The sequence below is a fragment of the Streptomyces sp. 4N509B genome (assembly GCF_052245655.1).
In the GTDB taxonomy this organism is placed as follows: Bacteria; Actinomycetota; Actinomycetes; order Streptomycetales; family Streptomycetaceae; genus Streptomyces.
Map to the genome: position 1 here is coordinate 57027 of NZ_JBQQBZ010000015.1, position 57671 is coordinate 114697.

The window sequence follows — 57671 nt, forward strand, 5'->3', positions numbered from 1 at the left end:
GCCTCCCCACGGAGGCCGGGAGCTCCGCGGTACGACGCGTCGGGGCGTCAGGAGCGCCGTCCGGCCGGGCGGCGCGGACAACCGAGCATCACAAGGAGAACGGCCATGGCCGTCGTCACGATGCGGGAGCTGCTGGAGAGCGGCGTCCACTTCGGGCACCAGACCCGCCGCTGGAACCCGAAGATGAAGCGGTTCATCTTCACCGAGCGCAACGGCATCTACATCATCGACCTGCTCCAGTCGCTGTCGTACATCGACCGCGCCTACGAGTTCGTCAAGGAGACCGTCGCGCACGGCGGTTCCGTCATGTTCGTCGGCACCAAGAAGCAGGCCCAGCAGGCCATCGCCGAGCAGGCGACCCGGGTCGGCATGCCGTACGTCAACCAGCGCTGGCTGGGTGGCATGCTCACGAACTTCTCGACCGTCCACAAGCGGCTCCAGCGCCTGAAGGAACTCGAGCAGATCGACTTCGACGACGTCGCGGCCTCCGGTCTGACCAAGAAGGAGCTGCTGGTCCTCTCCCGGGAGAAGGCCAAGCTGGAGAAGACCCTGGGCGGCATCCGCGACATGCAGAAGGTGCCCAGCGCGGTCTGGATCGTGGACACCAAGAAGGAGCACATCGCCGTCGGCGAGGCTCGCAAGCTGAACATCCCGGTCGTCGCGATCCTCGACACCAACTGCGACCCCGACGAGGTCGACTACAAGATCCCGGGCAACGACGACGCGATCCGCTCCGTCACGCTGCTCACCCGCGTGATCGCCGACGCCGTCGCCGAGGGCCTCATCGCCCGCTCCGGCGCCGCCGAGGCGAAGGAGGGCGAGAAGCCCGCCGCCGCGGCGGCCGAGCCGCTGCCGGAGTGGGAGCGCGAGCTCCTGCAGGGCGCCGAGTCGGCAGCCCCCGCCGAGTCCGCAGCCCCCGCCGAGCAGGGCGAGGAGCAGGCGGCCCCGGCCGCGGAGCAGCCCGAGGCGGAGACCGGCCAGGACGCCCCCGCCGAGCAGGGCTGAGGCCGGTCACGGACGCCGATCCACACGACAATCCGGGACGGAAGAGAATCACGTAACCATGGCGAACTTCACCGCCGCCGACGTCAAGAAGCTCCGCGAGCTCAGCGGCGCCGGCATGATGGACTGTAAGAAGGCGCTGGACGAGGCCGAGGGCGACGTCGCGAAGGCCGTCGAGATCCTGCGGGTCAAGGGCCAGAAGGGCGTGGCCAAGCGCGAGGGACGCACCGCGTCCAACGGCGCCGTCGTCGCGCGCATCGCCGACGACGCCACCTCCGGTGTGCTGGTCGAGCTGAAGTGCGAGACCGACTTCGTCGCCAAGGGCGAGAAGTTCCAGGCCGCCGCGGCCGCCGTCGCCGAGCACGTCTTCGCGACGGCCCCGGCCGACCTCGAGACGCTGCTCGCCTCCGAGATCGAGCCCGGCAAGACCGTGCAGCAGTTCGTCGACGAGGCGAACGCGACGCTGGGCGAGAAGATCGTGCTCGACCGCTTCGCCCGCTTCACCGGCGGATACGTGGCCTCCTACCTCCACCGCACCATGCCCGACCTGCCCCCGCAGGTCGGCGTCCTGGTCGCGCTGGAGGCGGAGAACGCCCAGGTCGCCAAGGACGTGGCGCAGCACATCGCCGCCTTCCAGCCGGCGTACCTCACCCGTGAGGACGTTCCCGCCGACGTGGTCGAGAACGAGCGCCGCATCGCCGAGGCGACCGCGAAGGAGGAGGGCAAGCCCGAGGCGGCCCTCCCCCGGATCGTCGAGGGCCGGGTCAACGGCTTCTTCAAGGAGAACGTGCTGTTGGACCAGCCCTTCGCCAAGGACAACAAGAAGACCGTGCAGAAGGTCCTGACGGAGGCGGGCGCGACGCTCACCAGCTTCGCCCGCTTCCGCGTCGGCTCCTGACCGTCCCCGGACGATCGTCAGGGCTGAAGCCGTAAGGTCTCTCCGCTCCGTGCCGTCGGCGGCGGAACGGGCCCGGCCCGCTATTGTCGGGCACGGCACCAGGGCCGCACGCCCGGTCGGGCGCCAGCCGGGTGCCGACCGGGTCCCGCCACCCGGCGACCCGCAGTTGTGACGAGGAGGCCACTGCCGAGCAGGGACACCGCGCGTCGCCGGGCCGGGGTGCTTCGGCACCCCGCCCGCAGGCAGTGGCCTCCTTCGCGCGTGCACGAGGAGAGCTCCATGAACAACGACGACAAGACCCGGCGCTTCCTGTTGAAGCTGTCGGGAGAAGCCTTCGCGGGCGGCGGAGGACTGGGCGTCGACCCGGACGTCGTGCACGCGATGGCCCGTGAGATCGCCGCGGTGGTGCGTGCCGGCACGCAGCTCGCCGTGGTCATCGGCGGCGGTAACTTCTTCCGCGGCGCCGAACTCCAGCAGCGCGGCATGGACCGCGCCCGCTCCGACTACATGGGCATGCTCGGCACGGTCATGAACTGCCTGGCGCTCCAGGACTTCCTGGAGAAGGAGGGCATCGAGACCCGGGTGCAGACCGCCATCACCATGGGCCAGGTCGCGGAGCCGTACATCCCGCTGCGGGCCGTCCGCCACCTGGAGAAGGGCCGCGTGGTCATCTTCGGCGCCGGCATGGGCATGCCGTACTTCTCCACGGACACCACCGCCGCACAGCGCGCGTTGGAGATCGACGCCGAGGCGCTGCTGATGGGCAAGAACGGCGTGGACGGCGTCTACGACTCCGACCCGGCGACCAATCCCGACGCCGTGCGCTTCGACGCCCTCGACTACGGCGAGGTCATCACCCGGGACCTGAAGGTCGCCGACTCCACCGCCATCACGCTCTGCCGCGACAACGGACTGCCCATCCTGGTGTTCGAGCTGCTGGCGGAGGGCAATATCGCCCGTGCGGTAAAGGGTGAGAAGATCGGCACACTCGTGAACAACCAGGGGCGGCGGGCGTGACCGCGTGGACGAGCGCCCGCCTCACACATCGAACCAGGAGCACGTGGTGATCGAAGAAGCCCTCCTCGAGGCCGAGGAGAAGATGGAGAAGACGGTCGTGGTCGCCAAGGAGGATCTGGCCGCGATCCGCACCGGCCGTGCCCATCCGGCGATGTTCAACAAGATCGTGGCCGAGTACTACGGCACGATGACCCCCATCAACCAGCTCGCGTCCTTCGCGGTTCCCGAGGCCCGCATGGCCGTCGTGACCCCCTTCGACAAGAGCTCGCTGCGCAACATCGAGCAGGCGATCCGCGACTCCGACCTCGGCGTCAACCCGACGAACGACGGGAACGTCATCCGGGTGGTGCTTCCCGAGCTGACCGAGGAGCGTCGCCGCGAGTTCATCAAGGTGGCCCGCTCCAAGGGCGAGGACGCCAAGATCTCGATCCGTGGCGTGCGTCGCAAGGCCAAGGAGGCCATCGACAAGGCCATCAAGGACGGCGAGGTCGGCGAGGACGAGGGCCGGCGCGGCGAGAAGGAGCTCGACGACACGACGGCCAAGTACGTCGCGCAGGTGGACGAGCTGCTCAAGCAGAAGGAAGCCGAGCTGCTGGAGGTCTGAGGCCGGCACCCGCTTGACCACGAGGACTCTGTCACCTGTGAACGAATCATCCTGGGGACCGGCGCAGCGCGCCAGCGTCGCCCCGGCGGGTCCGCTGCGCGATTCGGGGAACTCGTCGCAGACTCGGCCTATGGCGCCCACCCCCCCCACGGCACCCGGGGCAGGCCCCGGCCCGTCCGACGACGCCGCGCGTGGCGTGCCGACGCCGCAGCCCGGCCCGCCGGTCGGCGTTCCCCAGGCTCCCCGCGCCCAGGCCCCCCGCGTGAGGAAGCGCGCGGGCCGTGACCTGCGCGCGGCGGTGGGTGTCGGCCTGGCCCTGGGCGCACTCGTCCTCGTCTCACTCTTCGTCTACAAGCCGGCGTTCGTGGGCGTCATAGCGGTCGCCGTGGTCGTCGGCCTCTGGGAGCTCACCGCCCGCCTCGCGGAGCGGAAGGCGATCCGGCTGCCCCTGCCGCCGCTCGCGTTGGGCGGCGCCGCCATGGTCGTCGCCGGCTACGCGGGCGGTGCCGACGCCGCGTGGACCGCGACGGCGCTGACGGCGCTCGGCGTCGCGCTGTGGCGCATCGCGGGGCCGCCGGAGAACTACCTGCGGGACGTCACCGCCGGCGTCTTCGCCGTGTTCTACGTGCCCTTCCTCGCCACCTTCGTCGCCCTCATGCTCATGGCGGACGACGGGGCCTGGCGGGTCTTCACCTTCATCCTCCTGACGGTGGTCAGCGACACCGGGGCCTACGCCGTCGGGTGGCGGCTCGGCCGGCACAAGCTCGCTCCCCGCATCAGCCCCGGCAAGACCCGTGAAGGGCTGGCGGGCGCCGTGCTGTTCGCGATGGCGGCCGGGGCGGTCGCGATGCACCTGCTGATCGACGACGGCGTGTGGTGGCAGGGGCTGCTGCTGGGCCTGGCGGTGGCCGCCAGCGCCACGCTCGGCGACCTGGGCGAGTCCATGATCAAGCGCGACCTCGGCATCAAGGACATGGGCACGCTGCTGCCGGGCCACGGCGGCATCATGGACCGGCTCGACTCGCTGCTGCCCACCGCGCCGGTGGCCTGGCTGCTGCTCGTGATCTTCGTCGGAGCCGGCTGATCGGTGCCGGCTGATCGGCGCCGGCCACCACCACCCGTCCGCGTCTGCGAGACTGGGTGGGTCATGCCTGCACCTGGAGAGCTCACCTTCGTCGCGCCGCGCGGCGCCGCGCGCCCGCCGCGCCACCTCGCCGACCTCGCCCCCGCCGAGCGCCGCTCGGCCGTCGCCGAGCTGGGCGAGAAGCCGTTCCGCGCCCGCCAGCTGTCGCGGCACTACTTCACGCGGCTCACCGACGACCCCGCCGAGCTGACGGACCTGCCGGCCGCCGTGCGCGAGCGGCTGGCGGGCGAGCTGCTGCCCAGCCTGATGAGCGTCGTGCGCCACGTCGCCTGCGACGACGGCGCCACCCGCAAGACGCTCTGGCGGCTGCACGACGGCACGCTCGTGGAGTCGGTGCTGATGCGGTACCCGGACCGGGTCACGATGTGCGTCTCCTCCCAGGCCGGCTGCGGCATGAACTGCCCGTTCTGCGCCACCGGCCAGGCCGGCCTCGACCGGAACCTCTCCACCGCCGAGATCGTCCACCAGATCGTCGCCGGCATGCGCGCGCTGCGCGACGGCGAGGTGTCGGGCGGTCCCGCCCGGCTGACCAACGTCGTCTTCATGGGCATGGGCGAGCCCCTGGCCAACTACAACCGGGTGGTGGGCGCCATCCGCCGCCTCACCGACCCCGACCCCGACGGCGCCGGCCTCTCCCAGCGCGGCATCACCGTCTCCACCGTGGGCCTCGTCCCCGCCATGCACCGCCTCGCCGACGAGGGCTTCAGCTGCCGCCTCGCGGTCTCGCTCCACGCCCCCGACGACGAGCTGCGCGACACCCTCGTCCCCGTCAACACCCGCTGGCCCGTCCGCGAGGTGCTGGACGCGGCCTGGTCCTACGCCGAGCGCTCCGGCCGCCGGATCTCCATCGAGTATGCCCTGATCCGCGACGTCAACGACCAGGCGTGGCGCGCGGACCTGCTCGGCCGCCTCGTCAGGGGCCACGGCGCCCACGTCAACCTCATCCCGCTCAACCCGACGCCCGGCTCGCGCTGGACCGCCTCGCGCCCCGAGGACGAGGCGGCGTTCGTCGCGGGTCTCCAGGCACACGGCGTGCCGGTGACCGTCCGCGACACCCGCGGGCAGGAGATCGACGGGGCCTGCGGGCAGCTCGCCGCCTCCGCGCGCTGAGGGGCGGCGGAGCGCGGGCTGCTATCGTGGGCCCGAACACAGTTCCGACAGGGGAGCGCTCGCAGCGCTGAGAGTGCGGCAACGGGCCGCAGACCCTCGAACCTCGCCCAGGTCATGCTGGGTAGGAAGTTCGGATCCTCTCTCGTGTCGCGTCCCGCGCGCCTGCCCTCGCGAAGAAAGCAGCTCGCAGCACGATGACGCGCACCCACCAACTCGCCACCGCCGTTGTCCTCACCCTGACCTCGCTCGCCGCGCTCACCGCCTGCGGCTCCGGCGACGGGGACGAGGGCGGCGGCCCGGACGGCTCGGGCGGCGACGCCCGCGAGGTCACCCTCCTCACGCACGACTCCTTCCTCGTCTCCGACGCCGTGCTGGAGCACTTCACCGAGGAGACCGGGTACACGGTGAACCTGCTCCAGGGCGGCGACGCCGGGGTCATGGTCAACCAGGCGATCCTCACCGTGGACGACCCCCAGGCCGACGTCCTGTTCGGGATCGACAACACGCTCCTCTCGCGCGCCCTCGACGCCGAGCTGTTCACGCCGCACCGCGCGGCCAGCCTCGACGCGGTGCCCGAGGAGCTCCAGCTCGACGCCGGAGAGCACCGCGTCACCCCCGTCGACACCGGCGAGATCTGCGTCAACTACGACCGCGCCGCCCTCGCCGACCGCGACCTCGACCCGCCCCGGACCCTCGACGACCTCGCCGACCCGGCCTACGCCGAGCTGCTGGTGGTCGAGAACCCCGCGACCTCCTCGCCCGGTCTCGGCTTCCTCCTCGCCACGGTCGCCGCCTTCGGCGAGGACGGCTGGCAGGACTACTGGGAGCGGCTGTCGGACAACGGCGTCGAGGTCGTCGACGGCTGGGAGCAGGCGTACAACGAGCGGTTCTCCGGCGCGGGGAACGGCGGCGACCGGCCGCTGGTCGTCTCCTACGCCTCCAGCCCGCCCGTCGAGGTCGTCTACGGTGACCCGCCGCTGGCCGAGCTCTCGCGGCAGGAGTGGCCCGAGCAGGCTCCCACCGGCGTGTCCACCGGCACCTGCTTCCGGCAGATCGAGTTCGCCGGGCTGCTGGCCGGCGCAGACAACCCCGAGGGAGGACGTGCCCTGCTGGACTTCCTGCTCGGCCGCCCCTTCCAGGAGGACATGCCGCTGCAGATGTTCGTCAACCCGGTGAACCCGGAGGCCGAGCTGCCCGAGGAGTACAGCACGTACATCGAGCCCGTCGAGGACCCTCACACGCTCGACCCGCAGACGATCGCCGACCACCGCGAGGAGTGGATCGACGCGTGGTCCTCCATCGTGCTGCGGTGACCCCGCGGGAGGCGAAGGAGCGGGAGGCGCAGGAGCGGGGCCCGGCGGCGCGACGCGCCGCCGCCCGTCGGGCCGCGGCGCGCGGCGCGGCCGTCCGGCTCGCGCTGCTCGCCGTGCCGCTGGCGTTCCTCGCGGTCTTCTTCGCCTACCCCGTCGCGGCCGTCACGGGACGCGGGCTGCGCGTCGACGGCGCGTGGCAGCTGGGGCGGGCCGCCGAGGTGGTCACCGACCCCGACACCCTCGCCGTGCTGTGGTTCACCGTCTGGCAGGCCGCCGCCTCCACCGCCCTGACCCTCGCGCTCGCGCTGCCCGCCGCCTACGTCGTCGCGCGCCTGGACTTCCCCGGCAAGCGCCTGCTGCACGCCGTGGTGGTGGTGCCGTTCGTGCTGCCCACGGTCGTCACGGGCGCCGCCTTCCTGGCGCTGCTGGGCCGCGGCGGGCTCCTGGACGACGCCTGGGGTGTGCGGCTGGACACCAGCGTCTGGGCGATCCTGCTGGCCCACGCCTTCTTCAACCACGCCGTCGTCGTCCGCATGGTCGGCGGGCTGTGGGCGCAGCTGGACCCCCGGCAGGAGGAGGCCGCGCGGCTGCTGGGCGCGGGCCCGTTCACCGCCTGGCGCCGCGTCACCCTGCCCGCCCTCGCGCCCGCCGTCGTCGCCTCCGCGCTGCTGGTCTTCCTCTTCACCTTCACCTCCTTCGGCACTATCCAGATCCTCGGCGGCCCCCGCTTCGCCACGCTGGAGGTGGAGATCTACCGGCAGACGGCGCAGCTGCTGGACCTGCCGACGGCCGCCGTCCTCACCCTGCTCCAACTCGCCGTCGTCACCTCCCTGCTGGCCGGGCACGCCCTCGTGACCCGCCGCACCGAGGCGACGCTGGCGCTGACCGACCCGGCCCGCACCTCCCACCGGCCGCGCGGAGCGGGCGAGTGGGGCCTGCTGGCGGGCGTGCTCGCGGTCGTGGCGGTGCTGCTCCTGCTGCCGATCGCGGTCCTGGTCGAGCGCTCGCTGTCGGTCTCCGGCGGCTACGGCCTGGGCAACTACCGGGCGCTCGCCTCCGCCGACGGCGGCTCGTTCCTCGTCGCGCCCTGGGAGGCCGTCGGCACCTCCCTGCGGTACGGCGCGCTCGCCACCGTCATCGCCGTGGTCGTGGGCGGCCTGGCCGCCGCCGCGCTCGCCCGCCGCCGTGGCCCGTGGCTGCGCGGCGTCGACGCCCTGCTGATGCTGCCGCTGGGCACCTCGGCCGTCACCGTGGGCTTCGGTTTCCTCATCGCCCTCGACGAGCCGCCGCTCGACCTGCGTTCCTCCTGGGTCATCGTGCCGCTGGCCCAGGCCCTGGTCGCCGTCCCGTTCGTCGTCCGCACACTGCTTCCCGTGCTGCGGGCCATCGACGACCGGCTGCGGCAGGCCGCCGCCGTCCTCGGCGCGTCGCCGCTGCGGGCCTGGCGGGAGGTGGACCTGCCGCTGGTGCGGCGGGGCGTGCTCGTGGCCGCGGGCTTCGCCTTCGCCGTCTCCCTCGGCGAGTTCGGCGCCACCGTCTTCATCGCCCGCGCCGACGCGCCCACGCTGCCGGTGGCGATCGCCCGGCTACTGGGCCGGGCAGGAGAGCTGAACTACGGGCAGGCGATGGCGCTCAGCACGCTGTTGATGGCGCTGTGTGCCGTCACCCTCCTGCTCCTCGAACGTCTTCGTCCGCTCCGGACCGCGGAGGTGGTGTGACCATGGCGGAAACCACGCGCGACCCGGGTCAGGCGCCGCTGCTGGAGCTCGACGGGGTCACCGTCCGCTTCGACCGCCCCCGCCACACCGCGCTCGACGCCGTCGACCTCGCCGTCGCCGAGCACCAGACCGTCTGCGTCCTCGGACCCAGCGGCAGCGGCAAGTCCACGCTGCTGCGCGCCGTCGCGGGCCTGACGCCCGTCGACGGCGGGGCGATACGGCTCGCCGGCCGGGACCAGGCCGGTGTCCCCGCCCACCGCCGTGGCGTGGGCCTGATGTTCCAGGACCACCAGCTCTTCCCGCAGCTCGACGTCGCGGGCAACATCTCCTTCGGGCTGCGGGTGCGTCGCACCCCCCGGGCGGAGGTCACGCGGCGCGTCGCCGAGCTGCTCGACCTCGTGGGGCTGCCCGGCGCGCAGCGCCGTGCCGTCGCCACCCTCTCCGGCGGCGAGCAGCAGCGGGTCGCGCTCGCGCGGGCCCTGGCCCCCGGGCCGCGGCTGCTGATGCTCGACGAGCCGCTGGGAGCCCTCGACCGGACCCTGCGGGAGCGGCTCGTCGTCGAGCTGCGGCAGCTCTTCCGGCGGCTGGGCACCACGGTGCTGGCCGTCACCCACGACCAGGGCGAGGCGTTCGCGCTGGCCGACCGCGTCGTCGTGATGCGCGAGGGCCGCGTGGCGCAGAGCGGCACACCCGCCGAGGTGTGGCAGCGCCCGGCCGACGCGGCCACCGCCCGCTTCCTCGGCTTCCACAACCTCGCCGAGGCCCGGGTCGGGGAGGGCGACGGCGCCGCCGACAGCGCGGCCGACGGGGCCGCCGACGGCGCGTCCCGCCGCGTGGCCGACACCCCCTGGGGTCCGGTGCCGGTGCCGGCCGGCACCCCGTCGGGCCGTCACCAGCTGCTGATACGTCCCTCGGGCCTCGCGCTGACCAGCCCCGAGGACGAGGCGGCGACGGTGCGGTGCACGGTGCGCGCCCGCACCTTCCGCGGCGACCACCTCGTGCTGTTCCTGACGCCGGAGCGCGGCCCCGAGCTCCAGGCCACCTGCCCGCCACGGTCGGCCCCGCCCGACGACACGCGGGTCGGCGTCGTCGTGGACCCCGCCGAGGTGGTCACGCTCCCACCGGCAGCAGGATGAGCTCCGCCGCGAGCCACGCCAGCGCGGCGAAGCCCGGCACCAGTACGCACAGCCGCAGCGTGGCCACCCCGCGCAGCAGCCGGCGCGAGGCGCCGAGCCGTGTCAACGCCGCCACGGTGTCGCCGCGCTCCGCCCGCGCCTGCGCCACGGCGGCCCCGAGTGTGCCGAGCAGGCAGGCCACCACCACCGTGGCCCCGACCACGCCGAGCGGCCCGAACAGGCCGGGGCCCTCCAGCCGCAACGCCGCCAGCAGCGCGGCCGTCGCGGCGGTCAACGCCCCGAGCGGGCGGCCCAGCCGCACCGCCTCGTGCTGCAGTGACCGCCCGGCCAGCAGCCGCCGCGCCCCGGGCCGCCCGGCGGCCAGCATCCGGCCACACCGGTACGTCAGGTCGGGCGCCGCCGTCACGACGCCCGCCGTGACCAGCAGCCAGCCGCCGGCCATGCCGGGCGTGACCGTGGCCAGCGCGCCCGGCAGCGCCAGCGTCGAGGCGGCCGCGCCGCCCGGCGCCGCGTAGACGCTCAGCGCCACCCCGGCCGTCGTCAGCGCGGTGCCCCACGGCAGCCCGCCGGGCGCGGGGACCGGCGGCTCGGCCGGCGCCGCCTCCCCACGCCCCGTCCCCACCGGTCCCGGCGGGGACGGGGAGACGTCGGGCCGTGGGCGCAGCGACAGCCCGGTGGCCACGGCGGCGACCGTCGGGACGACCGCCATGAGCGTCACGACGGCGGGCAGCGGCAGCGGCCGGCCGCCGGCCAGCGCGCCGCCCGACGCCTCGTCGAGCGCGCCGCCCAGGCCGCCGAGGCCGGGCAGGCCCGAGAAGTCGCCGCGCAGGAGCAGGAAGGCGAGCAGGGCCAGCACGCTGCCCAGCAGCCCGGCCAGCGCCGTCGAGGTGGCCGCGAGCGTCGGGACCCGGGCCGGGCCGAGGCCCGCCGCCGCCAGGCCGGAGCGGGAGTGCACGGCCGGGTCGGCCCGGCCCACCGCCACGGCCAGCTGCACGGTGGCGGCCAGCGGCACCGCGCAGCACGCCAGGCGCAACGCCGCCGCGCCGCCGTCGCCCGGGTGCGCCAGCGCGTAGCCGAGGGCGGCCAGCAGCAGGAAGCCGACACCCGCCGCCCCGCCGGTCAACAGCAGGCGGCGGCCCAACGCCCAGGGGCGCAGGCCGCGGGCTAGGCGGAGAGCGAGCATGGGGCTGCCGCCGTCTCGCCGCTGGCGCGGCCGTCGACGAGGGTCAGGGTGCGGTCCGCCAGGGTGGCCACCTCGGGATCGTGGCTGGCCAGCACCACGGTGATGCCGTGGGAGCGGCCGGCCGTCGTCAGGGTGCGCAGGACCTGCGCGCGGTCGGACTGGTGCAGGGGGGCGGTCGGCTCGTCCGCGAGGAGCACCTCGGGGCCGTGGACCAGCGCGCGGGCGATCGCGACCCGCTGCCGTTGCGCCTGGCAGAGCGAGGCCGGCCGGTGGCGGGCGCAGTCGCCGACGTCGAGCCGTTCGAGCCACTCCAGGGCGGCGCGCCGGGCCTCGCGGTGCGCGGCGCCGGCCATCAGCAGCGGGAGGGCGGCGTTCTCCCAGGCGGTCAGCTCCGGAACGAGGTGGGGCGCCTCGCCGACCCAGCCGAAACGGTCCCGGCGCAGGCGCTCGCGGGCCTCGGGCGCGAGGCTGTGGAGGGGGACGCTGTCGAACCACACCTCGCCGCGCTGGGGTGGCAGGTGTCCGGAGAGGCAGGCGAGCAGCGTGGTCTTGCCGGCGCCGCGGGGGCCGGTGACGGCCAGGATCTCGCCCTTCCGCACGCCGAGGGAGATGCCGAGCAGCGCGGGCGAGCCCTGGTGGGCGTAGTGGAGGTCGCGGGCCCACAGCACGTCGTCGTCGGGGGGTGCCGCGCCGGTGCCGTCGCCGTCGCCCTCGGTCGCGGGGTGGGGCGGGGCCTCGTCCCCGGGGCCGTCGTCGGCCCTTCCGGGGTGTGCAGCCGGGGCCGTCACCCCTTCGGCCGCCGGCCCTCCGGTCGCCGTCCCGTCGGCGGCGGTCGCGTCGGGGGTGGCCGGGTCCGTGGCCGGGTCGGTGGCCGTCGCGTCGGACATCGTCTCGGACATCGTCTCGGAGGTCGCCTCGGACGTCGTCGTCCCGTCGCCGGTCGTCCCTTCGGTCCGCGTGCGGTCCGCCCGCTTTCTGCGCGCCCTTCTCTTCTCCGCCCTGGTGTCGGCTGGGGCCATGGTGGTCGGGCACCTCCGCTCGTCTCGCCACTGAAGCCCCGGCGAGAGGGGAGAGCCGCCGGGGGAGTGGGTCACTGGTCCGTGCTCGGTTGTCCGCTGGTCGGTCGTCCGTTGGTCCGGTGTTCCGTCGGTCCGGTGTTCCGTCGGTCCCTTGGTCCGTGCGTGCCAAGCTGGCACAGCTCCCGCGCCCGCGCCCGCCGACTCGGCCGTCCTCGCGCCAGGTTCCTCCGTACGGGCGGCACCCACCGCCCAGGATTCGAAGGATCTCCATGAGACGGGCCCAGAACGCGGTCTTCTTCCCGTAACCTGTCGCTCAGGCGAACCGATGTTCGCCGCTGGGCATGTTGCCGAGGCCCGCCCGGGGCATAGGGTTGGGTCGTTCACCGACGAGCGAACGAGACGCGGGAGGGTGCCGTGACCACAGGAAACCCAGACGAGCCGCGACGGCTGCACAACGTCGTCGACGGGGAGCCTCGCGACGCCTCCGACGGCGCGACCACCGACATCGTCGACCCGACGACCGGCCGGGTCTACGCCACCGCGCCGCTCTCCCGCGCCCCGGAGGTCGACGCCGCCATGGCCGCCGCCGAGGCCGCGTTCCCCGCCTGGCGCGACGCGACGCCGGCCGACCGGCAGCTCGCCCTGCTGCGGATCGCCGACGCCTTCGAGCGCCACGCCGACGAGCTGCTCGCCGTGGAGTGCGAGAACACCGGCAAGCCGCTGGAGCTGACCCGGCAGGAGGAGCTGCCGATGATGCTGGAGCAGATCCGGTTCTTCGCGGGCGCGGCGCGCATGCTGGAGGGGAAGTCCGCCGGGGAGTACATGGCGGGCATGACGTCCTTCCTGCGGCGCGAGCCGGTCGGCGTCTGCGCCCAGGTCGTGCCGTGGAACTACCCGCTGATGATGGCGGTGTGGAAGTTCGCGCCGGCCATCGCCGCGGGCAACACCGTCGTCCTCAAGCCCTCCGACACGACCCCCGCCTCGGCGGTGTTCGCCGCCGGCCTGCTCGGCGAGATCCTGCCACCGGGCGTGTTCAACGTCGTCTGCGGCGACCGCGAGACCGGCCGGCTGATGGTGGAGCACCCCACCCCCGCGATGGTCTCGATCACCGGCTCGGTGCGGGCGGGCACGGAGGTGGCCGCGAGCGCCTCGAAGGACCTCAAGCGCGTGCACCTGGAGCTCGGCGGCAAGGCGCCCTGCGTCGTCTTCGAGGACGCCGACCTGGCCGCGGCGGTGGAGGGCATCCGCGACGCGGGCTTCTTCAACGCGGGCCAGGACTGCACCGCGGCCACCCGCGTGCTGGTCCACGCCGACGTCCACGACGACTTCGTCGCCGCCCTCACCAAGGCGGCCGCGGACCTGAAGACCGGGGACGTCACCGACCCCGACTGCTTCTACGGCCCGCTGAACAACCCCGACCAGCTGGCGAAGGTCTCCGGCTACGTCGAGCGGCTGCCCTCCCACGCCACCGTCACCACCGGCGGCCACCGCGTGGGGGAGGAGGGGTACTTCTACGCCCCCACCGTGGTGACGGGCTGCCGCCAGGACGACGAGATCATCCAGCAGGAGGTCTTCGGGCCCGTCATCACGGTGCAGTCGTTCTCCGACGAGAAGGAGGCCGTGGCGCTGGCCAACGGCGTGGAGTACGGGCTGTCCTCCTCGGTCTGGACCAGGGACCACGGGCGCGCCATGCGGATGTCGAAGGCGCTGGACTTCGGGTGCGTCTGGATCAACACGCACATTCCGCTGGTCGGCGAGATGCCTCACGGCGGCTTCAAGAAGTCCGGCTACGGCAAGGACCTCTCCTCCTACGGCCTGGAGGACTACACCCGCGTCAAGCACGTGATGACGGCGCTGTGACCCGCGCCTGACCGCACGCGTTCCGGCACCGCGGTGCTGCGGCACCGTGGCACACCGCGGCGGTGCCGGAACGCGGACGGCGGCGACCGTTGGGCCCGGGGGCGACCTCCGGGCTCAACGGCGCGTCAGCAGTCCTCGCAGCCTCAGGGGCCGGTTGGTGGTGATCGCGTCCACGCCCAGCGCCATCAGGCGGCGCAGGGCGGCGCCGCTGTCGGGGGTCCACACGGACAGCAGGTATCCCTCGTCACGGGCGTGGGCCACGGTGTCGCGGTCGACCAGGCCGAAGCGGTAGTTGAGCCACCGTGGGCTCAGGTCCCGCAGCAGGGAGGGGCGGGGTGGCGCGGTGCGCTTCCAGGTGAGTGCGATCTCCGCCGGCCGGAGGTCCGCCCCGCCCTCGTCCCGCCCGTCGCCCCTTCCCCGGTGGTGGCCGTTCCCCCGGTGGTCGCGGTCCTCGTCGGTCGCGCGCACCGCGCGCAGCGCCGCCGGGTCCCCGCAGTAGTACACCCGCCCGGTCGCGTCGGCCTCACGCACGGCCGCCACCGCGGCGCGGGCGGTCGCGGCGGACGGCTCGGGCAGGTCGACCAGGGTGCGCACCGACGCGGTGACGGCCAGCGCCTGGGCGAGCGTCGGGACCCGCCCACCGGTCACCTCGGCCACCTCGCGGGCCGTCAGCTCCGCCACCGGTCGGTCGTGACCCCACAGCCGCCGCAGCGTCGGGTCGTGCAGCACCACGGGCACCCCGTCCCGCGTGGTGCGCACGTCCAGCTCGACGGCGTCGGCCCCGGCGGCGATCGCGGCGCGGAAGGAGGCCAGGGTGTTCTCCCGCGCCCGGACCGGGTCCCCCCGGTGCCCGACGACGGTCAGCCCTGCCACGAGGCCAGGTAGTCGTCGATCTCGCGGACGAGTCGTGCCTTCTCCGGCTCGCCCAGGAACGAGGCCCGCACGCCGCTTCGCGCGAGCGCCGCGACGCCGGCGGCGTCGAGCCCGAGAAGCCGTGCCGCCACCCGGTACTCGGTGTTCAGGTCGGTGCCGAACATCGGCGGGTCGTCGCTGCCGATCGTCACCGGCACCCCGGCCGCCACCACGGTCGCCAGCGGGTGCTCCTCGATCGAGGCCACGGCCCGCGTCGCGACGTTCGAGGTGGGGCAGACCTCCAGCGGGATGCCGTGCTCGGCGAGGTGCGCCAGCAGCCTCGGATCCTGCGCCGCGCTCGTGCCGTGTCCGATCCGCTCCGCCCGGAGCTCGGTCAGCGCGTCCCACACCGTCTGCGGCCCCGTCGTCTCGCCCGCGTGCGGCACGCTGCGCAGGCCGGCGGCCAGCGCCCGGTCGAAGTAGGGCGCGAAGCGGCCCCGGGGGATGCCGATCTCCGGCCCGCCGAGGCCGAACGCGACCAGTCCCTCGGGCGCCAGGTCGACCGCCATCCGCGTGGTCAGCTCGGCCGCCGCGTCCGACTCGACCTCGCCGGGGATGTCGAAGCACCAGCGCAGCACCACGCCCAGCTCGCGCTCGGCCGCGTGCCGGGCGTCCTCGATGGCCTCCACGAACGCCACCTCGGGGATGCCCCGCCGCACGGAGGAGTAGGGGGTGACGGTCAGCTCGGCGTAGCGGATCTGCTGGCGCGCCATGTCGCGGGCGACCTCGTAGGTCAGCAGCCGCACGTCCTCGGCGTCGCGGACGAGGTCGACGACGGAGAGGTAGATCTCGATGAAGTGGGCGAAGTCGCGGAAGGTGAAGTACTCCGCGAGCTCGGCCGGGTCCTTCGGGACGGGGGAGTCGGGGTGGCGGGCGGCCAGCCGTGCGACGATCCGGGGCGAGGCGGAGCCCACGTGGTGGACGTGGAGTTCGGCCTTGGGCAGGCCGGCGATGAACGTGGTCAGCTCGTCGGCGTCGGCGCCGTGGGGTTCGGCGGGGGTGACGGAGACGGACAACGGGGGCCTCCAGGGGTGTCGGTGCCGGGGCCCATGGTAGGCGGGGGACCACGCCAGGGTGGCGCGCGGGCCGTAAGGTGAGGGCCAACGATCGCGGAGGTAGTGAGGTCAGGTGTCCGGCGAGCAACAGCCCTACCCGTTCCGGGCCCCGGAGCAGGGGCAGGAACCCTCGTGGCAGCCCCCGCCGCAGGTACGGCGGCCCGGCGACGGCTCGGTGCCCGGCCAGGGCCACCCGGGGGCGACCCTCGCGGGTGCCGCTCCCGCGGGTGGCGTTCCCACGGGCTCGGTCCCGACGAGCGTTCCGCCGAGCGCCGGCGTGCCCGGTGTCGGCGCCGGCGTCGGCCCGCTGACCGGCGTCGGTCCCGCCGTCGGCGGGCCGGTCGGCCATCCGGCGCCGCCCGGCCACCCGGGGGGCGGCTGGCCCGGTGGCGGCTGGCTGCCCCGCAACGAACTGGGCACCGCGGCCCTGGTCGTCGGCATCATCGGCGCCGTGCTGAGCTGCACCTTCGTCCTCAGTCCGATCGCGCTCGTGCTTGGCGTGCTGGCGCTCGGCCTCGGGATCGCCGGCCTCGGCCGCACCCGCAGCGGCGAGGCCACGAACCGTGTCGCCGCACTCGGCGGCGTCTGGACGGGGGCTGGCGCCACAGCGCTCGGCGCGGTGCTCAGCGTGGTGCTCCTCGTCTGGTCCTCGCAGCCGATCGAGGTGGAGTCCGAGGCCGGCTCGGACGTCTTCGCCGAGGACGGCGACACGGTCTTCTACGAGGACGGGCTCGTCGTGGTCGTGACGGCGCCCGAGCCCTCGGCGGACGGCGCGTTCGTGACGGTGACGGCCGAGATGACCAACGACGGCGACGAGTCCGTGGACCTCCAGGACGGCGAGCTCGTCGCCCATGCCGACGGCGACCGGCTCGACTCCGGGGAGGTGCGCCGCAGCAGCCCGGAGCCGGGCGCGGTGGCACCGGGCGAGACGGACACCGTCACCTACACCGTCACCGTCCCCGGCGGCACCGAGGAACTCGGCATCGACCTCGCGCCGGGAGAGGACCACGAGCTCTCGTACTGGGTCTTCACCGTCCCGGGGCCGGGCGGCGCGGGAGGCGGCGACGGCGGCGGGGAGGACGGCCCCGGCATCAACGCCTGACCCCGGGCCTCGTCGCCTGACCCCGGGTCCCATGGCCTTGACCGGGATGCGCCACGGCCTGACGGGCCGGAGAGGGTGGGCCGGACGAGGACGCCCGCGGGCGGCGGAGGCCGGGAACGTCGGACGGCCGCGCGCCCCAGGGGGTGTGGGGCGGGCGGCCGGTCGTGAGAGGAGAACTGCGCGGCGGCGCGGAAGTCTGGCGGTTTCCGCGGCCGTCACCGACGGTACGACAGGAGCGGCAGAACCGGAGCGGCCGTCGCCGTATCCGCATCACATCCGCGCAGCTTCTCCAACAACTCCGCCGGCACGTTCGGCACGGCGCCCACGCGGACCGGCGCCCCGCGTCCCGCGGCCGGCGCCGGTCCGCGTGTGCCTCCCGCCTCACACCCCGGCGAGCGCCTCCTCCAGCACGTCCAGCCCCTCGTTCAGCAGCTCCTCGCCGATCACGAGCGGCGGCAGGAAGCGCAGGACGTTGCCGTACGTGCCGCAGCTCAGCACGAGCAGGCCGGCGCGGTGGCACGCGGCCACCACGGCCGCCGTCGCCGCCGCGTTCGGCTCCTTGGTGCCCGGGCGGACCAGCTCGATCGCGAGCATGGCTCCCCGCCCCCGCACCTCGCCGATCAGCGGAAGCCGCTCCGCCATCGCCCGCAGCCGCGGCTTCATGACCTCCTCGATCCGCCGCGCGCGGCCCGCCAGGTCCAGCTCCCGCATCGTCTCGATCGCGCCCAACGCCGCGGCGCAGGCCACTGGGTTCCCCCCGTAGGTGCCGCCGAGGCCGCCGGCGTGCGCGGCGTCCATGAGCTCGGCGCGGCCGGTGACCGCGGCCAGCGGCAGGCCGCCCGCGATGCCCTTGGCCAGGGTGACCAGGTCGGGAACGACGTCCTCGTCCTCGCAGGCGAACCACTGGCCGGTGCGGCAGAAGCCCGACTGGATCTCGTCGGCGATGGTGACGATCCCGTGCTCCGCGGCGAAGGCGGCGATGCGGGGCAGGAAACCCTTGGCCGGCTCGATGAACCCGCCCTCACCCAGCAGCGGCTCGAAGAGGATCGCCGCGGTGTTCTCCGTCCCGACCTCCTTGGTGATCTTCTCGATGACCTGCTCCGCCGCCTCCTCCGCGCACCGCTCGGCGCCGGTCAGCCAGCGGTACGGGTACGCCGTCGGCACGCGGTAGACCTCGGGGGCGAACGGGCCGAAGCCGTGCTTGTACGGCATGTCCTTCGCGGTCAGGGCCATGGTGAGGTTGGTGCGGCCGTGGTACGCGTGCTCGAAGACGACCACCGCCTGGCGGCCCGTCGCGTACCGGGCGATCTTCACCGCGTTCTCCACCGCCTCGGCGCCGGAGTTCAGCAGCACGGACTTCTTCGCGTGGTCGCCGGGGGTCACCCGCGCCAGCTCCTCGCAGACCGCCACGTACTCCTCGTACGGCGCGACCATGGCGCAGGTGTGGGTGAAGCGCGCCAGCTGCGCCGAGGCGCGCCGCACCACGGCCTCCGCGCTGTTGCCGACCGAGGTGACGGCGATGCCGGAGCCGAAGTCGATCAGTGAGTTCCCGTCCACGTCGACCACGACGCCGCCGCCGGCGGCCTGGGCGAAGACGGGGGTGATGGTCGGCACTCCGGCCGCCACGGCCGCCCGTTGGCGCGCCGCCAGCTCCCGCGACCTCGGCCCGGGGATCTCGGTCACCAGCTTCCGCTCCTGCGGCAGCGACGGCCCTCCGGACAGTCCTGACGGATCGGTCATGGCGCTCGTCTGGTTCATCGGGGGACTCCTCGGTACGAAGACGAAGGGAGTGGCGTACGGCAGCAGGCTAGGTCCCGCCCGGTGTGGCGGGCACGCTCCGCCACGGAGCAATCGCTCCGTCCACTTGGCCACCGCGGCAGACGTGGGTCCGGCCGCCACCCGCTCCGCCGCCCCGGCCAGGACCTACACCGGCCGAGCCGTCACGGGAAACGCCCGGCGCACCTCACGCAGCAGCGCGGGACACTCCACCCCGTACGTCGCCACCGCCGCGAGCAGCGCCTCCAGCGCCGCCCGGAGCGGATCGGCCTCCGCCGCGCCCCACACGGCGGGGATCGCGGCTGCCTGCTGCGAGATGACTCCCGCCCGCCCGTCGTGCGGCCGGACCGTGGTGCGCGGCACCCGCTCGTCGTCCCACAGCAGCCGCCAGGTGCGCTCGGTGTCGTCCAGCGGCTCCGGCAGCGCGGCGCCGCTCTCCAGCGCCGCCAGCGACGGGGCTATCCAGTCCAGCCCGGCGATGCCGGCCCGCGCGCACGCCCGCCGCGCCGCCCACCGCGCGATGCCGCGCTGGGCGACCGGACCGGCCGCCCCGACGGACTCGCACAGCGCCGGATCGAGAGCGAACAGGCCGGAGGCGACGCCGCGCTCCCGGAACCGGGCCAGCCGTCCGCGGGGAGATCCCGCCGGCGCCGGCAGCCGGCGGGCGAAGCCGTGCCGACGCGCCGCGGCGCCGCTGGTCTGCCGCACCACGCCGTCCGGCTCGGCCGCGCCGGCGACGGGCCAGAACTGGAGGAGATAGTGGTCGAGGGTGGGCTGGCCGCGCAGCCGCGTGTCCGCCCGTCGCGCCTCCTCCATGCCCCGGGCGCAGTACCGGACCCGGTGGGGAACGGGCTCCAGCCACAGCGGCCACACCTGCTCCCCGGCCCGCGCCACCAGCCGCGTGACCTCCGAGGCGGGGGTGAAGGACGCCTCCACCACCTCCTCCCAGACCGCGTCGACCGCGGGCGGCCCCTCGTGACGCTCGACGGTGAGGCCGACCGAGCCCGTGCGGAGTCCGGTCACGAGTAGCAGGGACCCGGGCCAGGCCGCGCCGCACAGCCCGTTGCGCTGGCCCGCGAAGCTCGCGCGCGGCCGCCCGCCCGAGCCCTCCGTCCGGCCCTCCCGCGCGTGGCTCTCCACCTGGAAGCGGCCCTGCTGGACCCACAGCTCACCGCTGAACAGCGTGCGCATCGACATCCCGCCACCCCCGTGGCTCGTTGCTGACGTACGGGGTCCACTCTGCCAGCCGCCACTGACAGTCACGCCGGGCCCGTCCGCCCACGGGGACGAAGCGTCCTAACCCGGTGCCTTCAGGTCGCTCAGCAGCGACGCCACGTCAAGTCCGGTGCGCAGGTAGTCCGCGAAGACGGTGTTGTGTAAGGCCCACGGCGACCTGCGGTGCCGCACCAGGCTGATGGCGTGCGCGGGTTCGTGGCCGAGCTCGACCAACGTCTGCGCCACGACCAGGCCCGAGCGGTTGTACCCGTAGTGGCAGCGGACGAGGACCGTCCGGCCCTCCCGCACCGCGCGCGCCGTCGCGCGCGCCACCTCCGCGACGCACAGGATCTGCGCCGACGTCAGCGGGGCGTCCGGCAGCCTCACCACCACGTGCTCCACCCGGGTGGCCGGGCCGTGCCCGGGGAGGGTGAAGAGGCTGACGACGCGGTCGAACTCCGCGCCCACGACGGCCCGTCGCACCGCGCCCGTCGGGTCGACGAAGCGGTGTCCGCCCATCCACAGGCCGCGCGCGATCTCGTCCCACGACGTGCGCGGCTCGGGAGCCTCCCGCGCCCTGCCGTACGCGCTCTCCGATGTCACCCGCACTCCTTCCCACCCCTCGCGGCCGACGGGAGCTCCGCCTCGCCGTCCTCTCTCCCCAAATGCCCCTGAAACAGCGTGAGATGCCCGCAGATGTCGTGAAGACCGCGAAGCTGTCCGGTGGAGTGGCCCTGGCGGCCGGTGACCGTCGCGCGCGCCGGGCGCGGGCGGCCGTTTCCCGCCTACGATCGCTGTGTGGAGCAGAGTGCGGAGGAGATGCGGGCCGACTTCTGCGGGAGTCTGGCGCGGCTGCGGCAGATGGCCCTCGGCGCGGCGCCCCGGCGGCGCGCGGACCTGGAGCGGATCGTGCGGGACGCACGGCGCGGACGGGACATCAGGCCGCTGCTGCTGGCCGGCGGCTGGCTGGGCGACGACGGCCCCGACACGCCACGGGGCGACCCCTCAGGGCGGAACGCCGGCTCGGGGTACATGCCCCCGGCCGTGTCGGGCCCCCGCCCTCCCGTGCCAGGTGACTACGTCTGCCCCGACGGCAGTTGCACCCGCGTCGAGCGGCGGCGGCCCGGCCAGGGCCCTCCCGAGTGCCTGCTGCTGGAACGCGTCCTCACCTTCGTGGCCGGGGGCTGACCACGCGATGAGCGGGGTCCTGGCCGAACTGGGCCGCCGGTTCGCCGAGCGGTGGTTCACGCTGCTCGTGCTCCCCGGGCTCTTCTACGCGGGCGTGGCCGCCGTCGCGTTCACCCTCGGGCAGCGGGACTGGGCCGACGCGCGGGCGGTCTGGGACGGCGTCAACGCCCTGACGGGCCAGGCCGCCACCGACACTGGAGGAGCGACGGCGGCCGGCGGTTCGGACGTCACGGCCCGCCTCGTGGTGGTCCTCGTCGCGCTCGTGCCGCTGTCGGCCGCCCTCGGGCTCCTCGCCCAGGGGCTGGCCGGGCCCGTCGAACGGGTGCTCGCCGGCGAGTGGCCCCGGCCGCTCGCCGGCCTGGCGCGGCACCTGCGCCAGCGGCGCGCGCGCCGCTGGGAGGCAGCGGACGCCGCCCTGCTGCGGTGCCCGGCGGACGACGCGGAGGCGCGCGCCGAGGCGGCGGCCCGCCGCAACGCCATCGCCCTGGTCCCGCCGCGCCGCCCCACCTGGCTCGGCGACCGGATGTACGCGCTCGGCGCGCGCGTGGAGAACGAGTACGGGCTCGACCTGCCGTACACCTGGCCACGGCTGTGGCTGCTGCTGCCGGAGGAGACGCGCGGCATCGTCGCCGAGGCGAGGCGGCGGCTGGACGACGCGTTCACGCTCGGCGGCTGGGCGGTGCTCTACGTGGCGCTCGGCGCGCGCTGGTGGCCGGCGGCCGTCCTCGGGCTCGGCGCGGCCGTGGCCGCGCACCGGCGGGTGCGGGGCGCAGCCGAGGCGTACGCCGAGCTCGTCGAGGCCACGGTCGACGTGCACGTGGGTCGCCTGAGCCGGCGGTTGGGGGAGGAGCCGCCCGCGCCCCGGCGCGGGCGGCAGATCAGCGAGCGGCTGCGGAAGGGCGCGTGAGCCCGGCACCGGCCACGCCCGCCGCGCCGCCCACGCCGGGCGCCGCCCGGCGCGCCGCCCACGGCACGCCTCAGTCGTGCAGGGAGGGCGCGTGGGCGGGGGCGGGACAGATGCGTTCCCCGTCGCTGTCGAAGACGTAGAGCTGGTCGAGGTCGAGCAGCAACGGCACCCGTTCGCCGATCCGCAGCTGGAGGTCGGTGGGGGCGCGCAGCACCAGGCCGTCGTCGACGCGGCCCGCGATCGGCGTCGGCGGGGGCAGCTGACGGGAGGTCGGGCGCTCCAGGGTGGACAGCCGAGCGCCCGAGGCGCCGACCGCGGCGGACCGCTCCCGCTCCCGCTCCGCGCTCCTGCGGCTGAGCAGCCGGCCCAGCCGGCCCGGACCGCTGCCGCCGCGGGCGCCCCGCCGGTCCCCGCGGTCGCCTCCGTCGAAGGCCCCCCGGCCGCGGGCGGGCGGCCGCGGCGACTCCAGCCCGTCCACGCTCGCCGGCCTCGCGCCCGTGCTGACGTGCACCAGTGACTCGTGTCCCTGGTACTCGACGTGCTGCACCACCCCGTTGACCAGGGCCTCGGTCGGTCGCATCGAGGTGGGGGACGCGATCCGCGCCGCCTCGGAGCGCAGCCCGACCGTGATCTCCCGCCCCATCTGGATGCGCAGCATCTGGTGGTCGGGGCTGAGCGGCTCGGGCAGCTCGATCCGCTGCTTGCCGAAGTCGATGTTGAGCCGGCCGTCGAGCGGCGCCTGCACGCTGGCCTTCAACAGGTTGATGCGCGGGGTGCCGACGAACGCCGCGACGAAGAGGTTCGTCGGCAGGCGGTAGACGTCGCGCGCCGAACCCGTCTGCTGGATCACGCCGTTGCGCATCACCGCCACCCGGTCGCCGAGCGACATCGCCTCCGACTGGTCGTGGGTGACGTAGACCGTGGTGACGCCGAGGTGGCGGGTGAGCGTGGCGATCTCGGCGCGCAGCCGGTTGCGGAGCTTGGCGTCGAGGTTGGACAGCGGCTCGTCGAGGAGGAACGCCTTCGGCCGCCGGACGATGGCCCGGCCCATCGCGACGCGCTGTTGCTCGCCGCCGGAGAGCTGCGCCGGGTACCGTTCCAGCAGGTCCTCGATGCCGAGCATCTGCGCGGCCTCCTCCACGCGCGGCGCCGTGTCCTCGTGCGGTGCCTCCAGGCGCAGCGGGAAGCCGATGTTCTGCCGGCTCGTCATGTTCGGGTAGAGGGCGTAGTGCTGGAAGACCATGGCCAGTTCGCGCTCACCGGGCGAGGTGAGGTTCGCGTACTCGCCGTCGAGGTACAGCTCGCCCGAGGTGATGTCCTCCAGCCCGGCGATCATCCGCAGCACCGTCGACTTGCCGCAACCCGACGGTCCGAGCAGCACGACGAACTCCCCGGGAGCGATGTCCAGGGACAGCCGGTCGACGGCGAGCACGTTGCGTGGATAGATCTTGGAGACGTCTCGCAGGGAGATGGCACGAGTCATGGCGTTGCCCGAGGTTCTCTTTGAGCCAGCGGTGACCAGGAACGTAGCGCACGAGTTGTCCGTGGGGAACAGGTATGCACAGGTTCCTCGCCCGCATATTCGACGGAGATTCGACAAAGACCCCGGGTCCGTGGCCGAACCGGGCCCGGACAGGCGCGCTGCACTAGATTGTGCGCCGACGCACAGTCAGTTGATCGCCTGGTCAGAGAGCCTGAAGAACCTGACACGATGGGGACGTGATGAGCGGTGACGGCCGGCACGGCGCGGGCGGGGGGAGCGGGCCTCGACGGATGCGTGGGGGGCGCGAGGGCGCACACCACGCGCCGCCTGGGGACAACGTGCCTCCCGTGCCCCAGCAACGCCCCCACCCCGGCCCGCCCGGCACCAGGGCGGTCCCGCCCGAGGTCGACCCCACCGCCCCGCCGATGGTGCGCTGGCTGCACACCCCCCGCCCCGACGCCCGCCCCGGCGTCTGGCGCCCCGGCCACGTCCCGAAGCCGCCGGAGGACCCCGACCGGCTGAGCGACCGGGAGCTGCACGGCGGCGCGCTGCTGGCCCTGCTCACGGGCTGGCTGGTGTGGTCGCTGTGCGAGAACGACGTCCTCGTCTTCGCGTGGTGGGACGAGCCGCTGTGGTGGATCGGGCGCGACACGCTCCGGCTCCAGTCCTGGGCCAGCCCCACGGTCGTGGAGACGGTCTTCTACGCCTACTGCGTCGCCGTCTCCGCCCTGCTGGCCGTCCTCGTCGGCCGCACCGGGAACTGGCCGCGGCTCTGGCGCCGCTGGCGCCCCTCCGTGCTGCGGCTGCTCTGCGGGCGCGCGGAGTTCGAGCCCATGACCTCCCGCGCCACGCGCCGCGCGCTTCTCGCCCTCGTCGCCGCCGCGCTCGCCTGGGGCCTGAGCTTCTCGGGCGTCTGGATGTTCTGGCTCGAACCCCTCTTCGGCGTCGTCGAGGACACCTGGGAGGAGGACCCCCTCGCCTACCGCGTCGCCTACAACGTCTACTACCTCGTCTACACCGCCGTCCTCGCCGTCGTCTTCGGTCTCCTCGGTGGCTGGCACGCCGTGTGGCGGCACTACCCGCCCCGCTGGCGGGCGGACGCCCCCCGCAGCGAGGCCGAGCGCGCCGCCCGCGCCCGGCTGACCGACTTCACCGAGCTGCGTGCCGCCGGGGCCGGCTCCACCGCCGACCGGCTGGCCGCGGAGGTGCGGGCCGGCACCATGAGCGACCTGGACTACGCCCGCATCGACCACGCCTGGCAGGCGGTGCGGGGCCGGCCCACCGCCCTGCCCGACTTCGTCGCGGCCGTGGCCGAGTACGGCCCCGCCGCCTTCCCCCACCCCTCCGGCGCCCGCGACCTCGCCGTCCGCACCGCCGAGCACGACCTCCTCACCCGCCAGGTCCGCGTCGGCCACGCGCTGGACGAGGACCGCAACCCCCACGCGTACCGTGGCGAGCCGGTCGCCCTCGACCCGGCCGTCCTCGGCACCTCGCTGCTGGCCGTCGGCCCGCCGGGATCCGGCAAGACCGGCCGGATCATCCGGCCCGTCACCGAGGCGATGTGCCTGCAGGCCCTCGCCGGCCAGGCCACCGTCGTGGCCGTCGGCACGGCCCGCAGCGCGCTCGGGCCCGACGACGCCTTCGACGTGATCCTCCGCGTCGGCGACCCCGAGGCGGCATACCAGCTCGACCCCTACGGCGGCGCCACCGACACCGACGAGGCAGCGGGGCTGCTGGCCGAGGCGCTCGTCGGCGGCGAGGAGCGCGTCGCGCCGCGCGACGCCGCCGCCGTCCTCGTGCAGCTCATCGGCCCGTACCACGCGGCCTACCAGCGGCTGCCCGGCGTGCCGGAGCTGCGCGCCATGCTGGACGGGGCGCCCGCGCTGCTGCGGACCCTCCGCGAGGACCTGCGCCACGCCGGTGCCCACGACCAGGAGCGGGAGCTCGACGCGCGCGCCCGCGAGGCGCAGCGCCCCGACGACCTCGGCCCACGCCTGGCCGGGCTGCTCGGGATGCTGGACCGGGCGGGCTTCTCCAGCCAGCAGGCGGCCAGGCCGTTCTCCCTCGACGCGGCCCTGTCCCACCCGATGCGGGTGCGGATCGACCTGCCGGCCGCCGGCCACACGGCGGCCGGGCGCGTCGTCACGCGGCTGCTGCTGGCCCAGTTCGCGGCCGCCGCCGTGGCCCGTCCCGACGCGTCCCGCTTCGCCTGCCTGGTGCTGGACGACGCCACCGCCGCGCTCACGCCCGGCACCGTGCGCGGCCTGACCCAGCTGCGGCCGGTCAACGCCGGGGCGGTGCTGGCGCTGCGCACGCTCGACGACGTGCCGGCGGGGCTGCGCGCCGGGCTGCTCGGGGCCGTCGGCTGCCGGATGGCGTTCTCCGGGCTGACCACGTGGGACGCCGAGCACTTCGCCCGCGCCTGGGGCACGGAGTGGCGCGAGGACACCGAGACCACCCGCACCCCCGACCGCACGGGGGGCACCACCCGGCGGCTGGTGCGGGGGGTGCGGAAGCTGTTCACCGGGCGGGAGACCACCACCGAGGCCGTCACGGTGCGGCGCGTGGAGCGGGAGCGGTGGTCGGCCTCCGAGCTGGCCCACCGGGTGCCGCCCCGGCACGCGGTGCTCTCCCTCACGACCGTCTCCGGGGAGCCGGGGCCGCCGGTGCTGGTGCGCCTGGGCTGACGCCGCACCCGTCGGTCGGAGGGGGCGTCGGGCAGGGCTGTCCGGGAGGGCCGTCGGGGACGGCCGCCGGGGAGGCCGTCGACCGCCCCGGCCCGGGTGACGTGCGCTGTACGGTGTGAGGGACGCGGCGCCGCGACGCCGGCCACCGTCACCGCCGTCACGGCCGTCAGCGTCGGCCCGTTCGTCCCGCCGTCCCGCACGCCGTCCCGCCGTCTCGCTGTCCGGTCGCCCCCAGGCGGCCCACGTCCACCTCCCGCCCAGGTGATCCATGCCCCCCACGCTCGCCTCGCTCGCGCGTCACTCCGCCCTCCGCCTGCGCGTGCTCACCGGCGAGGACCGGCTGGCGGCGCCCGTGCGCTGGGCCCACGCCAGCGAGCTCGCCGACCCGGTGCCCTATCTCGACGGCGGCGAGCTGCTGCTGACCACGGCGCTGAAGCTCCCCGTGGACGACGCCGAGGCAATGGACGCCTACGTGAAGCGGCTCGTCGAGGCCGGTGTCGTCGGCCTCGGCTTCGGCGTCGGCATCCACCACCCCGAGGTGCCGCCGGCGCTGCTGGCCGCCGCCCGCGAGGCGGGGCTGCCGCTGCTGCTGGTGCCGCGGCGCACCCCGTTCATCGCCATCAGCAAGGTCGTCTCCGCCTCCCTGGCGGCCGAGCAGTACCGCGCGGTCACCGCGGGGTTCGCGGCCCAGCGGGAGCTGACCCGGGCCGCCCTGTCGCCCGACGGCCAGCGAGCCCTGCTCGCCCGGCTCGCGGCGCAGGTGGACGGCTGGGTCGCGCTCTACGACCTCACGGGCGCCGTCACGGCCGCCGCCCCCGCGTGGGCCGCCCGCCGCGCCGCCCGGTTCGCGTCCGAGGTGCGGCGGCTGCGCGACCACCCCTCGCCGGCGAGCTCCGTCTGCGGCGAACCGGGCGAGCACGGCACGGCGGAGGAGCGGTCCGGCGGCGAGGGGACGGAGCGGCGGCCCGGCGACCGGGTGGAGCTCCAGCCGCTCGGCACCGGACAGGCGCCCCGGGCGGTGCTGGCCATCGGCACCGCCGCGCCGCTCGGGACCGCCGAGCGGTACGCCGTGGAGGCCGCGGTGGCGGTGCTGACGCTCACCACGGAGCGGTTCCGCGCCGTGCACGCGGCGGAGAGCCGGCTCGGCGCGGCGGTGCTGCGGATGCTGCTGGCGGGCGAGGCGGACCACGCCCGCGCCGTCGCCGGGCAGCTCTACGGCGGGCTGCTCGACGCCCCGCTGCGGCTGGTGGTCGCCGAGGCCGTCGGTGACGCCGGGGCCCTGGAGGGCCTGGCGGAGGCGGTCGAAGCGGCGGCGGCCCGCGCGGGTGAGTCGGTGCTGGCGGCGCCCGACGGCGAGCTTCTGGTGCTGGTGGTGCCCGACGGCGGCGCCGCGGTCGCCGCCTGCGCGACGCACGTCGGCGGGCACGGCGCCCGACGCGTCGACGCCCGCTCGGCCGGCCGGGCGGCCGGGCGCCGCGCGGGCGGCGAGCCCGCTCAGCCAGGCGAGCGGGCGGGATCGGCCGGAGCGGGCGGACCGGCCGGATCGGCGGCAGGGGCGGGCGGGGCCGGAGGGGCCGCGCCGCCGGGCGGCGGCTCCGCGGCCGGCCTGGCCGTGGGCATGTCGGCGCCGACGGGGCCGGCCGCGGTCGGCGCCGCCTACCGCCAGGCGCGTGAGGCGCTGGCCGTCGCCCACCGCAGGGGCCGCGCCCTCGTCGAGCACGACGACGTCACCACGGGATCGGTGGTGGAGCTGCTCGCCGACGACGCGGTGCGCGCGTTCGCCGACGGCACGCTCCGCGCGCTGCGCGAGCACGACGCGCACGGGCGCGGCGACCTCGTCGCCAGCCTCCGGGCCTGGCTCTCGCACCACGGGCAGTGGGACGCCGCCGCCGCCGAGCTGGGGGTGCACCGGCACACGCTGCGGTACCGGATGCGGCGGGTGGAGGAGATACTCGACCGGGCGTTGGACGACCCGGACGTGCGGATGGAGCTGTGGCTGGCGCTCAAGGCGACGTCGCCCGGAACGTAGCCCGAGCCGTCGCCCGGGACGCGACCCGCGCCGTGGCCCGAGCCGTGTCCCGCGCACGTCGCCCGCGCACGTCGCCCGCGCCCCGACCCGTGCCGGAGGGCGCGCCGCCCGGACCTTTGCGGGCCGGCGGGGGCCCGGGCGAACGCCGCCTGACACGTGCGCGGCTCACGCGCCGCAGTACTGCTCCTCGGCGCCGATGACGCGGTACGGACAGTCCGCGTAGTCCAGCAGCAACAGCACCGCCTCGCGGTTGCGGCTGGTCTCCCGGTCGATCACCTCGCCCGGCGGGTAGAAGCCGCCCCCGGCGGAGGAGGACGGGTACATCTCGAACGCGAACGAGAAGATGCCGTGCTCCGCCCACAGCCAGTCGTCGATGGTGCCGTCCGTGATGTAGAGGTCGCTGGACTGCATCGGGGTGTACCCGTTGGTCTCGGCCATCGCCGTGCCGAGGGCCTCGAACGCCGCCTGGTCGTCCTCGGTCAGGCCCGGCGCGGTGTCGTCGTAGGTGTACCCGTAGGGCCACAGCACCAGCTCGCTGTAGGTGTGCCAGTCGATGTGGGCGGTGATCTGCTGCTCGCCGCCGACCACCCGGCCGCGCACGAAGTCGGCGACGACGGCGACCTCGGGGGCGGACTCCGGCCCGGAGCCCCGGTAGGTGTCGCTGGAGCCGTTGCCGGAGGAGCCGCCGCAGCAGCCCCACTCGTACGCCCAGTTGCGGTTGAGGTCGGTGCCGATGCCCGAGCCCGGGTTGGGCTGCCGGTTCTTGCGCCAGTTCCGGAAGCTGCCCGAGGCGGTGTCGTAGGTCTTGCCGTCGGGGTTGACCGAGGGCACCAGCCAGATCTCGCGGGAGTCGACCAGCTCGGTGACCTGCGGATCCGCGCCGTGCTGGGAGGTGAGCTCGGCCAGCGTGTAGAGGGCCATCTCCACCGTGAGGTGCTCGCGGGCGTGCTGGCCGTAGGTGAAGAGGACCTCGGGCTCGTCCTCGTCGGTGGCGACGTTGTCGCTGATCTTCACGGCGACGATGTCGGTGCCCTCGTAGGACTGGCCGATGACCTGGCTGCTGACGAGGTCCGGGTGCTGGGCGACGGCGTCGTCGACGAGCGCCAGCACCTCCTCGTAGGTGTGGTAGTCCTCCGGGGCCGCCGCGGCCTGGCGGGCGGACGGCAGGGCGGCGAGTTCGTAGCCGAGGGCGCGCAGCCGCGTCGCCTCCGCGCGGTCGGCGGTGACGATCACGCTGTCGGCGCGCGCCTCGTCGATGACGGCGCCGTCGCGGGCCAGCGCGGTGCGGTCGGCGCGCGTGGCCACGCCGCTGACCTCGTACTGCCGGGCTGCGTCCGCGTCCGCGGTCGTGGCGGAGGCGGCGGGTGGGCCGTCCGCGGTGGGGGAGGGGGTGGCGGTGGCGGCCTGGGTGCCGATCGCCAGGGCCAGTGCGAGGGAGGCTGCGGCGGCGACGGTGGTGGTCCGCCGGCCGCGGGGGAACGGTCGCATCGCGTCTCCGAGGGAGTGGGGGGACGTTACGCGTCAGTAGGACGACGTGACGCCATCGTCGCTGAATGTCATGGTCTGGTCAACGGCTCGGCGCGCGTCGTCCTCCGACCGCCGCCCGTTTCTGCCGCGATGGCGTACACGCCCGCCACACCTGGCCACGTCGGACAGCTCACCCGGCCACCCGACACGCCTACGGTGGTGCTGAGGCATGAGGGGCAAGCGAGAGAGGGATCCGCGATGACGACAGCGACCAACCCCCAGGCGTTCTGGCTCGCCGGCCGTGCCACCACGGGCGAGGAGGTACTGGAGGTCACCTCGCCCTGGGACGGCCGGACCGTGGGCGCGGCGAGCGTGCCGACCGCCGAGCAGACCGAACAGGCCGTGGCCGCCGCGGCCGCCGTGGCCCGGGAGTTCGCCGCCACCCCCGCGTACGAGCGGGCCGCCGCCCTGGACCACGTCTGCCGGCGCATCGGCGAGCGCGCCGAGGAGATCGCCCAGCTCATCACCGCCGAGAACGGCAAGCCCATCAAGTGGGCCCGGGTGGAGGTGGCCCGCTGCACCTCCGTCTTCCGCTGGGCCGCCGAGGAGGCCCGCCGCTTCAACGGCGGCATCGCCCAGCGCCTGGACGCCGAGGCGGGCGGCGCCGGACGCCTCGCCCTGACGCGGCGCTTCCCCTACGGGCCCGTGCTCGGCATCGCCCCGTTCAACTTCCCTCTCAACCTCTGCGCCCACAAGGTGGCCCCCGCCCTGGCCGCCGGCGCGCCGATCATCCTCAAGCCCGCGCCCGCGACGCCGCTCTCCGCCCTGCTGCTGGGCGAGCTGCTGGCCGAGACCGAGCTGCCGGCCGGCGCCTGGAGCGTGCTGCCGGTGCCCAACGACGCGATGCCGCCGCTGGTCGCCGACCCCCGGCTGCCGGTCATCTCCTTCACCGGCTCGGTGCCGGTGGGCTGGTCCATCCGCGACGCGGTGCCGCGCAAGCGCGTCACCCTCGAACTCGGCGGCAACGGCGCGGCCATCGTGCTCGCCGACTACGCCTCCGACGCCGACCTCGACTGGGCGGCCCAGCGGATCGCCACCTTCTCCAACTACCAGGGCGGCCAGTCCTGCATCTCCGTCCAGCGCGTCATCGTCGACGCCGCCGTGTACGACCGGCTGCTGCCGCGCCTGGTCTCCGCCGTCGAGGCGCTGGTCACCGGTGACCCCACCAAGGACACCACCGACGTCGGCCCGCAGATCAGCGAGGACGCCGCCCGCCGCATCGAGTCCTGGGTGGAGGAGGCCACGGCCGGCGGTGCGAGGCTGCTGACCGGCGGGGTGCGCGAGGGCGCGAGCTACCAGCCGACCGTGCTGGAGAACGTGCCGGCGGACGCGAGGATCTCCTGCGACGAGGTCTTCGGCCCCGTCATGTCGGTGACCCGGGTCGAGAGCGAGGAGGCCGCCTACGCCGTCGCCAACGACTCGACCTTCGGCCTCCAGGCCGGCCTGTTCACCCACGACGTGCAGGCCGCCTTCCGCGCCCACCGCGCGCTGGAGGTCGGCGGCGTGGTCGTCGGCGACGTCCCCTCCTACCGCGCCGACCAGATGCCCTACGGCGGCGTGAAGGACTCCGGCGTGGGCCGCGAGGGCGTGCAGTTCGCGATGGACGACTACACCTACGAGCGGGTCATGGTCCTGACCGGCCTGGAGCTGTAGTCGGGGCACCGACCCCGAGCGTCGTGGCCCGCCGCCGCCCCGCGCCCGTCACCGGCGCACGCGGCGGGCCACGACGAGGTCGCGCGCGATCGCCTGGTCCACGCGGTGGCCGAAGCCCAGGTAGGCCTCGGTCTCCCGGACCTCGAAGCCCTCGCCCGACAGCAGCGCGGCGAGCTCCTCCCGGTCCGCGACGTGCGTGTTCCACGAGATCCCGATGGCGCCGCCGTTGCGCAGCAGCCCCGCCCACACCGGCAGCGCCTCCTGGAGCAGCGGCACGGGGCTGCGGCTTGGCCGGCCCGCCGTCACCGAGCGGCTGCCGTGCTGCACGCCGTAGGGCGCGTCGGTCACGATGAGGTCGAAGGTGGCGGGGCGGAAGAACTCCCCGGCGGCGGTGGTGTCCGCGTTCACCACCGTCAGCTCCAGGTGCTGGCCCTTCTTGTACGCCTCCTTCGACTCGCCGACCGTCACGTGGAAGCGGCGCCCGAGCGCCCTGCGGTCCCGCCGCACCGTGGCGGTGGTGGCCCGGTGCTTGAGCCGGCTGTTCTTCAGCCACTGCCGCAGGAAGTTCTCGTACGCCTCGACGCTGCGGGCCTCCCGCTCCACGCCGGCCGCGTGCAGCCCGTACATCAGGGCCTGGTTCAGGGTCGTGCCCCGGCCGCAGAGCGGGTCGAGCACCCGCAGGCCGCCGTTGAGCAGCCCCTGCGGCGCGTCGCAGGCCAGGGCCGTGACGTTCAACAGCAGCCGGGTGAAGTCCTCGTTCGTCTTCCCCGCGTACTTCTGGATGGTGATCAGGTCGCTCGGGAAGCGGTCGAGGCTCGGCACCTCGACGGGCGTCAGCCGCCCGTCGTCGCCGAGCTCGAACAGGGCGTGGAGGGAGGAGAGCGCCGCGAGGTAGCGCAGCTCCTCCGGGGCGAGCGCGGGGGCCTGGAAGCACAGGTACGGCACCCCGCCCATCCGCCGTTCCTCCACCTCCGTCACCCGGCCGCCGAGCACGGTCTCGCTCATCGCCAGCAGCTCCGCGCGGGCCAGACGCGGCGCGGCCTGGGCGTAGACGCGGTTGTGCGACGGCAGGAGGAGGAAGGCGTAGCTGGTCATCGCGCACCAGGCGTTTCTCAGGAGAACTCCAGCCGCAGCAGCCTCACGTCGCCGCGCAGCGTGACGTGCAGGTCGCGCACGCCCGACGGGGCCTCGGCGAGCTCGGCGCGGACCCGCGCGTAGGTGTAGCGGTCCTCGGTGGCCGGGACGGGCACCGTCGTGCGCGGGCCGGTGCCGGGCACGACCAGCGTGACCTCGCCGCCCGCCGTCGGGGCGCTCGCCACCACGGTGACGGTCGTCGGGCCGCCGTCGGAGCCGAAGTCGCAGGCGCGGAAGACGAGGCCGCCCTCCGCGTCGGCCTCGCCGCCGTCCGCCGCGGGCGTCGCGGCGTCGCCGCTGACCCTGGTGGCGTCGACGAGCGCGACGTCGAAGGAGGTGTCGAAGTCGCAGGCGGCCAGCCCGGCCTCGCGCACCGGGCGCGGCTCGGGCGGCTCCCCGTCGACCGCGACCGTGGTGGTGAGCCGGATGTCGCGGCTGGAGGCGCCGACCTGCACCGCGTGGTCGCCCGGCTCCACCCTCCAGCGGGACCGGGCCACGTCCCAGAAGCCCAGCGCCTCGCGGGCCGGGGCGGAGAGGACGAGCCGGCACGTCTCGCCGGGCGCGAGGTGGATCCGGCGGTGGGCGACGAGCTGCCGGTGGGGGCGCGGCACGCTCGGCTCGGCGGCGCGGACGTAGAGCTGCACCACCTCGTCCCCGGCCACGTCCCCGGTGTTGGTGACGGTGACCTCGGCCGTCAGCGCGTCGCCGGTCACCGCGGCCGTGAGCGCGTCGTAGGCGAACGAGGTGTACGACAGGCCGTGGCCGAAGGGGTAGAGCGGCGTGCCGTCGTAGTACAGGTACGTGGTGCGGGAGGCGATCAGGTCGTAGTCGAGCAGGGCGGGCAGCTCGGCGTCGGCGGCGTACCAGGTCTGCGGCAGCCGACCGGCCGGGGAGACGTCGCCGAGGAGCACGCGGGCGAGCGCGGTGCCGGCCGCCTGCCCGCCGTGCGCGGTCCACAGCAGGGCGGGCAGGGCCTCGTCGGCCTCGGGCACCGCGTACGGGTAGGAGGAGGCGAGGACCAGCGCGGTGCGGGGGTTCGCGGCGTGGGCCGCGCGCCAGAGCCGCTCCTGGTGCGGCGGCAACGCCAGCGTGACGCGGTCCTCGGTCTCGCGGCCGTTGATGTGGGGGTCGTTGCCCGCGACGACGACCACGACGTCGACCTCGGCGGCGACGGCCGCGACCGCGTCCTCGCCGCGCTCGACCGTCTCGACGGTGAAGACCTCTCCCGGCAGGCCCTCGGCAACCTTCAGCCCGTCGGCGGCGACCCCCACGTGACCGTCGCTGCCCAGATGCCGCAGGAGGTGCCCGTCGCCGTGCGGCTCCAGCCGGAACGTCTCGCGCACCACCCAGCCGCCGGGCTGGGGGGCCGAGGCGCGCAGGTAGCCGTCCTCCGCGACCGAGAGGTAGCGGCCCTCGGGGGCGCGCAGCGTCAGGACGCCGCCGCCCCAGTCGATCAGGTCCAGAACGCTGCCCGCCTCGCCGCCGCCCGCGCCGTCACCGTCATCGGAGGTCACGGTCAGCGGCGGCAGGTCGGTGCGGCCGGCCAGCAGCGCCGGGTCGAACGCCGCCGTGGCGGCCTCCGCCGAGGCGTCCGCCTCGGGTGCCTCGGGCACCGTCACCCCGCCGCGGGCGGTGCGCAGCCGCACCCGGTCCACGCCCTCGGCGTGGCTGACCTCGCCGAGCGCGGGGTGCTCGCGCAGGCCGGCGAGCGGGCTCGTGGCGCGCAGCAGGGCGCCGCTGTACCAGTCCAGCTTGACCTCGTCGGCCAGCAGCCCCACCACCGCGACGCGGGTGCCGGGCCGCAGCGGCAGCAGGTCGTCGTTCTTCAGCAGCACGATCGCCTGCTCGGCGGACTCCAGGGCGATGGCCTGGTGCTCGGCCGTGTCGAACGACGCCTCGGCCGCCTCGTCGGAGCCGTTCTCCCCGGCGGCCGTGCCCGCGGTGCCCGCCGCGCCCGCTGCCGCCAGCGCCGCCGCCTCGGGGGTGAACGGCACCAGCGTCGGGTCCTCCAGCTCGCCGAGCCGCAGCCGCATGCCCAGCAGCCGGGCGCAGGCGGCGTCGATGTCGTCCTGGGTGATCAGGCCGGCGTCGAGGGCGCGGCTGAGTCGGCCGATGGTGGTCTCGGAGTCCTCGCCGAGGTCGGTGAAGCTGTCCACGCCCGCGCGCAGCGCGGCGGCCAGGCCCTCCTCGTGGCTGGCGTAGTAGGACTGCGAGCCGGCGATGTTGCTGGGGGCGTAGGCGTCGGAGCAGACCACCAGCGGCAGCTCGGTCCAGGTGCGCAGCTCGCTGGCGAGCAGCGGGGAGAGGTGGTTGGGCCGGCCGTTGACGAGGTTGTAGGCGGGCATCACGCCGGCCACCGCCCCGGCCCTGACGGGGCCGCGGAACGCCGGCAGCTCGTACTCGTGCAGCACGCGGGGGCGCAGGGTGGTGGAGGCGGTGTCGCGCTCGGTCTCGTGGTTGTGGGCCAGCCAGTGCTTGAGGACGGGGGCGGTGCGCCAGTACCGGGGGTGGTCGCCCTTCAGGCCGCGGGTGTAGGCGCTGCCCATCGCTGCCGTCAGGTGGGGGTCCTCGGAGTAGCCCTCCTCGTTGCGTCCCCACAGCGGGTGGCGCAGCGGGTTGACCACGGGGGCCCACACGTTCAGCCCGACCTTCGGGTTCGTCGCCCGCATCGCGCGGACCTCTCGTCCCACGGCCTCGGCGACGCGCCGCACGAGCGCCTCGTTGAAGGTGGCGCCGAGTCCCACGGCCTGGGGGAAGACGGTAGCCTCACCCATCCAGGCGACGCCGTGGAGCGCCTCCTGTCCGGTGCGGAAGGCCGGCAGGCCCAGGCGTGGCACGGCCGGCGCGTGCTGGTGGAGCATGGCGATCCGCTCCGTCGGCGTCAGCCGGGCGAGCAGGTCGGCGACCCGCTCCTCGATCGACAGCCGGGTGTCGCGGAAGGGGAGCGGTTCTTCGGTCACGGGTGGTTCCCTTGCGATGGGGGTCTGGACGGGCTCGGGGCCGGGCCCGGCGGGGGCCCGACCCGCACCGGGGGCTCGCATGGCCTGGTGACGGGGGGTTCGGCGGCTCGTGCGGTCCCAGCGTTCGAAGCGCTTCGATGCTGGGTTTCCGGCAGGTCTCCTGTCAAGACGCATCACGGCAACGTCTCGGGAACTCCTTGGCTCTCTTGGGCAACGTGGCTCGCCGACTCCGTCGATTTTCTTGGCAGTCGGGACTTGTGTGACCCGGCCGGGGGTCTTAACCTCGGCGCAACATCGAAGCGCTTCGACCAGCGGGCACGACGGTCTTGCAAGGGCGCAGTACCACGAAGGGTTGACGTAGCCATGTCGAACTCACGCTCCGGGCCGAGCCGGAGAAACTTCCTCGCCGCGACGGGAGTTGCCGCAGCCGCCGTCGGCGGGATGCCGCTGCTGTCCGCGTGTGGTGGCGAGGGAAGCGGCCGGGGGGAGGGTCGCGTCTCCGAGGAGGAGCTGACCAGCATCCTGCCGACGTACCGGGCCTCGGACGTGGCGGTGGAGCCCGACATCGCCGCCGAGCACGGCTCCAGCCCCGGCTACACCCGCTGGATCCCCACCGACGACCTCGGCGCCTCGGTGCCCGAGCCGCTCGGCAGCGGCGGCGAGTTCACGGCCATGACGCCGCTGTGGGGCACCCCGCCGCGGCCCGGCAACCCCTTCTGGACCGCGATGGACGAGGCCATCGGCGTCCGCATGAACTGGCAGACCCAGGACGGCAACACCTACGGTGAGAAGCTCGGCGCGACCCTCGCCGGCAGCGACATCCCCGACCTGGTCTGCATCCCCTCCTGGGAGCTCCAGGGCCAGATACCCCAGGCCATAGCGAACCGTTTCGCCGACCTCGGTCCGTTCCTCTCCGGCGACAAGGTGTTCGACTTCCCGAACCTCGCGGCCGTCCCGACCGAGGCCTGGCAGGCGTCCGTCTTCGGCGGCGCGCTGCGCGGCCTGCCGATGCCCCAGCGCATCATCGGCGACGTCGTGCCCTACTACCGCCAGGACATCTTCGACGCCAACGGCTGGGAGCCGCCGACCAGCGGCCAGGAGTTCATCGACTTCTGCGTCGAGATCACCTCCGCCCGCAACCGCGTGTGGGCCTGCGAGGACATGAAGTGGTTCGCCTTCAAGATGTACGGGGTGCTGCCCGACAAGCCGCTGTACTGGAAGCGGGAGGGCGGCCGGCTGGTCAACCGCCTGGAGACCGAGGAGTACATCGAGGCCCTGGAGTGGACCCGCCGCCTGTACGAGGCCGACGTCGTCCACCCCGACGCGGTCGCCGCCTCCGGCGACTCCACGGTCCGCTTCACCGCCGGTGAGTCCCTCATGTTCAACACCGGTGACGGCGCCTGGTACGGCACCGTGGCCGAGCAGCGGTCGACGAACCCCGACTTCCACATGAACGCCTTCGACTTCTTCGCGTACGACGGCGGCGAGCCGACGCTGTGGGCCCGCAACGGCGCGAGCATCTGGACGTTCGTCAACAAGAGCCTGTCGGAGGACCGCATCCGCGAGGCGCTCCAGATCGCCAACTACACCGCCGCCCCCTACGGCACCGTCGAGCAGCGCCTGAAGCAGTACGGCCTCGAGGGCACCCACTACACCCTGGAGGACGGCCTGCCCGTCCGCACCGAGGAAGGCAACATCCAGGTCGTCCCCGAGACCTACCCGTTCATCTGCTCGCCCGAGAGCTTCCTCGCCTTCCCCGACCTGCCGCAGGTCGTCGAGGACTACACCGCCTGGCAGAAGCGGAACCTGCCCTACTTCCAGGACCCGATCTTCATCGGCCGCCAGATCCAGGAGCCCGCCCGCCTGGCCAACCTCTACGACGGCTTCGAGGACCTGGAGGACGACGTGGTCCGCGGCCGTCAGTCCATCCGCGACGCCCGCAACGCCGTCGACGAGTGGCGGCGCAACGGCGGCGACGAGCTGCGCGACTGGTACCAGCAGCTGCTCGACGAGGGAGACGGTCAGGGCACCGCCTGACGCCCGGCACGCCCCCGCCCACACCTCCCCCACCTGAGTACGACGCGCTCCGGCCGGGCGGGACCGACCAGGTCCCCCCCACCGCCCGGCACGGAGCGCCGACCACGAGGAGAACTCCCGTGTCGCAGAGCACGATCCCGCGGCCACCCGCTCCGCGGGATCCCGGCGCCAGCCCGCCGACGAAACACCGTAAGGCCACGCGGCGCCCCCTCCCCCTCGGGCGCGGGCGTCGCCGCGGCAAGGACCCGCGTCTGGCGGGCGGCATCTCGTTCCGGCACAAGCTGCGCCGGGACTATCCGCTGATCCTGATGACGTTGCCGGTGGTGGTGTTGCTGCTGGTCTTCGCCTACATCCCGATCGCGGCCAACGTCATCGCGTTCCAGTTCTACGAGCCCTACCTCGGCGACAACTTCTTCGACTCCATGGCCGCCAGCGCCTGGACGGGGCTGGAGAACTTCGAGCGGATGCTCGACGACCGCGACTTCTGGAACGCCGTCCAGAACACGCTGATGTTCTCCTCCCTCCAGCTGGTCTTCTTCTTCCCCGTTCCCATCGCGCTGGCCCTGCTGATCAACAGCTTCCTCCACAGCAAGGTGCGGGCGTGGTCCCAGGCGGTCCTCTACCTCCCGCACTTCTTCTCGTGGGTGCTGGTCATCACCGTCTTCCAGCAGCTCTTCGGCGGCGCCGGCCTCGTCGCCCAGGTGATGCGGGACTACGGCTGGGGCGACAACTTCGACCTCATGACCGACCCCGGCTTCTTCAAGTGGCTGATCACCCTCCAGGTCATCTGGAAGGACGCGGGCTGGGGCATCATCGTCTTCCTCGCCGCCCTGTCCACCGTCAACCAGGAGCTGTACGAGTCCGCCGCCGTGGACGGCGCGAACCGCTGGCGCCGCATGTGGCACGTGACGCTGCCCGCGCTGCGCCCCGTCATCGCGCTGCTGCTGGTGCTCCAGGTCGGCAACATGCTCACCGTCGGCATGGAGCAGTACCTGATCCAACGCACCGCCGTCGGACCCGGCGCCTCCGAGGTGCTCGACTCCTACACCTGGAACCAGGGCATCGAGAACGGGGACTACAGCTACGCGGCGGCCATCGGCATCGTCAAGGGCGTCTTCAGCGTCGCCCTCGTGCTCGCCGCCAACCGAGTCGCCCACGCGATGGGTGAGCAGGGGGTGTACAAGAAGCAATGAGCGCCACCATGACCAGGGACAACAGCGTCCTCATGGACGACGACGAGGAGAAGGGCCGGCGCGAGCGCCCGGCCTGGGAGGAGCCCCCCACCCGGATCGGCCTCGCCGCCAAGGGCACGATCCTGGCCATCGCCCTGCTCGCGATCCTCTTCCCCGTCTGGATCGTGTTGATCACGAGCCTGTCCGACGCGGAGACGATCCGCTCCACCGGCGGCCTCGTGGTCTGGCCGGAGGGCATCACCCTCGACGCCTACCAGGAGCTGCTCAAGGGTGGCCAGGTCGCCCGCGCCATGTGGGTCTCCATCGGCGTGACCACCATCGGCACCGCCTTCAGCATGGCGATCTCCATCCTCGCCGCCTACGGGCTGACGAGGATGGGCTCGCTCGGGCACCGCCCGCTGCTGTTCACGATGATGGGCACGATGTTCTTCGGCGGCGCCGGCATCATCCCCACCTACCTGGTCGTCCAGGAGCTGGGCCTGATGAACTCCTACGGCGCCCTGATCCTGCCGATGGCGGTCAACGTCTTCAACATCCTGGTGCTCCGGGCGTTCTTCATGAACGTCGGCCAGGAGCTGATCGACGCCGCCCGCATCGACGGCGCCAGCGAGTTCCGCATCCTGTGGCAGGTGGTACTCCCGCTCTCCCGCGCCGTGCTCGCCGTGATCTCGCTCTTCTACGCCGTCGCCTACTGGGGCAACTGGTTCGCCGGCTTCATCTACATCCAGGAGCAGGACAAGCTGCCGCTGCAGAACGTCCTCTACCAGATCGTGGTCCGCCGGGAGCGCCCCACCGGCATGTCGGAGATGATCGCCAGCAACCAGGTCCCGAGCCTCGCCGTGCAGACCGCGGTGATGATCCTCGCGCTGCTGCCGGTCGCGATCCTCTCCCCGTTCGTCCAGCGCCACTTCAAGAAGGGCATGCTCATCGGCGCCGTCAAGGGCTGACGGCCCGCCCGACCCAACCTGCGGAAACGTATCGCCACCCGTCCGTCCACCCTTTCGAGCCCCGCTCGCGACCACCCCCACCCGGGAGGAGACGATCCGATGGCCCAGCCCACGCGAACCACAGGACAGGGCCTGGGCGCCGTGACCCGCGGGCGGCTGCTGTTCGGCGGCGACTACAACCCCGAACAGTGGCCGCCCGAAACCTGGCCCGAGGACGTCAGGCTCATGCGGGAGGCCGGCGTCACCATCGCCACCGTCGGCGTCTTCTCCTGGGCCACGCTCGAACCGCGCCCCGGCGCCCGCGAGTTCGGCTGGCTCGACACCGTCATGGACCTGCTCCACGACGCCGGCATCGGCGTCTGCCTGGCCACCCCCACCGCCTCCCCGCCCCCCTGGCTCGGCGCCCGCCACCCCGAGACACTCCCGCGCGACGAGCACGGCTCGGTCGTCTGGTACGGCTCCCGCAACCACTTCTGCGCCTCCTCGCCCGCCTACCGCGACCACGCCCGCCGCATCACCGAGGACGTGGCCCGCCGCTACGGCTCCCATCCGGCGCTGCGGCTGTGGCACGTGAACAACGAGTACGGCACCGCCTGCTGGTGCGACACCACCGCCCGGCACTTCCGCACCTGGCTGCGGCAGCGCTACGGCAGCCTCGCCGCCCTCAACGAGGCGTGGGGCACCGCGTTCTGGAGCCAGCGGTACGACGACTGGGACGAGATCATCCCGCCCCGCCGCGCCCAGTACCTGATCAACCCCACCCAGTCGCTCGACTTCCGCCGCTTCACCAGCGACGCCCTGCTGGAGTGCTTCACCGCGGAACGCGACATCGTCGCCGCCCACAGCCCCCACGTCCCCGTCACGACCAACTTCATGCCGCTCTTCGCCGGCCTCGACGGCTGGCGCTGGGCCGCCGAGGAGGACGTCGTCTCCGTCGACGTCTACCCGGACCCGGCCGTCGCCCACGACGACCCCGCCGGTCCCGCCCACGGCGCCCTCGTGCAGGACCTCACCCGCTCCCAGGCCCGCGGCCCCTGGCTGCTGATGGAGCAGGCCGCCTCCGCCGTCAACTGGCGGCCCGTCAACCGCCCCAAGGACCCGGGACAGCTGCGCCTGTGGTCGCTCCAGGCCGTGGCCCGCGGCGCCGACGCCGTCTGCTTCTTCCAGTGGCGCGCCTCCCGCCAGGGCAGCGAGAAGTTCCACTCCGCGATGCTGCCGCACGCCGGCGAGCACTCCCGGGCCTTTCGCCGGGTCCGCGAACTCGGCGCCGACCTCGCGGGCCTGTCCGAGGTCGCCGGCACCGAGGTGACGGCCGACGTCGCCGTGCTCCACGACTGGCACGCCTGGTGGGCCTCGCAGCAGCCGGGCCGCCCGTCGGCCGCCCTCGACCACGCGCGGCTGCTGGCCGCCTGGCACCAGGCGCTGTGGGAGGAGAACCTCACCTGCGACCTCGCCCACCCCGAGGACGACCTCTCCCGCTACCGCGTGGTCGTCGTCCCCCACCTCTACCTCCTCACCGACGCCTCCCTCGACCGCCTCACCGCCCACGTCCACGGCGGCGGCACGCTGGTCTGCGGCTTCTTCACCGGCGTCGCCGACGCCGACGACCGCATCCGCGAGGGCGGCGTCGACGCCCGGCTGCGGCGGCTGCTCGGCCTGACGCGGGTGGAGGAGTGGTGGCCCCTGGGCGAGGGCGAGACGGTCCACCTCGACGACGGCACGTCCGCCTCGCTGTGGGCGGAGGACCTCGAGCCGGCCGAGACCACCGAGACCGTCGCCGCCTACGCCGACGGGCCGCTGGCCGGCCGCCCCGCCGTCACCCGCGCGAGCGCGGGCCGGGGCGCCGCCTGGTACGTCTCCACGCTCCCCGAACGCCCCGCGCTGCGGGCGCTGCTGGCCCGCGCCGCCCACGCGGCGGGCGTCCGGCCGGTGCTTCCCGGGCTGCCACCGGGCCTTGAGGCGGTCCGTCGCGGCCAGAGCCTCTTCCTCCTCAACCACCGACCCGAGCAGGTCACCGTCCCCCTGCACCACCCCCACACCGACCTGCTCACCGGCCACGTCCACGCGGCGGAGGTGACCCTCGACCGCCACGGCGTGGCCGTGCTCACCCCCACACCAACCCCCCCACAGAAGGAGAGCCGCACATGCGACGAAGGCGTGTCCTCACCCTGATCCTGGCACCCGTGGTCGCCCTGCTGACGGTCGTCGGCTACACGGCGAGCACCGCGCAGGCCCAGGTCTGGGAGTCCTGCGAGCAGTGGGGCGAGTACCACTCGCCCGAGGGCTACATCGTCTACAACAACATCTGGGGCTCCGGCGCCGGCTCCCAGTGCGTCTCGGCCGACTCCGGCACCCGCTTCACCGTCAGCGCCGACCACCCCAACACCGGCGGCATCAAGTCCTACCCCAACTCCAAGTGGGTCGTGGGCGAGCCGATCAACGCCATCGACACGCTGACGACCAGCTACGACGTCTCGGTCCCGCAGGCGGGCGCGTACAACACGACCTACGACATCTGGGACGTGAACTACGACCACGAGATCATGATCTGGCTCAACTGGTACGGCCCCGTCGGCCCGCTGGGCAGCCCGGTCGGCACCGCCACCCTCGGCGGCCACACCTGGGACGTCTACCACGGCCACAACGGCGGCAACTACGTCTACTCCTTCCTGCGCCAGGGCAACTCCTCGCAGGGCACGGTCGACACGGTGCCGATCCTCGACTACGTCGTCGACCAGGGCTGGATGTCCTCCTCCGACGTCATCGGAGACGTCCAGCTGGGCTTCGAGATCACCTCCTCGGCCGGCGGCCTGGACTTCCGGGTCAACGACTACTCGGTGACCGCGAACTAGCGGCCGGACCGGCCAGAAAAAAGTTCCGCGCCCGCGGCAACCTTTCCGGGCGCCACGGCAACGTAGGAACGACACACAGACGTGGGCCCCGGCGCAAGGCGACGGCGCCGGGGCCCACACACCCAGAACTGGCCCGCCCACGGGCCAGCCACCGACCGGGTCAGTCGGTGACCGGAAGCTGGGCGCCGTCCCGAAGCAGCAGCGGGACACGCTCCAGCGGCGCGGGAACGGTCACCGGCTGGCCCCCCTCGTACTCCCGGCCCGTCCAGGCGTCCGTCCACCGGGCGCCCGCCGGCAGGTACACCTCCCGCTCGCGCGCCCCCGCCTCGAGCACGGGCGCCACCAGCAGCTCGGGCCCGAGCAGGTAGGCGTCGTCCACCTCCCAGCACCGTGCGTCCTCGGGGAACTCCAGGAACAGCGGGCGCATCACGGGGATCCCCTCGTCGGCGGCCGTCCGCATCTGCGCCAGGACGTACGGCTTCAGCCGCTCCCGCAGCCGCAGGTAGTCCTCCAGGATGGCGCCGGCCTCCTCGCCGTAGGACCAGACCTCGTTCGGGCCGCCCGTCATCGTCGGGCCGAGCGGCATCCCGGGGTCGCGGAAGCCGTGCAGCCGCATCAGCGGCGACAGCGCGCCGAACTGGAACCACCGCACCATGACCTCGCGGTAGTCCGGGTCGTCCGGGTCGCCGCCGTGGAAGCCGCCGATGTCGGTGTGCCACCACGGGATGCCGGAGAGCGCGACGTTCAGGCCGGCCGCGATCTGGCGGCGCAGGGTGGCGAAGTCGGTGCCGATGTCGCCCGACCACACGGCGGCGCCGTAGCGCTGGCTGCCGGCCCAGGCCGAGCGGTTCAGGGTCAGCACCTCGCCGTCGGCCGCGCCGGCGGCGGTGAGGCCCTCGTGGAACGTCCGGGAGTTCTCCCGGGGGTAGAGGTTGCCGACCTCCAGTCCCGGGCCGGCGTGGTAGCGGAGGTTCGCCTGGAAGCCGGGCTTGATCTCCGGCTCGCAGGCGTCGAGCCAGAACGCGCGGATGCCGTAGGGCTGGACGTAGTTCTCCTGGATGCGGCTCCAGACGTACTGGCGGGCCTCGGGGTTGGTCGGGTCGTAGAAGGCGACCTGGACCGTCGAGGCGACCTCCTTGTCCGGCCAGTCGGCGTGGGCCATCGGCCCGTGCTCGGTGCCGACGAGCAGGCCGCGCTGCTCCATCACCGGGTGGTTCTCGCTGAGCGGCGAGACCGAGGGCCACACGGAGACGACGAGGGTGATGCCGAGCTCCGCGAGCTCGCGCACCATCGCCGCCGGGTCGGGCCACTCCGCCGGGTCGAACCTCCAGTCCCCGAGGTGGGTCCAGTGGAAGAAGTCGCAGACGATCGCGGAGATCGGCAGGCCGCGCCGCCGGTACTCGCGGGCGACGGACAGCAGCTCCTCCTGGGTGCGGTAGCGCAGCTTGCACTGCCAGAAGCCGGCGGCCCACTCCGGCAGCATGGGGGAGTGGCCGGTGGCGTCCGCGTAGCGCCGCTGCGCCTGCGCCGGGGTGCCGGCGGTGATCCAGTAGTCGATCTGGCGGGCGCTGTCGGCCACCCAGCGGGTGCCGTTGGTCGCGAGCTCGACCCGGCCGATCGCCGGGTTGTTCCACAGCAGGGTGTAGCCGCGCGAGGAGGTCAGCACGGGGATGGCGACCTCGGCGTTGCGCTGCACCAGGTCCAGCACGATGCCCTTCTGGTCCAGCCTGCCGTGCTGGTGCTGCCCCAGGCCGTAGAGCCGCTCGTCGTCGTAGGCCGCGAAGCGCTGCTCCAGGCGGTGGTACCCGGTGCCGGTGGTGGTGTACAGGCGCGGGCCGGGCCACCAGAAGTGGGCCCGCTCCTCGGCCAGCAGCTCCTGTCCCGTGTCGGTGCGCAGGAAGCGGATCATGCCGTCGACGCTGACCTCGGCGGTGATCGCGCCGCAGACCAGGGTGGCCGCGCCGTCGGCCCGTTCGCCGACGGAGACGGTGGCCTCCGGCGCGGGCGGCGGCTCCTGGAGCAGCGCGCCGGGGAGGTCCGCCAGCACGGGGCCGCCGAGTCGTGCCCGCACCCGCAGGGCGTCGGGGCCCCACGGCTCGATGAGGAGCGTCTCCTGTCTGCCGCGCCACTCCAGCGCACCGTCGCGTTCGCGGAAGGTGCCGACGGTGGGGGAGGACTGGGCGAGGGATGCGGATTCGGTCACGGCGGTGGGTCCCGTCAGGCTCGTGGGTTCGGTGGTGGGTCGGGTGGTCTAGGGGTGGGTGCGCGGCGGCGGGAGCGCGAGGGGGGAGCCGGGAACGGCGCGGGCGGGCGGGGGGTTCCCGGCGGCCGGCGCGGCGGAGGGGCGCCGCGCGTCGAGCGGGGCCGGCACGGCCTCGGCCGGTGCCGGCTCGGACGGTGCGGGGGCGGTGTGCGGTGCGGTGCGGTGGCGGACGCGGCTCAGCGGGCGGTGCCGGTCGGGGCCTGGCCGGTGCTGGCCCTGACGGTCAGCCGCGGCGCGAGCAGTTCCACGCGCGTCTCGTCGTCCGTCCCGGCCCTGCCGTTGCCGGCGCCGTTCGCGTGGCCAGAGCCGTTGCCGTTGCCGTTCCCGGCGCCGGTCATCTTCGCGGTCACGAGCTCGACCGCCCGCCGCCCCATCTCGTGTGCGGGGATGGCGACCGAGGTCAGGGCGACGGACTGCTGGGTGGCGACCTGCTCCGGGCAGATCGCGGCCACCGAGATGTCCTCGGGCACCGCCCGCCCCTGCTGGCGGAGCAGGCTCAGCAGCGGGCCGATGGCCGCCTCGTTCTGCACGACCAGTCCCGTGGTCCCGGGGCGCTCGTCGACGATGCGGGCGAGGGTGCCGGCCATCGACTCGTAGGAGCCCTCGCAGGGACGGTGCAGCACCCGTACCCCCAGCTGCCCGGCGCGTTCGCGGACGCCGTCCATCGTCCGTTCCGCGAAGCCGGTGCGCCGCTCGTAGACGGCCGCGGCCTCGCCGACGACGGCGATCTCGCGGTGCCCGAGCTCGGCGAGGTGTTCCACGACGAGCCGACCGGTGGCGGCGAAGTCCAGGTCGACGCAGGTCAGGCCCTCGGGGTCGGCGGGCAGCCCGATCAGCACGGCGGGGCGGGAGGACTCGCGCACCAGCGGCAGCCGCTCGTCGTCGAGCTCCACGTCCATGAGGATCATGGCGTCGGCCAGGCCACTGCCGACCACTCGCCGCACGCCCTGCGGGCCCTCCTGCCCGGTGAGCAGCAGCACGTCGTAGCCGTGCTCACGGGCGGTGGTGGCGACGGCGACGGCGATCTCCACCATCACCGGCACGTACATCTCGGTGCGCAGCGGCATCATCAGCGCGATGATGTTCGACCGGCTGCTGGCGAGGGCGCGGGCTCCGGCGTTCGGGTGGTATCCGAGCTCTCTGATGCTCCGTTCCACGCGCTCCCTGGTCCTGCTGGAGATGGTCCGCTTACCGCTGAGGACGTAACTCACCGTGCTGGCTGAGACGCCGGCGTGCCGGGCGACCTCGGCGAGAGTGACCATGTGCTCTCCCAGGGGGGTGGACGTGGTTCGTGTGGGGATTGCGCGTGTCGGAAGAGGTGTCAGAAGAGATTCGGTGAAGCGCTTCGACTTTTGTTTTCGTCCCGTCGCCGCAACGCCCGTCTGTTCAACCGGGCATGACCTTAGACCGCGTGCCGGTCGCTGTCCATAGGTGCGTCGAAGCGCTTCAACACCCGTCGCGGATCGGCTGGCGAAGACCGGTACGTGTCACCCATCATCGGGTATACGGACCGTAAGGCTGTAGAACTCATCGGTAGGCGAGGTGTCGGCGATGACCACCGAGGAGACCAGGCACGGGACCAGGACGGGGAGCCACGGGGCCGACGGGCGCGCCAACGGGAGCGCGAACGGGCGCGCCGGGGGCGACGGGAGCGGCGGCGACGCGCGAGCAGGGGCCGGCGCGCCCCGCCCGGACACCTCGGAACGGGAGGCCCGCCGCGTCGCCGAGGCAGCCCGTGACGGCGAATGGCGCCATCCCAGCTTCGCCAGGGAGCTCTTCCTCGGCCGTCTCCGCCTCGGCCTGGTCCACCCCCGCCCCGTGCCCGACGCGGACGTCACCCGCAGGGGTGAGGAGTTCCTCGACCGCCTGCGGGACTTCTGCGCCACCCGGATCGACGGCCGCCTGATCGAGCGGGAGGCCCGGGTCCCCGACGAGGTCGTGAACGGGCTGCGCGAGCTGGGCGCGTTCGGCATGAAGATCTCGCCGTCCTACGGCGGCCTCGGCCTCAGCCACGTCCACTACAACCGCGCCCTCGCCCTGGTCGCCTCCGTCAGCCCCGCCGTCGGCGCCCTGCTCTCCGCGCACCAGTCCATCGGCGTGCCGCAGCCACTGACGCTCTTCGGCACCGAGGAGCAGAAGCGGGCGTTCCTGCCGCGCTGCGCCCGCGGCGCGGTCTCGGCCTTCCTCCTCACCGAGCCCGACGTCGGCTCCGACCCGGCCCGGCTGGGCGCCACGGCCGTCCCCGACGGCGAGGGGCACTACGTCCTCGACGGCGTGAAGCTGTGGACCACCAACGGCGTCATCGCCGAGCTCCTCGTCGTCATGGCGCGGGTGCCCGGACGTGGCATCACCGCCTTCGTCGTGGAGGCGGACTCCGAGGGGATCACGGTCGAGCACCGCAACGCCTTCATGGGCCTGCGCGGCATCGAGAACGGCGTCACCCGCTTCCACGGCGTCCGCGTCCCCGCCGCCCACCGCGTGGGCGAGGAGGGCGAGGGGCTGCGGATCGCGCTCACCACGCTGAACACGGGCCGGCTGTCGCTGCCGGCGATGTGCGTCGGCGCCGGCAAGTGGTGCCTGAAGATCGGCCGAGAGTGGGGCGAGGCCCGCGTCCAGTGGGGGCGGCCCGTGGCCCGGCACGAGGCCGTCGGCTCCCGGCTCGCCTTCATCGCCGCCACCACCTTCGCCCTGGAGGCGGTCACCGAGATCACCAGCGAGCTGGCGGACGCCGGCGGTCGCGACATCCGCATCGAGGCCGCCCTCGCCAAGCTGTACGCCAGCGAGATGGCCTGCCAGATGGCCGACGACCTCGTCCAGCTGCGGGGCGGGCGCGGCTACGAGACGGCCGACTCGCTCGCCGCCCGGGGCGAGCGCGGCGTCCCCGCCGAGCAGCTGCTGCGGGACCTGCGCATCAACCGCATCTTCGAGGGCTCCTCGGAGATCATGCGGCTGTTCGTCGCCCGCGAGGCCGTCGACGCGCACCTGAAGGTGGCCGGCGACCTCGTCGCCCCCGACACCTCCTTCACGCAGAAACGTAAAGCCGTCGTGGCGGCGACCGCGTTCTACGCTCGCTGGCTGCCCTCCCTGACGACGGGACGCGGCCAACTTCCGCTGTCCTACGGCGACTTCCACATCCCGGGCGGACACCCCGACCTCGCCCACCACCTGCGCTGGGTCGAGCGCAGCGCGCGCCGCCTGGCCCGCTCCACGTTCTGGGGCATGTCCCGCTGGCGAGGGCGGCTGGAGCACCGGCAGGTCTTCCTCGGCCGGATCGTGGACATCGGCGCGGAGCTGTTCGCCGTGACCGCGGCCTGCGTCCACGCCGAACGGCTGCGGCGGCGCGGGGAGAACGGGCGCGAGGCGTACGAGCTGGCCGGCGCCTTCTGCCGGCAGGCGCGGCTGCGGGTGGCCGACCACTTCCACCACCTGTGGCACAACACGGACGCCGCCGACAGCTCGCTCGTCGCCGCCGTGCTCGACGGCCGCCACGACTGGCTGGAGGCCGGCGTCCTCGACCCGTCGACTCCCGGTCCGTGGATCGCCGAGACGGCGCCGGGGCCGTCCGACCGTCCCGACCTGCACCGCACGGTGCCCTGAACCACCGTGTGGCCTCCGGCCTTTACGTTTGCTTTGTAAGCAAAACTTCCCTAGGATCGGGGCTGTTGGAGCTTCCTTCCGCCGGGTCGCGCCCTCCACGGAGGACGACGAGGACGCGGACGAGAACGGCGGCCCCCGACCGTGCGGCAGGCGTCAACGAGACGCTCTTCCCCCGGGTGCGCTACGCAAGCGCCTGCCGCACACCCGCACCGCGGCACGGACCGCGGCGGCCGGCCGCGTCACCTCCAGGGTTTCGGTCCGTGCCCGCCGAGGCGGCGGACCGGCTTCCGGCCGGACACGGGGGAGCTGTCGGAGCTCCTCGGGAAGAGCGCGCGAGGCCCGTCGCGGCCCGACCCTTTCCGTCTCATCTTCCGTCCCGTCCGGCGCACCGCCCCCGCCGCCCCCCGCCGACGGGCCGGGGCATGGGCGCCGCCACTCGGGGTGGCCCGCCGTACCGGAGCGTAGGGGGAGCGGGGACAATGGACGGATGACGGAGAGCCTCACCCTGCTCGCTGATCCGCACCTGCGCGGGCCCGCGTCCACCGCGTCCACCGCCCCCGCCCCGGCCACCACGGCCGCCTCCCCCGACGGGCCCCGGGAGGTGGTCATCCTCGGCTCGACCGGCTCGATCGGGACCCAGGCGATCGACGTCGTCCTGCGCAACCCCGACCGTTTCCGCGTCACCGGCCTGTCCGCCGGCGGCGAGCGGCTCGACCTGCTGGCCGGCCAGGCGCACCGCCTCCAGGTGCGGACCGTCGCCGTCGCCCGGGAGGAGAAGGCGACGCAGCTCCGGGAGACGCTGCGCGCCCAGTACGGCGTGGGTGTGCCGATACCGGAGATCCTCGCCGGCCCCGACGCCGCCGCCCAGCTGGCCGCCAGCGCGTGTCACACGGTGCTCAACGGCATCACCGGCTCCATCGGCCTCGCCCCCACGCTCGCCGCGCTCCGCGCCGGCAGGACCCTCGCGCTGGCCAACAAGGAGTCGCTCATCGTCGGCGGGCCGCTGGTCACCAGCCTGGCCAGGCCCGGCCAGATCATTCCCGTGGACTCCGAGCACTCCGCCCTCTTCCAGGCCCTGCTGGGCGGCAGCGCCGCCGAGGTCGCCAAGCTCGTCGTCACCGCCAGCGGCGGGCCCTTCCGCGGCCGCGGCAGGGCCGAGCTCGCGCACGTCACGCCCGCCGAGGCGCTGGCCCACCCCACCTGGGACATGGGCCCCGTGATCACGATCAACTCCGCCACCCTCGTCAACAAGGGCCTGGAGGTGATCGAGGCCCACCTGCTGTACGGCATCCCCTTCGACCGCATCGAGGTCGTCGTCCACCCGCAGTCCTACATCCACTCGATGGTGGAGTTCGTCGACGGCTCGACCCTGGCCCAGGCCAGCCCGCCGGACATGCGCATGCCCATCGCGTTGGCCCTCGGCTGGCCCGAGCGCGTCCCGGGCGCCGCCGCGCCCTGCGACTGGACCAGGGCGCACACCTGGGAGTTCCTGCCGCTCGACACGGATGCCTTCCCCTCTGTGCCCCTCGCCTGCCACGTCGGTAGCCTCGGGGGCACGGCGCCCGCGGTGTTCAACGCGGCCAACGAGGAGTGCGTCGACGCCTTCCTCGCGGGCCTGCTGCCGTTCACCGGGATCGTGGACACGGTCGCCCGGGTCGTCGAGGAACAGGGGTCGGGCCCGACCCCAGGAACCTCGCTGACCCTGTCGGACGTCCTCGAAGCGGAGACCCGGGCCCGGGCCCGGGCCCGGGAGCTGGCCGGCACCGCCGGCACAGCCGGCACGGCCACCTCGGCGGCCGGCAGGACAACGACGGAGGCGCCCACGCCATGACCACCCTGATGTTCGTCGTCGGCATACTCGTCTTCGCCGTCGGGCTGCTGCTCTCCATCGCCTGGCACGAGCTGGGCCACTACTCCACGGCCCGCATGTTCGGGGTCCGGGTGCCGCAGTTCATGGTCGGCTTCGGCCCGACGCTGTGGTCCCGGCACGGCAGAGAGACCGAGGTCGGCATCAAGGCCATACCCCTCGGCGGGTACATCCGCATGATCGGCATGTTCCCGCCGGGCGACGACGGTCAGGTCCGCCAGCGCTCCACCTCGCCCTTTCGCGGCATGATCGAGGACGCCCGCGCCGCCGCGTACGAGGAGCTCCAGCCCGGCGACGAGAAGCGGATGTTCTACACCCGCAAGCCGTGGAAGCGGGTCATCGTCATGTTCGCCGGACCGGCGATGAACCTCATCCTCGCCGTGGGGATCTTCCTCGGCGTGCTGATGGGATTCGGCATCAACACCCAGACGACCGCCGTCGGCTCCGTCTCCGAGTGCGTGATCCCCCAGAGCGAGGGCAGCCGCGACTGCCGCCCGAGCGACGACCGCTCCCCGGCCAAGCTGGCCGGCCTGCGGGCGGGCGACGTCATCGTGGCCTTCAACGGCCAGCCCGTCGAGGAGTGGGGCACCCTCCAGCAGGCCATCCGCGACACCACGGGCCCGGCCAGCCTCACCGTGGAGCGCGACGGCGAGCGCGTCGAGCTCCAGGCCGACCTCATCCCCAACCAGGTCGCCAAGACCGACGGGGACGGCGGATACGTCGAGGGCGAGTACGTCACGGCGGGCTTCCTCGGCTTCTCCCCGGCGCCCGGCATCGTCCGTCAGGACTTCGGCCAGGCCGTCGAGCGCATGGGCGACATGATGGTCGACGGCGTGCAGGCCCTGATCAACATCCCCTCGGAGATCCCCGGGCTGTGGAACGCGGCCACCGGCCAGGCCGAGCGCGAGCAGGACTCCCCGATGGGCGTGGTCGGCGCCGCCCGTGTCGGCGGCGAGATCTTCACCCTCGACATCCCGGCCAGCCAGCAGGTCGCCACGGCGCTGTTCCTCGTCGCCGGCTTCAACCTCTCGCTCTTCCTGTTCAACATGCTCCCGCTGCTGCCGCTGGACGGCGGACACATCGCCGGGGCGGTGTGGGAGTCGGTGCGCCGTGGTCTCGCCAGGCTGTTCCGGCGGCCCGACCCCGGCCCGTTCGACGTCGCGAAGCTGATGCCCGTGGCGTACGTCGTCGCCGCGGTCTTCGTCTGCTTCACCCTCCTGGTCCTCGTGGCCGACATCGTCAGTCCCGTCTCCCTGACCGGGTAGCGGTCCCCGACGCGTCCGGGTGGGGGAGGACGGCCCCGCCCCGGGCGCGACGGGCGCGTCGCGTCGCGGGTGCCCGCCTCCCCGTCATCCGGGTGGCGCCTCGTGGCGTAGGCTCGGCCGAAGACGCGCGAAGTCACCGCGTCCGTCCGCACGTCCGCACCCTGGGGTTGCACGCATCCATGACCGCCATCTCGCTGGGAATGCCCACCGTCCCCCTCCGGCTCGCCGAGCGGCGCGCCAGCAGGAAGATCCAGGTCGGCTCCGTCGCCGTCGGCGGGGACGCACCCGTCTCGGTCCAGTCGATGACCACCACCCGCACCAGCGACATCGGGGCCACCCTCCAGCAGATCGCGGAGCTGACCGCGGCCGGCTGCCAGATCGTCCGGGTCGCCTGTCCCACCCAGGACGACGCCGACGCGCTCCCGGTGATCGCGCGGAAGTCGCAGATTCCGGTGATCGCCGACATTCACTTCCAGCCGAAGTACGTGTTCGCCGCGATCGACGCGGGGTGTGCGGCGGTGCGGGTGAATCCGGGGAACATCAAGAAGTTCGACGACAAGGTGCGGGAGATCGCGCGGGCCGCGGCGGCGGCCGGCACGCCGATCCGCATCGGCGTCAACGCCGGTTCGCTCGATCCCCGCCTGCTGGCCAAGCACGGCAGGGCCACGCCGGAGGCGTTGGTGGAGTCGGCGCTGTGGGAGTGCTCCCTGTTCGAGGAGCACGGCTTCACCGACCTGAAGATCTCCGTCAAGCACAACGACCCGGTGATCATGGTCAACGCCTACCGGCTGCTGGCGCAGCGCTGTGACTATCCCCTCCACCTCGGCGTCACCGAGGCCGGGCCCGCCTTCCAGGGCACGATCAAGTCGGCCGTCGCCTTCGGCGCGCTGCTGGCCGAGGGCATCGGCGACACCATCCGCGTCTCCCTCTCCGCCCCGCCCGTGGAGGAGATCAAGGTCGGCATACAGATTCTCGAGTCCCTCGGGCTGCGCGAGCGGTCGCTGGAGATCGTCTCCTGCCCCTCCTGTGGCCGCGCCCAGGTCGACGTCTACTCGCTGGCGGAGGAGGTCACCGCCGGCCTGACCGGCATGGACGTGCCGCTGCGGGTGGCGGTGATGGGCTGTGTGGTCAACGGTCCGGGTGAGGCCCGGGAGGCGGACCTCGGGGTGGCCTCGGGCAACGGCAAGGGCCAGATCTTCGTGCGCGGCGAGGTCATCAAGACCGTCCCCGAGTCCCGCATCGTCGAGACCCTCATCGAGGAGGCCATGAAGCTCGCCGAGCAGATGGAGGGCGACGACACCGCCCCCTCCGGCACCCCCCAGGTCACCGTCAGCGCCTGAGGTGCGGCGCCGGGTCCGCGGGCGACCGGCGGGCCCGGCCGCCGCGTCGTTGGCCCCTCCAGCGATACAGTGCAGGCCAGTACTCCGTTCCCGACACCACGCTGGGGCACCGTACCCGTGCTGACGACGTCCACCACCCGGGTCCTCACACCGGCCGACCTGAGCGACGTGCTCGCCGTCCTCGACCGGGACCCGTTGGCCAACGCCTACGTCACCGCCCGGGTCCTCGACTCGGGCCTGGAGACACCGAAGCTGGGCGGCGAGATGTGGGGCTGGTACCGGCAGGGCCGCCTGGCCTCCCTGTGCTACTCGGGCACCAACCTGGTGCCCATCCAGGCCGACGCCGCCGCCACCCGGGCCTTCGCCCGGCAGGCGCTGCGCACCGAGCGGCTCTGCTCCGCCATCGTCGGGCCGGCCCGACAGGCCGCGCGGCTGTGGTCCCACCTCGAACCGCACTGGGGCCCACCCCGCGAGCTGCGCCCCCGCCAGCCGCTCATGGCCACCGCGGCCCCGCCGCCGCCCGACGTGGCCCACGACCCGCTCGTGCGCCCCCTGCGGAAGGACGAGATCGACGTCGTCATGCCGGCGGCCGTGGCGATGTTCACGGAGGAGATCGGCTTCTCGCCCCTGTCCGCGCCCGACGGCGGGCTGCTGTACCAGGCGCGGGTCGCCGAGGCCGTCGGCGCCGGACGGTGCTTCGCCCGGGTGCGGGACGGCCGGGTCGTCTTCAAGGCCGAGATCGGCGCGGTCACCCCCCACACCTGCCAGCTCCAGGGCGTGTGGACCGCGCCCGAGTACCGCGGCCGGGGCCTGGCCACCGCGGGCCTCGCCACCGTGCTGCGCCACGCCCTGGGCGAGGTCGCCCCCCAGGTCAGCCTCTACGTCAACGACTTCAACGCGCCGGCCCTGGCCCTCTACCGTCGCCTGGGGTTCACGGAGGCGGGCGCCCTGATGAGCGTCCTGTTCTGACCCGCCCCGAACCGGTTTCCGCCCCGCTCCCGTCGCCCTCCCGCCGCGCGCGGCGCGGCGTCCCCGCGGCCCGGCGCGACGATCCGTGCTCGGCGCGTTAACCTCCGGGACATGACACCTTCCGCGGGCGAGTCCGCCCCCGGTGCCCAGGACGTCGTGGTGGGGCCGTTGGACCTGGCGGCCCGCGTGGACGAGGCACTGGCCGTGCAGGCCCAGGCGTTCGGTCTGAGCAAGGAGGAGGTCGGCGTCCGGCGACACATCGTGCTGCGCCACCTCACCCACCCCGGCGCCCGGTCGCTCGGCGCCACCACCCCCACCGGCGAGCTGGTCGGGTTCGTCTACGGCATGCCCAACGACCGTGCCCAGTGGTGGTCCACCGTGGTGGAGCCGTACCTGCGCCGCGCCGGCAACGAGGCGTGGCTGGACAACGCCTTCACCATCACGGAGCTGCACGTCCTGCCCGCCTACCAGGGCCACGGCACGGGGCGGCGGCTGATCACCACGCTCACCGACGCCGCCGCCGAGCCCCGGTCGATCCTCTCCGCCGTCGACGTCGAGAGCCCCGCCCGCGCGCTCTACCGCCGCCTCGGGTACCGCGACCTCGCCCGCCGGGTCCTCTTCCCCTCCGCCCCCAGCGCCTACGCCGTCATGGGCGCCGAGCTACCCCTGCGGCGCTGAGCCACCCCGCGGCGCCGAGTCGAGGGGCGGCTGTCAGTGCCATGCCGCACAATCGCCTCATGCTGAGCATCGGGTCCGTGGTGATGGGCGTGTCCGACGTGTGCCGGGCCGCCGCCTTCTGGATGGCCGCCCTGGGGTACGTGCCCCGTGAGGAGATCGAGGACGACTGGGTGGTGCTGGTGCCGGGGGAGGGGGCCAGAGCCGGCTTCCAGCTCTCCCTCGGCCTGAGCGAGACGCCCGTCCAGGACCACCCGCGGATACACCTCGACCTGTACGCGGGGGACGCGGCCGACCAGGCGGCCGAGGTCGAGCGGCTGGTGTCCCTCGGCGCCCGCCGCGTGGACTGGGACAGCTATCCACCGGACGCCGACTTCGTCGTTCTCGCCGATCCGGAGGGGAACCGCTTCTGCGTCATCGACACCGGCGGACACGCCTGAGCCCGAGCGAGCCGGGCCCACCGTTCGTCCCTCCGGCGAGGAGACCCCCGCTCGGGTCGCGCGCGCCGCGGCGGTGACGGCCGGCGGCACGGGCCGATCGGGTGGCGGAGCGCGTCAGCGGGACCGGCAGCGCCAGCGGGACCGGCCATGTGCTCGCTCCGGGCCCAGGCCCGGGACAGCCTTCAGAGCCAGCTGGCGAACTCCAGGAGCATCTCCCCGTCCTCCCTGCGTCCCTCCGTGAGGGCACGGACGCCGGAGGCGACGGCGCGGAAGTGGGACCAGGCCCGCAGGCGTTCCGCGTCGACCTCCACCAGGTCCGCCAGCCGCGCCACCCGGCGCCGTGTCATCGCGGCGGCCCCCGGGGAGGCGACGAGGTCGTGCAGCCGGTCACGCACGAGCCGCGCCAGGTCGTAGGCCCGCTCACCCACCAGCGGTTCGGGTCCGACGGCCAGCCACGGCGCGCGCTCGGCGTCGGAGGCCAGCACGGCGCCCTGCCGGAAGTCCCCGTGGAGCAGCCGCCGCTCCTCGTCGGGGCGCTCCCCGTCGGGGGGAGCCTGTCCGTCGCCGCCTCCCCCGCCGGCGACCAGGCTCTCGCGCAGCGACAGCGCCTCCTCGACGAGCGGCGCGACGAGCGACGCCACCTCCGCCGACAACGCCGCCTCGCGGAGCGCGACCGCCTGCCCCGCCGTCACCTCGGCCACGGTCGGGAACGGGTGCCCCGCGCCCGGATCCACCCACAGCCGGTGCGCGGTCTCCACCGCCTCCAGGATCGCCTTGGCCTCCGGCAACGCCCGCAGGCTGGTCTCGCCGTGCAGACGCTCCAGCAGCAGCGCCCCCACCTCGGGGGCCGACCGCAGCACCCGCACCGCACCCCGGCCGTCCCACCGCCGCAGCGCCGCGTCCTCGTAAGCCGCCGCGCCCGGCAGACAGAGCTTCAACGCGGCCCGTTCGCCGTCGGCTCGCCGGACCAGGACGGTGACGCTGCTGCGCCCGCCCGGTTCGGCGACCCGCTCGGCGGTCAGCTCCCAGTCGCGCAGCATGCGGGTGGCGAGCGCGGGCAGCGCGGCCAGCCAGTCCCCCGCGACGCCGTACTGGGCCCGGACGACCCGCTGCGGTGGGTCGAGACGGAGCGTGGCGGCCATCGTTCACCGCCCTCCGGCGTTCGCGTACTCCGCGAGACCGGGGAACGCCACGCCCTCGCCGCTCCACCGCGCCGCCCGCACCGCCGCCTCGCTCAGGGCCCCCGCCGCCGTCCGTCGCTCCTCGCCGGTGGTGACGAGCACCAGGTCCGCGTAGGCGCCGGCGAGCCGCAACTCCACCTCGGCGGCCAGCCGCGCCGCGCCGGTCGCGTCGGTGACCGCGAAGGGCAGCTCGTAGGCGGCGGCGGAGGCCACCGGTGTGGCGCCCAGGCGCCGGAGGGTGCGCGCCAGCGCGTCACGTCGGGCGCGGTGGGCGGTGTGCGCCTCCTGCGCCTCGCCGGCCCGTTCCTCGCCGATCAGCCCGCCGACCACGCCGTAGCCGTAGACCGCGGCGTGCTCCGCGGCCAGCGCCGCCTGTGTCGCCTCCGCCACGTCCACCGAGCTCATCGCCGGGCCTTCCTCAACTCGTTCAGCAGATACGCCTGCGCCGACCCCGCGGCGGCCAGGGACGCCAGCAGCCGGGCCAGCTCCGGCGGCGCGTCGGCCAGCGCCCGCGACCGCTTCCGTGCGGCGCGCCGCTCGGCGTCGGCCAGCGCCTGGATCGCCTCGTCCTGCTCGGCCGGGACCTCGGGTCCCACTCCGCCGCCGCCCGACGCCGCGCCGGCCTGTCGCCCGCCGGCCGCCTCCTGCCTCGGTCCCGACCCCGAGCCCTCGCCCCCTCCGGGGGCTGAGCCGGTGTCGCCGAGCGCGGTCAGGTGGGCGGTGACCACCGCGCGGAAGGGTTCGAGCGGCGCTCCCAGCGCCGGGTGCACCCGCGCGGTGGCGTCGTAGCGCGCCAGCAGGTCCGAGCTGTCCCTGGCCGTGCGCCGCCGCAGCCCCACGTCGTCGGTGGGTGCCTCCTCCTCGTCGCCGTCCCCTCCGGAGCAGGACGCGAGCACACCGGCCACGGCGATCGTGGCGCCGCCGGTCAGCAGCGTGCGCCGGGGCACGCCGAGGAAGCGGCCCGAGCCGCCGGTCAGGGCGACGCCGCGGCGCACGACGCGGTCCGGCGAGCCAGGGAAGCCAGGGAAGCCGGGAGAGTTGGGGCAGCGGTCGGAGTCGGAGGAGGGGACGGGATCGGTGAAGTCGGTGGATTCGGTGGAGTCGAACGCATCGGAGGAGCCGAAGGAGACGCCAGGGGGCATCGTTTCCCCGCACTCGGAGGTCACAGCGGATCGTTGGGCAGACGCGGTCGCTCTCCGTCGGCAGGCCCGGCGGAGAGATCACCGCCCCGTGAGCGTACCCGCGCTCTGGGCGTATGCCCGCCTCACCCCACCCTCGGCGCGCCCGGAGGTCTCCCTCCGTCCGGTCCGCACACCGCGCCGCAGGCGATAGGGTGTTGGGCGAGACCCAGCGGGAACCTTCTCCCATCCTCACGTCCCCACCCCACCCGCACAGCGCCACAACAGCAGACGC

The 57671-nt window shown here is 74.2% G+C and carries 44 protein-coding genes; 28 read left to right on the forward strand and 16 right to left on the reverse strand.

Annotated features, from left to right (window positions below):
* Positions 1-105 precede the first annotated feature (105 nt).
* The 9 genes from rpsB (at position 106) to ACTWP5_RS16135 (ending at position 9942) form a co-directional block, all read left to right on the forward strand.
* The gene (gene rpsB, locus ACTWP5_RS16095; protein ID WP_443221632.1) at positions 106-1005 is read left to right on the forward strand and encodes a 30S ribosomal protein S2; all 900 of its coding nucleotides are present in this window, start codon (positions 106-108) and stop codon (positions 1003-1005) included.
* 58 nt (positions 1006-1063) lie between these two features.
* The gene (gene tsf / locus ACTWP5_RS16100) at positions 1064-1900 is read left to right on the forward strand and encodes a translation elongation factor Ts (protein ID WP_443221633.1); all 837 of its coding nucleotides are present in this window, start codon (positions 1064-1066) and stop codon (positions 1898-1900) included.
* 279 nt (positions 1901-2179) lie between these two features.
* Positions 2180-2917, forward strand: a complete 738-nt coding sequence (pyrH, locus tag ACTWP5_RS16105) for a UMP kinase (RefSeq protein WP_443221634.1) — start codon at positions 2180-2182, stop codon at positions 2915-2917.
* 46 nt (positions 2918-2963) lie between these two features.
* Positions 2964-3521, forward strand: a complete 558-nt coding sequence (gene frr, locus ACTWP5_RS16110; protein ID WP_443221635.1) for a ribosome recycling factor — start codon at positions 2964-2966, stop codon at positions 3519-3521.
* Between the two features lie 37 nt (positions 3522-3558).
* Positions 3559-4605 (forward strand): phosphatidate cytidylyltransferase, encoded by a 1047-nt coding sequence (locus ACTWP5_RS16115; RefSeq protein WP_443221636.1) that lies wholly within the window; start codon positions 3559-3561, stop codon positions 4603-4605.
* A gap of 63 nt (positions 4606-4668) precedes the next feature.
* Positions 4669-5775, forward strand: coding sequence for a 23S rRNA (adenine(2503)-C(2))-methyltransferase RlmN (gene rlmN, locus ACTWP5_RS16120; RefSeq protein ID WP_443221637.1), 1107 nt, complete (start codon positions 4669-4671; stop codon positions 5773-5775).
* Positions 5776-5969: 194 nt separating this feature from the next.
* Entirely contained in the window at positions 5970-7088 is a 1119-nt protein-coding gene (locus ACTWP5_RS16125) for a thiamine ABC transporter substrate-binding protein (protein WP_443221638.1), read from the forward strand.
* Between the two features lie 104 nt (positions 7089-7192).
* On the forward strand, positions 7193-8806 hold the full coding sequence (locus tag ACTWP5_RS16130) for an ABC transporter permease (protein ID WP_443221700.1): 1614 nt from the start codon (positions 7193-7195) through the stop codon (positions 8804-8806).
* Positions 8807-8808: 2 nt separating this feature from the next.
* Positions 8809-9942, forward strand: coding sequence for an ABC transporter ATP-binding protein (locus tag ACTWP5_RS16135; protein ID WP_443221639.1), 1134 nt, complete (start codon positions 8809-8811; stop codon positions 9940-9942).
* Here ACTWP5_RS16135 and ACTWP5_RS16140 read toward each other — a convergent pair.
* Both ACTWP5_RS16140 and ACTWP5_RS16145 read right to left on the reverse strand, forming a co-directional pair.
* Positions 9917-11125: a hypothetical protein gene (locus ACTWP5_RS16140; RefSeq protein ID WP_443221640.1), complete on the reverse strand. Its 1209-nt coding sequence runs from the start codon at positions 11123-11125 to the stop codon at positions 9917-9919. The genes ACTWP5_RS16135 and ACTWP5_RS16140 overlap by 26 nt on opposite strands.
* Positions 11107-11793: an ABC transporter ATP-binding protein gene (locus tag ACTWP5_RS16145; protein WP_443221701.1), complete on the reverse strand. Its 687-nt coding sequence runs from the start codon at positions 11791-11793 to the stop codon at positions 11107-11109. The genes ACTWP5_RS16140 and ACTWP5_RS16145 overlap by 19 nt, the downstream gene beginning before the upstream one ends.
* 765 nt (positions 11794-12558) lie before the next feature.
* On the opposite strand from ACTWP5_RS16145, the gene ACTWP5_RS16150 reads away from it, so the two are divergent.
* The gene (locus tag ACTWP5_RS16150) at positions 12559-14004 is read left to right on the forward strand and encodes a gamma-aminobutyraldehyde dehydrogenase (protein WP_443221641.1); all 1446 of its coding nucleotides are present in this window, start codon (positions 12559-12561) and stop codon (positions 14002-14004) included.
* A 114-nt stretch (positions 14005-14118) separates the two neighbouring features.
* On the opposite strand, the gene ACTWP5_RS16155 is transcribed toward ACTWP5_RS16150, so the two are convergent.
* Entirely contained in the window at positions 14119-14877 is a 759-nt protein-coding gene (locus tag ACTWP5_RS16155) for a glycerophosphodiester phosphodiesterase (protein WP_443221642.1), read from the reverse strand.
* The gene (locus ACTWP5_RS16160; RefSeq protein WP_443221643.1) at positions 14865-15932 is read right to left on the reverse strand and encodes an adenosine deaminase; all 1068 of its coding nucleotides are present in this window, start codon (positions 15930-15932) and stop codon (positions 14865-14867) included. The genes ACTWP5_RS16155 and ACTWP5_RS16160 overlap by 13 nt, the downstream gene beginning before the upstream one ends.
* 112 nt (positions 15933-16044) lie before the next feature.
* Here ACTWP5_RS16160 and ACTWP5_RS16165 point away from each other — a divergent pair, with 112 nt between their 5' ends.
* Positions 16045-17073, forward strand: a complete 1029-nt coding sequence (locus tag ACTWP5_RS16165; RefSeq protein WP_443221644.1) for a hypothetical protein — start codon at positions 16045-16047, stop codon at positions 17071-17073.
* A 381-nt stretch (positions 17074-17454) separates the two neighbouring features.
* Here the strand turns inward: ACTWP5_RS16165 and gabT are convergent, their stop codons facing one another.
* The 3 genes from gabT to ACTWP5_RS16180 all read right to left on the reverse strand — a co-directional run bounded on the left by gabT (position 17455) and on the right by ACTWP5_RS16180 (position 20667).
* On the reverse strand, positions 17455-18831 hold the full coding sequence (gene gabT, locus ACTWP5_RS16170; protein WP_443221645.1) for a 4-aminobutyrate--2-oxoglutarate transaminase: 1377 nt from the start codon (positions 18829-18831) through the stop codon (positions 17455-17457).
* Positions 18832-18996: 165 nt separating this feature from the next.
* Entirely contained in the window at positions 18997-20046 is a 1050-nt protein-coding gene (locus ACTWP5_RS16175) for a hypothetical protein (protein ID WP_443221646.1), read from the reverse strand.
* A gap of 99 nt (positions 20047-20145) precedes the next feature.
* Positions 20146-20667 (reverse strand): protein-tyrosine phosphatase family protein, encoded by a 522-nt coding sequence (locus ACTWP5_RS16180; protein ID WP_443221647.1) that lies wholly within the window; start codon positions 20665-20667, stop codon positions 20146-20148.
* Positions 20668-20862: 195 nt separating this feature from the next.
* Between ACTWP5_RS16180 and ACTWP5_RS16185 the strand changes: the two genes are divergently transcribed.
* Both ACTWP5_RS16185 and ACTWP5_RS16190 read left to right on the forward strand, forming a co-directional pair.
* Entirely contained in the window at positions 20863-21252 is a 390-nt protein-coding gene (locus ACTWP5_RS16185; RefSeq protein ID WP_443221648.1) for a hypothetical protein, read from the forward strand.
* Between the two features lie 7 nt (positions 21253-21259).
* A complete protein-coding gene (locus tag ACTWP5_RS16190; RefSeq protein ID WP_443221649.1) occupies positions 21260-22159 on the forward strand; it encodes a hypothetical protein in 900 nt (299 codons plus the stop codon).
* A 70-nt stretch (positions 22160-22229) separates the two neighbouring features.
* Here the strand turns inward: ACTWP5_RS16190 and ACTWP5_RS16195 are convergent, their stop codons facing one another.
* Entirely contained in the window at positions 22230-23642 is a 1413-nt protein-coding gene (locus ACTWP5_RS16195; protein WP_443221650.1) for an ABC transporter ATP-binding protein, read from the reverse strand.
* Positions 23643-23989: 347 nt separating this feature from the next.
* Between ACTWP5_RS16195 and ACTWP5_RS16200 the strand changes: the two genes are divergently transcribed.
* Positions 23990-26329: an ATP-binding protein gene (locus tag ACTWP5_RS16200; RefSeq protein WP_443221651.1), complete on the forward strand. Its 2340-nt coding sequence runs from the start codon at positions 23990-23992 to the stop codon at positions 26327-26329.
* Between the two features lie 268 nt (positions 26330-26597).
* The gene (locus ACTWP5_RS16205) at positions 26598-28358 is read left to right on the forward strand and encodes a PucR family transcriptional regulator (protein ID WP_443221652.1); all 1761 of its coding nucleotides are present in this window, start codon (positions 26598-26600) and stop codon (positions 28356-28358) included.
* 165 nt (positions 28359-28523) lie between these two features.
* On the opposite strand, the gene ACTWP5_RS16210 is transcribed toward ACTWP5_RS16205, so the two are convergent.
* Positions 28524-29846 carry a M14 family metallopeptidase gene (locus tag ACTWP5_RS16210; RefSeq protein WP_443221653.1) on the reverse strand — a complete coding sequence of 441 codons (1323 nt, stop codon included), beginning with the start codon at positions 29844-29846 and terminating at the stop codon, positions 28524-28526.
* Between the two features lie 237 nt (positions 29847-30083).
* Here ACTWP5_RS16210 and ACTWP5_RS16215 point away from each other — a divergent pair, with 237 nt between their 5' ends.
* On the forward strand, positions 30084-31538 hold the full coding sequence (locus tag ACTWP5_RS16215) for an aldehyde dehydrogenase family protein (protein WP_443221654.1): 1455 nt from the start codon (positions 30084-30086) through the stop codon (positions 31536-31538).
* Between the two features lie 48 nt (positions 31539-31586).
* On the opposite strand, the gene ACTWP5_RS16220 is transcribed toward ACTWP5_RS16215, so the two are convergent.
* Both ACTWP5_RS16220 and ACTWP5_RS16225 read right to left on the reverse strand, forming a co-directional pair.
* Positions 31587-32633 carry a TRM11 family SAM-dependent methyltransferase gene (locus tag ACTWP5_RS16220; RefSeq protein WP_443221655.1) on the reverse strand — a complete coding sequence of 349 codons (1047 nt, stop codon included), beginning with the start codon at positions 32631-32633 and terminating at the stop codon, positions 31587-31589.
* A 17-nt stretch (positions 32634-32650) separates the two neighbouring features.
* Positions 32651-35632, reverse strand: a complete 2982-nt coding sequence (locus ACTWP5_RS16225) for a glycoside hydrolase family 3 C-terminal domain-containing protein (RefSeq protein ID WP_443221656.1) — start codon at positions 35630-35632, stop codon at positions 32651-32653.
* Between the two features lie 363 nt (positions 35633-35995).
* Between ACTWP5_RS16225 and ACTWP5_RS16230 the strand changes: the two genes are divergently transcribed.
* The 5 genes from ACTWP5_RS16230 (at position 35996) to ACTWP5_RS16250 (ending at position 42661) form a co-directional block, all read left to right on the forward strand.
* Positions 35996-37669 (forward strand): extracellular solute-binding protein, encoded by a 1674-nt coding sequence (locus ACTWP5_RS16230; protein WP_443221657.1) that lies wholly within the window; start codon positions 35996-35998, stop codon positions 37667-37669.
* A 119-nt stretch (positions 37670-37788) separates the two neighbouring features.
* Positions 37789-38862 (forward strand): ABC transporter permease, encoded by a 1074-nt coding sequence (locus tag ACTWP5_RS16235; protein WP_443221658.1) that lies wholly within the window; start codon positions 37789-37791, stop codon positions 38860-38862.
* A gap of 8 nt (positions 38863-38870) precedes the next feature.
* Complete coding sequence (locus tag ACTWP5_RS16240) at positions 38871-39809, forward strand: carbohydrate ABC transporter permease (protein WP_443221659.1); 939 nt, start codon at positions 38871-38873, stop codon at positions 39807-39809.
* A gap of 99 nt (positions 39810-39908) precedes the next feature.
* A complete protein-coding gene (locus ACTWP5_RS16245) occupies positions 39909-41981 on the forward strand; it encodes a beta-galactosidase (protein ID WP_443221660.1) in 2073 nt (690 codons plus the stop codon).
* Positions 41954-42661, forward strand: a complete 708-nt coding sequence (locus tag ACTWP5_RS16250; protein WP_443221661.1) for a GH12 family glycosyl hydrolase domain-containing protein — start codon at positions 41954-41956, stop codon at positions 42659-42661. Before ACTWP5_RS16245 ends, ACTWP5_RS16250 begins: the two co-directional genes overlap by 28 nt.
* 160 nt (positions 42662-42821) lie before the next feature.
* Here ACTWP5_RS16250 and ACTWP5_RS16255 read toward each other — a convergent pair whose 3' ends face one another.
* Both ACTWP5_RS16255 and ACTWP5_RS16260 read right to left on the reverse strand, forming a co-directional pair.
* Positions 42822-44864, reverse strand: a complete 2043-nt coding sequence (locus tag ACTWP5_RS16255; RefSeq protein ID WP_443221662.1) for a glycoside hydrolase family 31 protein — start codon at positions 44862-44864, stop codon at positions 42822-42824.
* Positions 44865-45100: 236 nt separating this feature from the next.
* Positions 45101-46186, reverse strand: coding sequence for a LacI family DNA-binding transcriptional regulator (locus ACTWP5_RS16260; protein ID WP_443221663.1), 1086 nt, complete (start codon positions 46184-46186; stop codon positions 45101-45103).
* A gap of 289 nt (positions 46187-46475) precedes the next feature.
* Between ACTWP5_RS16260 and ACTWP5_RS16265 the strand changes: the two genes are divergently transcribed.
* The 7 genes from ACTWP5_RS16265 to ACTWP5_RS16295 all read left to right on the forward strand — a co-directional run bounded on the left by ACTWP5_RS16265 (position 46476) and on the right by ACTWP5_RS16295 (position 55077).
* Positions 46476-48521, forward strand: coding sequence for an acyl-CoA dehydrogenase family protein (locus ACTWP5_RS16265; RefSeq protein ID WP_443221664.1), 2046 nt, complete (start codon positions 46476-46478; stop codon positions 48519-48521).
* A gap of 487 nt (positions 48522-49008) precedes the next feature.
* The gene (gene dxr / locus ACTWP5_RS16270; protein ID WP_443221665.1) at positions 49009-50352 is read left to right on the forward strand and encodes a 1-deoxy-D-xylulose-5-phosphate reductoisomerase; all 1344 of its coding nucleotides are present in this window, start codon (positions 49009-49011) and stop codon (positions 50350-50352) included.
* The gene (locus ACTWP5_RS16275; RefSeq protein ID WP_443221666.1) at positions 50349-51653 is read left to right on the forward strand and encodes a M50 family metallopeptidase; all 1305 of its coding nucleotides are present in this window, start codon (positions 50349-50351) and stop codon (positions 51651-51653) included. Before dxr ends, ACTWP5_RS16275 begins: the two co-directional genes overlap by 4 nt.
* Positions 51654-51832: 179 nt before the next feature.
* Positions 51833-52993 carry a flavodoxin-dependent (E)-4-hydroxy-3-methylbut-2-enyl-diphosphate synthase gene (gene ispG / locus ACTWP5_RS16280; RefSeq protein ID WP_443221667.1) on the forward strand — a complete coding sequence of 387 codons (1161 nt, stop codon included), beginning with the start codon at positions 51833-51835 and terminating at the stop codon, positions 52991-52993.
* A gap of 117 nt (positions 52994-53110) precedes the next feature.
* The gene (locus ACTWP5_RS16285; RefSeq protein ID WP_443221668.1) at positions 53111-53962 is read left to right on the forward strand and encodes a GNAT family N-acetyltransferase; all 852 of its coding nucleotides are present in this window, start codon (positions 53111-53113) and stop codon (positions 53960-53962) included.
* A gap of 111 nt (positions 53963-54073) precedes the next feature.
* Entirely contained in the window at positions 54074-54640 is a 567-nt protein-coding gene (locus ACTWP5_RS16290) for a GNAT family N-acetyltransferase (RefSeq protein WP_443221669.1), read from the forward strand.
* A 59-nt stretch (positions 54641-54699) separates the two neighbouring features.
* The gene (locus tag ACTWP5_RS16295; protein WP_443221670.1) at positions 54700-55077 is read left to right on the forward strand and encodes a VOC family protein; all 378 of its coding nucleotides are present in this window, start codon (positions 54700-54702) and stop codon (positions 55075-55077) included.
* A 182-nt stretch (positions 55078-55259) separates the two neighbouring features.
* Here the strand turns inward: ACTWP5_RS16295 and ACTWP5_RS16300 are convergent, their stop codons facing one another.
* Genes ACTWP5_RS16300 through ACTWP5_RS16310 form a run of 3 tightly spaced genes read right to left on the reverse strand, consistent with a single transcriptional unit; the run spans position 55260 to position 57400 of the window.
* Positions 55260-56219: an aminoglycoside phosphotransferase family protein gene (locus tag ACTWP5_RS16300; RefSeq protein WP_443221671.1), complete on the reverse strand. Its 960-nt coding sequence runs from the start codon at positions 56217-56219 to the stop codon at positions 55260-55262.
* A 3-nt stretch (positions 56220-56222) separates the two neighbouring features.
* Positions 56223-56663 (reverse strand): ferritin-like domain-containing protein, encoded by a 441-nt coding sequence (locus tag ACTWP5_RS16305; protein WP_443221672.1) that lies wholly within the window; start codon positions 56661-56663, stop codon positions 56223-56225.
* Positions 56660-57400 carry a hypothetical protein gene (locus ACTWP5_RS16310; RefSeq protein ID WP_443221673.1) on the reverse strand — a complete coding sequence of 247 codons (741 nt, stop codon included), beginning with the start codon at positions 57398-57400 and terminating at the stop codon, positions 56660-56662. The genes ACTWP5_RS16305 and ACTWP5_RS16310 overlap by 4 nt, the downstream gene beginning before the upstream one ends.
* Positions 57401-57671: the final 271 nt, after the last annotated feature.

Bases quoted from the DNA above. Each gene is read 5' to 3' on its own strand.
- ACTWP5_RS16135 (WP_443221639.1), top strand. From the start codon at position 8,809: ATGGCGGAAACCACGCGCGACCCGGGTCAGGCGCCGCTGCTGGAGCTC.
- ACTWP5_RS16230 (WP_443221657.1), top strand. From the start codon at position 35,996: ATGTCGAACTCACGCTCCGGGCCGAGCCGGAGAAACTTCCTCGCCGCG.
- ACTWP5_RS16240 (WP_443221659.1), top strand. From the start codon at position 38,871: ATGACCAGGGACAACAGCGTCCTCATGGACGACGACGAGGAGAAGGGC.
- ACTWP5_RS16260 (WP_443221663.1), bottom strand. From the start codon at position 46,186: ATGGTCACTCTCGCCGAGGTCGCCCGGCACGCCGGCGTCTCAGCCAGC.
- ACTWP5_RS16250 (WP_443221661.1), top strand. From the start codon at position 41,954: ATGCGACGAAGGCGTGTCCTCACCCTGATCCTGGCACCCGTGGTCGCC.
- gabT (WP_443221645.1), bottom strand. From the start codon at position 18,831: ATGAACCAGACGAGCGCCATGACCGATCCGTCAGGACTGTCCGGAGGG.
- rlmN (WP_443221637.1), top strand. From the start codon at position 4,669: ATGCCTGCACCTGGAGAGCTCACCTTCGTCGCGCCGCGCGGCGCCGCG.
- ACTWP5_RS16220 (WP_443221655.1), bottom strand. From the start codon at position 32,633: ATGACCAGCTACGCCTTCCTCCTCCTGCCGTCGCACAACCGCGTCTAC.
- rpsB (WP_443221632.1), top strand. From the start codon at position 106: ATGGCCGTCGTCACGATGCGGGAGCTGCTGGAGAGCGGCGTCCACTTC.
- ACTWP5_RS16215 (WP_443221654.1), top strand. From the start codon at position 30,084: ATGACGACAGCGACCAACCCCCAGGCGTTCTGGCTCGCCGGCCGTGCC.
- ACTWP5_RS16245 (WP_443221660.1), top strand. From the start codon at position 39,909: ATGGCCCAGCCCACGCGAACCACAGGACAGGGCCTGGGCGCCGTGACC.
- ACTWP5_RS16125 (WP_443221638.1), top strand. From the start codon at position 5,970: ATGACGCGCACCCACCAACTCGCCACCGCCGTTGTCCTCACCCTGACC.
- ispG (WP_443221667.1), top strand. From the start codon at position 51,833: ATGACCGCCATCTCGCTGGGAATGCCCACCGTCCCCCTCCGGCTCGCC.
- ACTWP5_RS16290 (WP_443221669.1), top strand. From the start codon at position 54,074: ATGACACCTTCCGCGGGCGAGTCCGCCCCCGGTGCCCAGGACGTCGTG.
- ACTWP5_RS16300 (WP_443221671.1), bottom strand. From the start codon at position 56,219: ATGGCCGCCACGCTCCGTCTCGACCCACCGCAGCGGGTCGTCCGGGCC.
- ACTWP5_RS16195 (WP_443221650.1), bottom strand. From the start codon at position 23,642: ATGACTCGTGCCATCTCCCTGCGAGACGTCTCCAAGATCTATCCACGC.
- ACTWP5_RS16265 (WP_443221664.1), top strand. From the start codon at position 46,476: ATGACCACCGAGGAGACCAGGCACGGGACCAGGACGGGGAGCCACGGG.
- tsf (WP_443221633.1), top strand. From the start codon at position 1,064: ATGGCGAACTTCACCGCCGCCGACGTCAAGAAGCTCCGCGAGCTCAGC.
- ACTWP5_RS16190 (WP_443221649.1), top strand. From the start codon at position 21,260: ATGAGCGGGGTCCTGGCCGAACTGGGCCGCCGGTTCGCCGAGCGGTGG.
- pyrH (WP_443221634.1), top strand. From the start codon at position 2,180: ATGAACAACGACGACAAGACCCGGCGCTTCCTGTTGAAGCTGTCGGGA.
- ACTWP5_RS16305 (WP_443221672.1), bottom strand. From the start codon at position 56,663: ATGAGCTCGGTGGACGTGGCGGAGGCGACACAGGCGGCGCTGGCCGCG.
- dxr (WP_443221665.1), top strand. From the start codon at position 49,009: ATGACGGAGAGCCTCACCCTGCTCGCTGATCCGCACCTGCGCGGGCCC.
- ACTWP5_RS16275 (WP_443221666.1), top strand. From the start codon at position 50,349: ATGACCACCCTGATGTTCGTCGTCGGCATACTCGTCTTCGCCGTCGGG.
- ACTWP5_RS16140 (WP_443221640.1), bottom strand. From the start codon at position 11,125: ATGCTCGCTCTCCGCCTAGCCCGCGGCCTGCGCCCCTGGGCGTTGGGC.
- ACTWP5_RS16210 (WP_443221653.1), bottom strand. From the start codon at position 29,846: ATGCGACCGTTCCCCCGCGGCCGGCGGACCACCACCGTCGCCGCCGCA.
- ACTWP5_RS16310 (WP_443221673.1), bottom strand. From the start codon at position 57,400: ATGCCCCCTGGCGTCTCCTTCGGCTCCTCCGATGCGTTCGACTCCACC.
- ACTWP5_RS16175 (WP_443221646.1), bottom strand. From the start codon at position 20,046: ATGTCGATGCGCACGCTGTTCAGCGGTGAGCTGTGGGTCCAGCAGGGC.
- ACTWP5_RS16295 (WP_443221670.1), top strand. From the start codon at position 54,700: ATGCTGAGCATCGGGTCCGTGGTGATGGGCGTGTCCGACGTGTGCCGG.
- ACTWP5_RS16205 (WP_443221652.1), top strand. From the start codon at position 26,598: ATGCCCCCCACGCTCGCCTCGCTCGCGCGTCACTCCGCCCTCCGCCTG.